General features: G+C 57.6%; 47 protein-coding genes and 3 pseudogenes (1 of these 50 running past the window's edge). 26 read left to right on the top strand and 24 right to left on the bottom strand.

The window, feature by feature from the left end:
- From VGD45_RS11950 to VGD45_RS11935, 5 genes and pseudogenes are all read left to right on the top strand, one after another.
- On the top strand, positions 1 to 881 hold the 3' portion of the coding sequence (locus tag VGD45_RS11950; protein ID WP_331155532.1) for an aldo/keto reductase. The gene continues 193 nt to the left of window position 1, outside the view; the window shows 881 of its 1,074 coding nt (coding positions 194-1,074); its start codon lies beyond the left edge, outside the window; it ends in the stop codon at positions 879 to 881.
- Between the two features lie 4 nt (positions 882 to 885).
- A pseudogene (locus VGD45_RS34110) lies at positions 886 to 1,359 on the top strand (nuclear transport factor 2 family protein); the annotation flags it as partial.
- Positions 1,360 to 1,374: 15 nt separating this feature from the next.
- Positions 1,375 to 1,623, top strand: a pseudogene (locus tag VGD45_RS34105) (Atu4866 domain-containing protein); the annotation flags it as partial.
- A 50-nt stretch (positions 1,624 to 1,673) separates the two neighbouring features.
- The gene (locus VGD45_RS11940; RefSeq protein ID WP_331155530.1) at positions 1,674 to 2,591 is read left to right on the top strand and encodes a LysR family transcriptional regulator; all 918 of its coding nucleotides are present in this window, start codon (positions 1,674 to 1,676) and stop codon (positions 2,589 to 2,591) included.
- Positions 2,592 to 2,820: 229 nt separating this feature from the next.
- Positions 2,821 to 3,564, top strand: coding sequence for a BON domain-containing protein (locus VGD45_RS11935; RefSeq protein WP_331155529.1), 744 nt, complete (start codon positions 2,821 to 2,823; stop codon positions 3,562 to 3,564).
- A 3-nt stretch (positions 3,565 to 3,567) separates the two neighbouring features.
- Here VGD45_RS11935 and VGD45_RS11930 read toward each other — a convergent pair whose 3' ends face one another.
- On the bottom strand, positions 3,568 to 3,978 hold the full coding sequence (locus VGD45_RS11930; protein WP_331155528.1) for a hypothetical protein: 411 nt from the start codon (positions 3,976 to 3,978) through the stop codon (positions 3,568 to 3,570).
- 305 nt (positions 3,979 to 4,283) lie between these two features.
- Here VGD45_RS11930 and VGD45_RS11925 point away from each other — a divergent pair, with 305 nt between their 5' ends.
- Complete coding sequence (locus tag VGD45_RS11925; protein ID WP_331155527.1) at positions 4,284 to 5,258, top strand: hypothetical protein; 975 nt, start codon at positions 4,284 to 4,286, stop codon at positions 5,256 to 5,258.
- Between the two features lie 128 nt (positions 5,259 to 5,386).
- Here VGD45_RS11925 and VGD45_RS11920 read toward each other — a convergent pair whose 3' ends face one another.
- Together VGD45_RS11920 and VGD45_RS11915 are read right to left on the bottom strand one after the other, a co-directional pair.
- Positions 5,387 to 5,560 (bottom strand): DUF378 domain-containing protein, encoded by a 174-nt coding sequence (locus VGD45_RS11920; RefSeq protein WP_331155526.1) that lies wholly within the window; start codon positions 5,558 to 5,560, stop codon positions 5,387 to 5,389.
- A complete protein-coding gene (locus VGD45_RS11915) occupies positions 5,554 to 6,060 on the bottom strand; it encodes a hypothetical protein (RefSeq protein WP_331155525.1) in 507 nt (168 codons plus the stop codon). Before VGD45_RS11915 ends, VGD45_RS11920 begins: the two co-directional genes overlap by 7 nt.
- A 133-nt stretch (positions 6,061 to 6,193) precedes the next feature.
- Here VGD45_RS11915 and VGD45_RS11910 point away from each other — a divergent pair, with 133 nt between their 5' ends.
- Positions 6,194 to 6,757, top strand: coding sequence for a hypothetical protein (locus VGD45_RS11910; protein ID WP_331155524.1), 564 nt, complete (start codon positions 6,194 to 6,196; stop codon positions 6,755 to 6,757).
- Between the two features lie 70 nt (positions 6,758 to 6,827).
- Here VGD45_RS11910 and VGD45_RS11905 read toward each other — a convergent pair whose 3' ends face one another.
- Positions 6,828 to 7,262, bottom strand: coding sequence for a hypothetical protein (locus VGD45_RS11905; protein ID WP_331155523.1), 435 nt, complete (start codon positions 7,260 to 7,262; stop codon positions 6,828 to 6,830).
- Between the two features lie 7 nt (positions 7,263 to 7,269).
- Positions 7,270 to 7,878, bottom strand: coding sequence for a hypothetical protein (locus VGD45_RS11900; protein ID WP_331155522.1), 609 nt, complete (start codon positions 7,876 to 7,878; stop codon positions 7,270 to 7,272).
- A 627-nt stretch (positions 7,879 to 8,505) separates the two neighbouring features.
- On the opposite strand from VGD45_RS11900, the gene VGD45_RS11895 reads away from it, so the two are divergent.
- The 4 genes from VGD45_RS11895 (at position 8,506) to VGD45_RS11880 (ending at position 10,011) form a co-directional block, all read left to right on the top strand.
- Positions 8,506 to 8,997 carry a hypothetical protein gene (locus tag VGD45_RS11895; RefSeq protein WP_331155521.1) on the top strand — a complete coding sequence of 164 codons (492 nt, stop codon included), beginning with the start codon at positions 8,506 to 8,508 and terminating at the stop codon, positions 8,995 to 8,997.
- A gap of 16 nt (positions 8,998 to 9,013) precedes the next feature.
- On the top strand, positions 9,014 to 9,394 hold the full coding sequence (locus VGD45_RS11890) for a hypothetical protein (RefSeq protein WP_331155520.1): 381 nt from the start codon (positions 9,014 to 9,016) through the stop codon (positions 9,392 to 9,394).
- A gap of 25 nt (positions 9,395 to 9,419) precedes the next feature.
- Positions 9,420 to 9,698, top strand: a complete 279-nt coding sequence (locus tag VGD45_RS11885) for a hypothetical protein (protein ID WP_331155519.1) — start codon at positions 9,420 to 9,422, stop codon at positions 9,696 to 9,698.
- 97 nt (positions 9,699 to 9,795) lie between these two features.
- Entirely contained in the window at positions 9,796 to 10,011 is a 216-nt protein-coding gene (locus VGD45_RS11880; RefSeq protein WP_331155518.1) for a hypothetical protein, read from the top strand.
- Positions 10,012 to 10,361: 350 nt separating this feature from the next.
- Here the strand turns inward: VGD45_RS11880 and VGD45_RS11875 are convergent, their stop codons facing one another.
- Positions 10,362 to 11,375 carry a zinc-binding alcohol dehydrogenase family protein gene (locus VGD45_RS11875; protein WP_331155517.1) on the bottom strand — a complete coding sequence of 338 codons (1,014 nt, stop codon included), beginning with the start codon at positions 11,373 to 11,375 and terminating at the stop codon, positions 10,362 to 10,364.
- 96 nt (positions 11,376 to 11,471) lie between these two features.
- Here VGD45_RS11875 and VGD45_RS11870 point away from each other — a divergent pair, with 96 nt between their 5' ends.
- Positions 11,472 to 11,852 (top strand): helix-turn-helix domain-containing protein, encoded by a 381-nt coding sequence (locus VGD45_RS11870; RefSeq protein WP_331155516.1) that lies wholly within the window; start codon positions 11,472 to 11,474, stop codon positions 11,850 to 11,852.
- Between the two features lie 163 nt (positions 11,853 to 12,015).
- Here VGD45_RS11870 and VGD45_RS11865 read toward each other — a convergent pair whose 3' ends face one another.
- The 3 genes from VGD45_RS11865 to VGD45_RS11855 all read right to left on the bottom strand — a co-directional run bounded on the left by VGD45_RS11865 (position 12,016) and on the right by VGD45_RS11855 (position 16,397).
- Entirely contained in the window at positions 12,016 to 13,332 is a 1,317-nt protein-coding gene (locus tag VGD45_RS11865; RefSeq protein WP_331155515.1) for an endo-1,4-beta-xylanase, read from the bottom strand.
- 75 nt (positions 13,333 to 13,407) lie between these two features.
- Positions 13,408 to 14,946: a non-reducing end alpha-L-arabinofuranosidase family hydrolase gene (locus VGD45_RS11860; RefSeq protein ID WP_331155514.1), complete on the bottom strand. Its 1,539-nt coding sequence runs from the start codon at positions 14,944 to 14,946 to the stop codon at positions 13,408 to 13,410.
- Between the two features lie 587 nt (positions 14,947 to 15,533).
- Positions 15,534 to 16,397: an NmrA family NAD(P)-binding protein gene (locus VGD45_RS11855; RefSeq protein WP_331155513.1), complete on the bottom strand. Its 864-nt coding sequence runs from the start codon at positions 16,395 to 16,397 to the stop codon at positions 15,534 to 15,536.
- 112 nt (positions 16,398 to 16,509) lie between these two features.
- On the opposite strand from VGD45_RS11855, the gene VGD45_RS11850 reads away from it, so the two are divergent.
- The gene (locus VGD45_RS11850) at positions 16,510 to 17,436 is read left to right on the top strand and encodes a LysR family transcriptional regulator (RefSeq protein WP_331155512.1); all 927 of its coding nucleotides are present in this window, start codon (positions 16,510 to 16,512) and stop codon (positions 17,434 to 17,436) included.
- Positions 17,437 to 17,683: 247 nt separating this feature from the next.
- Here the strand turns inward: VGD45_RS11850 and VGD45_RS11845 are convergent, their stop codons facing one another.
- The gene (locus tag VGD45_RS11845) at positions 17,684 to 18,415 is read right to left on the bottom strand and encodes an SDR family NAD(P)-dependent oxidoreductase (protein WP_331155511.1); all 732 of its coding nucleotides are present in this window, start codon (positions 18,413 to 18,415) and stop codon (positions 17,684 to 17,686) included.
- A 67-nt stretch (positions 18,416 to 18,482) separates the two neighbouring features.
- Between VGD45_RS11845 and VGD45_RS11840 the strand changes: the two genes are divergently transcribed.
- Both VGD45_RS11840 and VGD45_RS11835 read left to right on the top strand, forming a co-directional pair.
- Positions 18,483 to 18,929, top strand: coding sequence for a winged helix-turn-helix transcriptional regulator (locus VGD45_RS11840; RefSeq protein WP_331155510.1), 447 nt, complete (start codon positions 18,483 to 18,485; stop codon positions 18,927 to 18,929).
- 753 nt (positions 18,930 to 19,682) lie between these two features.
- The gene (locus VGD45_RS11835) at positions 19,683 to 20,369 is read left to right on the top strand and encodes a phytanoyl-CoA dioxygenase family protein (RefSeq protein WP_331155509.1); all 687 of its coding nucleotides are present in this window, start codon (positions 19,683 to 19,685) and stop codon (positions 20,367 to 20,369) included.
- A gap of 152 nt (positions 20,370 to 20,521) precedes the next feature.
- On the opposite strand, the gene VGD45_RS11830 is transcribed toward VGD45_RS11835, so the two are convergent.
- From VGD45_RS11830 to VGD45_RS11815, 4 genes are all read right to left on the bottom strand, one after another.
- Positions 20,522 to 20,842: a type II toxin-antitoxin system RelE/ParE family toxin gene (locus VGD45_RS11830; RefSeq protein WP_331155508.1), complete on the bottom strand. Its 321-nt coding sequence runs from the start codon at positions 20,840 to 20,842 to the stop codon at positions 20,522 to 20,524.
- Positions 20,842 to 21,090 (bottom strand): ribbon-helix-helix domain-containing protein, encoded by a 249-nt coding sequence (locus VGD45_RS11825; protein ID WP_331155507.1) that lies wholly within the window; start codon positions 21,088 to 21,090, stop codon positions 20,842 to 20,844. The genes VGD45_RS11830 and VGD45_RS11825 overlap by 1 nt, the downstream gene beginning before the upstream one ends.
- 770 nt (positions 21,091 to 21,860) lie before the next feature.
- On the bottom strand, positions 21,861 to 22,724 hold the full coding sequence (locus VGD45_RS11820; protein ID WP_331155506.1) for an SDR family oxidoreductase: 864 nt from the start codon (positions 22,722 to 22,724) through the stop codon (positions 21,861 to 21,863).
- A gap of 45 nt (positions 22,725 to 22,769) precedes the next feature.
- Positions 22,770 to 23,525 carry an SDR family oxidoreductase gene (locus VGD45_RS11815; protein WP_331155505.1) on the bottom strand — a complete coding sequence of 252 codons (756 nt, stop codon included), beginning with the start codon at positions 23,523 to 23,525 and terminating at the stop codon, positions 22,770 to 22,772.
- A 149-nt stretch (positions 23,526 to 23,674) separates the two neighbouring features.
- Between VGD45_RS11815 and VGD45_RS11810 the strand changes: the two genes are divergently transcribed.
- Together VGD45_RS11810 and VGD45_RS11805 are read left to right on the top strand one after the other, a co-directional pair.
- Positions 23,675 to 24,631: an AraC family transcriptional regulator gene (locus VGD45_RS11810; protein WP_331155504.1), complete on the top strand. Its 957-nt coding sequence runs from the start codon at positions 23,675 to 23,677 to the stop codon at positions 24,629 to 24,631.
- A gap of 890 nt (positions 24,632 to 25,521) precedes the next feature.
- On the top strand, positions 25,522 to 26,673 hold the full coding sequence (locus tag VGD45_RS11805) for a hypothetical protein (protein WP_331155503.1): 1,152 nt from the start codon (positions 25,522 to 25,524) through the stop codon (positions 26,671 to 26,673).
- A 219-nt stretch (positions 26,674 to 26,892) separates the two neighbouring features.
- Here the strand turns inward: VGD45_RS11805 and VGD45_RS11800 are convergent, their stop codons facing one another.
- Entirely contained in the window at positions 26,893 to 27,858 is a 966-nt protein-coding gene (locus VGD45_RS11800; RefSeq protein ID WP_331155502.1) for a putative phage abortive infection protein, read from the bottom strand.
- 151 nt (positions 27,859 to 28,009) lie between these two features.
- Complete coding sequence (locus tag VGD45_RS11795) at positions 28,010 to 30,970, bottom strand: TrlF family AAA-like ATPase (protein ID WP_331155501.1); 2,961 nt, start codon at positions 30,968 to 30,970, stop codon at positions 28,010 to 28,012.
- Between the two features lie 630 nt (positions 30,971 to 31,600).
- Here VGD45_RS11795 and VGD45_RS11790 point away from each other — a divergent pair.
- The 4 genes and pseudogenes from VGD45_RS11790 (at position 31,601) to VGD45_RS11780 (ending at position 36,164) form a co-directional block, all read left to right on the top strand.
- Positions 31,601 to 33,004 (top strand): Arm DNA-binding domain-containing protein, encoded by a 1,404-nt coding sequence (locus VGD45_RS11790; protein ID WP_331155500.1) that lies wholly within the window; start codon positions 31,601 to 31,603, stop codon positions 33,002 to 33,004.
- A 474-nt stretch (positions 33,005 to 33,478) separates the two neighbouring features.
- The gene (locus tag VGD45_RS11785; RefSeq protein WP_331155499.1) at positions 33,479 to 33,862 is read left to right on the top strand and encodes a helix-turn-helix transcriptional regulator; all 384 of its coding nucleotides are present in this window, start codon (positions 33,479 to 33,481) and stop codon (positions 33,860 to 33,862) included.
- Between the two features lie 304 nt (positions 33,863 to 34,166).
- Positions 34,167 to 34,595 (top strand): annotated as a pseudogene (locus VGD45_RS34100) (ATP-binding protein); the annotation flags it as partial.
- A 99-nt stretch (positions 34,596 to 34,694) separates the two neighbouring features.
- A complete protein-coding gene (locus tag VGD45_RS11780; protein WP_331155498.1) occupies positions 34,695 to 36,164 on the top strand; it encodes a hypothetical protein in 1,470 nt (489 codons plus the stop codon).
- A gap of 232 nt (positions 36,165 to 36,396) precedes the next feature.
- Here the strand turns inward: VGD45_RS11780 and VGD45_RS11775 are convergent, their stop codons facing one another.
- Complete coding sequence (locus VGD45_RS11775; RefSeq protein WP_331155497.1) at positions 36,397 to 37,716, bottom strand: RNA-binding domain-containing protein; 1,320 nt, start codon at positions 37,714 to 37,716, stop codon at positions 36,397 to 36,399.
- Between the two features lie 260 nt (positions 37,717 to 37,976).
- Here VGD45_RS11775 and VGD45_RS11770 point away from each other — a divergent pair, with 260 nt between their 5' ends.
- The 3 genes from VGD45_RS11770 to avs3b all read left to right on the top strand — a co-directional run bounded on the left by VGD45_RS11770 (position 37,977) and on the right by avs3b (position 46,368).
- Positions 37,977 to 38,369, top strand: coding sequence for a hypothetical protein (locus VGD45_RS11770; RefSeq protein WP_331155496.1), 393 nt, complete (start codon positions 37,977 to 37,979; stop codon positions 38,367 to 38,369).
- A gap of 996 nt (positions 38,370 to 39,365) precedes the next feature.
- Positions 39,366 to 45,641 carry an AVAST type 3 anti-phage nuclease/ATPase Avs3a gene (avs3a, locus tag VGD45_RS11765; protein WP_331155495.1) on the top strand — a complete coding sequence of 2,092 codons (6,276 nt, stop codon included), beginning with the start codon at positions 39,366 to 39,368 and terminating at the stop codon, positions 45,639 to 45,641.
- Positions 45,642 to 45,654: 13 nt separating this feature from the next.
- Positions 45,655 to 46,368 (top strand): AVAST type 3 anti-phage proein Avs3b, encoded by a 714-nt coding sequence (gene avs3b, locus VGD45_RS11760; RefSeq protein ID WP_349263258.1) that lies wholly within the window; start codon positions 45,655 to 45,657, stop codon positions 46,366 to 46,368.
- A 149-nt stretch (positions 46,369 to 46,517) separates the two neighbouring features.
- Here avs3b and VGD45_RS11755 read toward each other — a convergent pair whose 3' ends face one another.
- On the bottom strand, positions 46,518 to 46,679 hold the full coding sequence (locus tag VGD45_RS11755) for a hypothetical protein (protein ID WP_331155493.1): 162 nt from the start codon (positions 46,677 to 46,679) through the stop codon (positions 46,518 to 46,520).
- A 1,241-nt stretch (positions 46,680 to 47,920) separates the two neighbouring features.
- Between VGD45_RS11755 and VGD45_RS11750 the strand changes: the two genes are divergently transcribed.
- On the top strand, positions 47,921 to 48,940 hold the full coding sequence (locus VGD45_RS11750; protein WP_331155492.1) for a tyrosine-type recombinase/integrase: 1,020 nt from the start codon (positions 47,921 to 47,923) through the stop codon (positions 48,938 to 48,940).
- A gap of 151 nt (positions 48,941 to 49,091) precedes the next feature.
- Here the strand turns inward: VGD45_RS11750 and VGD45_RS11745 are convergent, their stop codons facing one another.
- From VGD45_RS11745 to VGD45_RS11720, 6 genes are all read right to left on the bottom strand, one after another.
- The gene (locus VGD45_RS11745; RefSeq protein WP_331155491.1) at positions 49,092 to 49,625 is read right to left on the bottom strand and encodes a hypothetical protein; all 534 of its coding nucleotides are present in this window, start codon (positions 49,623 to 49,625) and stop codon (positions 49,092 to 49,094) included.
- Between the two features lie 146 nt (positions 49,626 to 49,771).
- The gene (locus VGD45_RS11740) at positions 49,772 to 50,200 is read right to left on the bottom strand and encodes a hypothetical protein (protein WP_331155490.1); all 429 of its coding nucleotides are present in this window, start codon (positions 50,198 to 50,200) and stop codon (positions 49,772 to 49,774) included.
- A 973-nt stretch (positions 50,201 to 51,173) separates the two neighbouring features.
- Positions 51,174 to 53,096 carry a hypothetical protein gene (locus VGD45_RS11735; protein ID WP_331155489.1) on the bottom strand — a complete coding sequence of 641 codons (1,923 nt, stop codon included), beginning with the start codon at positions 53,094 to 53,096 and terminating at the stop codon, positions 51,174 to 51,176.
- A gap of 157 nt (positions 53,097 to 53,253) precedes the next feature.
- Positions 53,254 to 54,210 (bottom strand): alpha/beta hydrolase, encoded by a 957-nt coding sequence (locus tag VGD45_RS11730; protein WP_331155488.1) that lies wholly within the window; start codon positions 54,208 to 54,210, stop codon positions 53,254 to 53,256.
- Positions 54,211 to 54,263: 53 nt separating this feature from the next.
- Entirely contained in the window at positions 54,264 to 55,622 is a 1,359-nt protein-coding gene (locus VGD45_RS11725; protein ID WP_331155487.1) for a B12-binding domain-containing radical SAM protein, read from the bottom strand.
- Positions 55,619 to 56,725: a DUF3419 family protein gene (locus VGD45_RS11720; protein ID WP_331155486.1), complete on the bottom strand. Its 1,107-nt coding sequence runs from the start codon at positions 56,723 to 56,725 to the stop codon at positions 55,619 to 55,621. The genes VGD45_RS11725 and VGD45_RS11720 overlap by 4 nt, the downstream gene beginning before the upstream one ends.
- 546 nt (positions 56,726 to 57,271) lie before the next feature.
- On the opposite strand from VGD45_RS11720, the gene VGD45_RS34360 reads away from it, so the two are divergent.
- Positions 57,272 to 57,556, top strand: coding sequence for a MaoC family dehydratase (locus VGD45_RS34360; RefSeq protein ID WP_414717578.1), 285 nt, complete (start codon positions 57,272 to 57,274; stop codon positions 57,554 to 57,556).
- The last annotated feature ends 115 nt before the right edge of the window (positions 57,557 to 57,671 follow it).

Genomic DNA, 57,671 nt, shown 5'->3' with positions numbered 1-57,671 from the left:
CTTCTGAAGAACTGCTCGGCGAGTTCATGCGCGAGAAGCGTGAGCGCCTGGTGATCGCGACGAAATTCACGATGGCGCGCCAGCCGGGAAATCCCAACTCCGGCGGCAATCACCGACTCAACATGCAGCGTTCCGTCGAGCAGAGCCTGCGGCAGCTCGGCACGGACCGAATCGATTTGCTCTATGTGCATGCCTGGGACTTCACCACGCAGCCCGACGAGGTGATGCGTGCACTCGACGATCTGGTGCGCACCGGAAAGATTGTTTACGCCGGCATCTGCAACACTCCTGCCTGGCGCATCGCGCAGTTGCAGACGCTTGCGGAGCTACGCGGCTGGTCGCCCCTGGTTGCCCTGCAGATCGAATATAGCCTCATCGAACGCACTGTAGAGCACGAGCTCCTTCCGATGGCTGCAGCGCTTGGAATGGGCGTGCTGCCTTGGTCGCCGCTCGGTGGCGGCGTGCTTACGGGAAAGTACACGCGCGCGGACGTGACAGATTCACGCGAAGCCAGCGTGTCAGCAACACGCAAAGGCGTCATTGCCTCTAGCGGCCAGCTGAGTGAGCGCACATTGAGGATTGCGGACGTTGTCCGTGAAATGGCCCAGGAGACCGGTGCGACACCTTCGCAGATCGCGCTGGCCTGGACCCTCTCGAACCCGGCCGTGACCGCGCCAGTCATGGGCGCACGCACGATTGCGCAGGCGGAAGACAACCTCGGTGCACTGAGTGTGTCGCTCTCCGACGAGCAGCGCGCACGCCTCAATGAAGTCAGTGCAATCGATCCGATCTTCCCAGCGCGCTTCGTCGATCGGCCACTGGTACAGCAGCTCATCTTCGGCGGCGCCAAGGTCGCGCGCCGCTCGTTGGCGGCGGAGTAGGGCGATGAGGCGCGCAGGACTGATCGCCATGACCGCTGGCTTGATTCTCGCGGCCGCTATAGCCGGATCGAGCGAACCTCAACACCGTACCGAAGACAACCGGCGCATCGTCACGGCGGCATTCGATCGCTGGGCGAAGGGTGGGGCGGGGTTCTTCGACGAAGTGATCGCTCCGAATGTGGTCTGGCGCATCGAAGGATCGAGCAGCAGTGCCGGTGTTTTCCGCGGCCGAGCCGACTTCATGGAGAAAGCTGTCCGCCCATTCACGTCGCGTCTCTCGTCGAACGTGCGGCCAATCGATGTACGAATCTTCGCCGACGGAGATCACGTGATCGCGCACTGGGAAGGCCGCGCCGTTGCTCGTGATGGGGGCGAGTACAGAAATCGTTACGCGTGGATATTTCGCATGCAGGACGGGAAGGCGGTCGAAGTGTGGGCCTTTCTCGATCTCGCACCTTATGACGATGTACTGCGCCGTATTCCGGCGCCAAAGGAGCAAACTATGTCGACTCATCCGTATGTTGGCATGTGGGTCACCGATGACGGGAACATCCGCCACGAGCTGTTACCCAACGGTCGTTACGACGAAGCGCGCGGGCGGCGGCAGAGCGCCTATCAGGGCCGCTATGAAATCACCGGTACTCACATCGAGTATTGGGACGATACCGGGTTCACGGCTGACGGCGACTTCGTGGACGAGAACACTCTCCATCACGGCGGAATGATTTTCCGGCGTCGCTGATCGAACAAGAGGTTGCCGCGATCGAGAGGCTCCGGTAGGTTGTCGAACCAATGGCAGTCGATCTGAATGGCGTCGCGGTATTCCTTGCAGTCGCGGAAGCGAAGAGCTTCACCACCGCCGCTCGTCACCTTGGCGTCACTCGCTCCGCCGTGAGTCAGACGATTCGACGGATGGAAGACCGTCTGGGTATCGCGTTGGTCCAACGCACGACTCGGAGCGTGAGTCTCACGCAGGCTGGCGAGGAACTCTATCGGCGCGTCGCGCCCGCGGTCAGCGAAGTCGGCCTTGCGCTCGACGCCACGCGCGATCGCGAGGCTGCGCCTTCGGGCCTGCTGCGGGTCGCGGTGTCCTCCATCGCGGAGCGTTTCATCTCGGGTCCGCTGCTTGCGAGCTTCGTCGACAGCCATCCTGGCATTCAGCTCGACATCACCATCACGGACGAGGAGTTCGACATCGTGGCCGAAGGCTACGACGCAGGCGTGCGGCTCGGTGAAGTCATCGAACAGGACATGATCGCCGTGCCGGTTTCGGACAACCAGCGCCAACTGGTCGTTGGCGCCCCATCCTATCTCGCACGCCATCGCCCCCCGAAACATCCAAAAGAATTAGCCCGGCACTGCTGTATCGGCTGGCGGCCTTCACCGCGCGCCCAACCTTATCGTTGGGAATTCGAAGAAGACGGACGAGAGTTCGACGTGGCCGTCAATCCGCGAGTCACGACGAACGACATGTGGGTCATGGTTCGCACGGCGGTCGCCGGCGGCGGGCTCACGTTCGGCATGGAGGAAACGTTTCGGCCGTATCTCCAGCGCGGCGAGCTGGTGCCGCTGCTGGAAGCTTTCTGCCCGCGATTCCCCGGCTTCTATCTCTATTTCCCTGATCGCAGAAACCTGGCGCCCAAGCTCCGCGCGCTGGTGAGCCACGTTCGACATTCGACGAGTTCTTCCAAAGCACAAAAGCGTCGCTAGCACAGGCCGTTGCAGTCGCGGAAACGGTTGCATCGCGCCATGGCGCTAACTCTACAAGCGTGGCGGCTTTATCGAGTCCGAACACGATCGATGTCGGCGGAGCAAATCTCCGGAACCAGTGCTTTCAGTCCCGCATTGCCAGCGAGTGCGGAACATCCGTTTCAGCGCAGTCGACTTCCGGTGGGCTGCTGCAGCGGCTCACCTCAACCATTAGATGAGGAGTTCTGCCATGGCACTGAGAGATTTATGGCGAGGCCGCGAGCGTCACGGCGAGGATCGTGATCGCCAATGGGGGCGCTCGATGAGCGAAGACTGGCGTAGCGGTGAGGATTGGCGCGACGAGGGTCGCTATGGTCGCGAGCGCGGCGGGGTGTTTGGCTCCTCCGAGCGCGAGTACAGCGGCGCGGGTCAGCGGTGGGGAGAAAGCAACTGGAGTCCTGAGAGCGACTACTCTTCACGCCGCTCTTACGGTCAAGGTGGTTATGAAGGTTACGGCGAACGCGACGAGGGTCGCCGATTCGGTTCCGGTAGCTACGGTCGGGATTATGAGCGTGGGGAGTACGGCCGAGGATATGGCGGTGGCTACGGTAGCAGCCAACGTTATGGCGGTGGCTACGGCAGTAGCCAAGGTTATGGACGGGGTGGTGGATATGGATACGGCATGGGTCAATTTCGCGGCCGCGGACCGCGCGGCTATCAGCGTTCCGACGATCGCATTCGTGAGGACGTTTGCGAGCGCCTGACCGATGATCCAGAAATCGACGCCTCGAATCTGGAAGTCACAGTCAAAAACGGCGAAGTCACGCTGTCAGGATCGGTGAGCTCGCGTGACGATAAACGTCGCGCGGAGGAATGCGCCGAAGACATCAGCGGCGTGAAGGATGTGCATAACACGCTGCGAGTATCGATGGAGCAGGGCGGCAGCGAGCAGATGTCGACACAACAAACGACGCAGCAAACAGCTCGTCACTAACTGTCAATCGGTTCGGGAGGCGCGCTGCTCGGCGCGCTTCCCACGCGATTGAAAGTGCCTGCGCAAATCACGAGCCACGAATCCGATGACTATGATGTCGGCGAGCAAGGCCGCGGCAATGAGCGGGGTGCGATTGCCCGTGTCTGGTTCGCAAACCTCATGACGCTCTCGCGGCCGACGCTGCGGATGGCTGGTGAAGCAGAGCCGCTCCTGCGTGAAGGCCATCCAATTGAACATGACGACCACCGCGAGCAGCATCAGGACCATCACGTTGCGCATCTGGTTGATCCAGGGGAGGTCCAAAACGTACAAGCCGACGCCCACGAACGGCAGACTCACGATGGCGAGCACCCAACCAGGCACATGCAAGCGCGATGGATCTATAGGTATCCAACCGAGGCCCATCAATAGCATGTAGGCCCCTGGAAGCAGGAACGGCGACGCTATCAGAGCCCGGATGGCGAGTTGGCGAGCGGAGGTTTGCGAAGCGGACGGCATTCGCGCAGTGGACGACATGGCTGCCCGTCCGGCAAGGACTTGCGTCTCGCTGTAAACATCGTCCGTTCATGCGCGTCTCCAAGTTCTGAACTTGGTGAAACGCTCGAAATAAAGCCACGGCCTGAAGGTAAAAAACACGACTCGTGGCGTTCGGTGTCGCGCCCATTCAGCTAGGATGCCGGGCGAATGAACAAGCCGCAGGAGCGGCATCCGGCACACGAATGAAGAACTATCCACGCACTATCGGCCTCGTGATCGGGGCGTTGTATGGGCTGCTGCTGCGATTGATGTTCGAGTGGGATGCCTTACACAACGAGTACGAGATCGTTTCCACCTCGTTTCTGTTGCTGGCGCCGTTCGCCACGGGCGCCATCGCCGTGTTCTTTGGCTCTCGCGCCGGCCGTCTTTCGGTGGGTGCGCAGATCGGCACGGCCATCGGCACGATGGTGTTCTTCCTGATCGCGATGTTCGTATTGTTCATCGAGGGCATGATTTGCATCATGCTGGTGCTGCCAGTCTTCATGATCGCCTCGATCATCGGCGGTCTCGCGATGGGGCTGGCATTGCGGCTCGTCAGGTACAACGGTGCGGTTGTGAGCTGCTTCGCGCTGCTGCCGGTAGCGTTCGCGCCTTTGGAATCGCGGCTGACGCCCGATTCGCACGAGCGCACTGTGGTGAATACCGTCGTGATCGACGCGAGCGCCACGGAGATCTGGAACAATCTCACATCGGTCTCGAACATCGAGAAAGAGGAACTCGGTTTCTCTTACACGCATGCCATCGGTGTACCGCGCCCGTTGCAAGCGGCGATGGATGGTGCCGGCGTTGGCGCGGTAAGAACGTCGCAGTGGGAGAAGGGCGTGCAATTCAAGGAAGTCGTTACACAGTGGCAACCTCCCTACCGACTTTCCTATGACTTCGACATTCCGCCCGGCTCGATCCCGCGCGATGCGCTCGATCGGCATGTGGAGATCGGCGGCGAATATTTCACGGTGGTCTCCGGTGCCTATACGATCCGTCCGCTGAGCGCCGAGCAGTGCGAAGTGACGCTACAGACGACGTACGCGAATCGCTCGAACCTGAAGCTCTACGGCGATCTATGGGGCGACTTCGTGTTCGACGATTTCCACCAGTCGATACTGCGACTCATCAAGCATCGGGCCGAACGCGAGTCACGGGCGCAGGAAACTACATAAGCATTCGAGCGTGTGTTGATCGTTAGACCGCACGGCAGGGTGCACCCGATCATCCGACTTGGGAAGCGCGCTGTTGGCGCGCTTCCCCCTCGAGGACCGACCGATCGTAGGGTACTCCGGCAATCAGCTCACACGTGCCGCGCGGCAGCTTCCGCTCGAGGCTCGTCGATCTGGAAGGCGCGTGACAGCGGCAAAATTTGATACAGCGCCGACAGGCCGACCAATGCATAGATCAGCCTCGCAGCGGCCGTGTCGGGTCCGAAAATGGCTGCGACCAGGTCGAAGTACGCCTCGCCTACCACTCCGATGTAATTGCAGTCCGATGCGGTTTGCGAGGAAGCGGCTGTAGTACGAGCACGAGCTGCACGCCGAACTGCGGATCGTATTCGCTCTGCTCCAGCGCGATCACTGAATTCAGCCCCTGAAAATGCGCGAACCGCCACTTGTAGGGCTTCTCGTAGGTTCCCTCGGCCAGCGTGGTAGGAAAGCAGGCGCGGAGCGCCGCGAGGGCTTGCTCGAAGCTCGCGTCGAATTCGCGGCGAAGCTCATCGTCCTCGAGCATCTCATCGGCGTCGTAGTCGTCATCCTGCTCCAATCGACAAATGAGCGTGATGGGCTTCGTGGTGGTGTCGAGGACGAGATACGTCCCTTCATCTGGATGCTCCACATCCCACAGGCCGACGCCGTCGTCGACCGGTGCAGGCCAGCCTGCCTTGACACAAGCCTCGGAGAAAGTGCCTGCCGAGAGCGTCGCTCCATCGAGAGCTCGGACGATGGGCAGGACTCGCTGAATGGAAGACATGAATAACCTGCGATGGGGCCAATGTAGATCGATTAGAATACATTCAACTCGGCGTCGGTGGCGACTACCATTCCGCAGATGACGATGGCTGACACGGATCCATATGTTGTGCATGGGATCCAGAGGATTCTCGATGAAGCTGGGTGAGAGCGCCAGACCGAGGAAAAACCCGGTGTGGCTCTGGGTGCGCATTCTACTTTTGTTTGCGCTGTTCGTTATTGTCGGATTGCTGCCTGCGCTGACTGTCATTCCTGCGTCGGCCGTGCCGTCATTGGCGGACATGCAGTTTAGTGAAGGAACGATCTCGACCAAGTCGGTAGGGAGAGCGGGCCCGCGTACCATGATTACGAGAAATGGCGGTGACAAAGAGGAGTTCTCCTGTCGCGAGAACTTCGGAGGAAGGCACACTTGCATTCACCCCCGCTACGCAGGTGGAGCAGGGCAGATTCATTGGTTCTGGGCGAAAATGCCTCTCGATAAGAGCTACAAATTCGCGGCGCAAATAGTTGTGAACGGGAAAGTTGTGCGCGATCGCTCGACTGCGATCGAGGAGCTCGAGGAAACGCGCGTCGTCTTCCAGTTCATGTGGGGGCCGCTTGCCTTCCTCGGCTTCGTTGCGTGCGTATTTGTAATGGTCGTGGATAAAGGGACGGTGGTCGTGGAGAAGCAGTCGAGGAATGAATCGGTCAACCAGTGAGGCGAACTGTCGCGCGCAGCAAAGCGGACACCAGTTCGCCCACGGCTAAGGTTGTAGCTGCTCCTGGAGCTCATGCGATTGTTGGAAGCTCCGCCTCCGCGCAGAGCGAGAACACGAATGCGCCGTCGTGTGCGAACTGGATGAACTCATCCAGGATATTCAACAGCGATTGCTCGCTCGAGCGGCCCAATCCGATGTGAGCACGCATCATTCCGCTGAAATAGGGGGAACGCTTTGCCACCTGCAGCGCACTCGCCCATTCGGTCGCGTCCGCTGCTTCGATTCGCTTGGAGTCGTGCATGCCGCCCGGCTGATAGTTGTGGCGTATCGGTTCGGGCGCTGAGGGATTCTGCCGGGCACTCGTCACATACGTGGTGCCTCGGGGATGCCAGCCGAACGTCTGGCCCAGATCACGCAGGAATTCCCATGTGTCGGAACGACAGACGATGCGCCGAGCGTCATGCTGGGGTGCTCGTCGAACTGCAACGACCGTCGCGCACGACATGGTCTTTTCAAGCGACTGCCATCGCTCCATAACACACCGGATCCAGTCGAGGCGCACGTCGCGCGTCCGCCACGATACGCTCGCGAGGGTCCTGCGCGTAGCGGGTCACATGGGAATAGCCGTTCAGCTCGCCGCTTTTGAGCCGCATGGCCTGGATGATTGTGACCGCCCAGAAGATCGTTCCCCCCGGCCGCCGGTGCCATCTCTGTTGTGTATCGGAGCCGTGAAGGCATGCGGCTACCAGGCCGCTATGTGGCCGCCCGAAAGTCACGTCGTGCGGCAAATAGAACTGTGAGACGTGAGCGCCAGCGACTCTGAGATCGAACGCCTTGGCGCCTGGCAGGGTATCGTGCCATGCGACGACCATACCGCGCGTATCCAGGATCGCGATCGAGCAACGATCGCCCTTATCGACGCTCGCCGCATACATCCAGGCGCCTTGCTTGGTCAACAAGCGTTGTCGCCAGTTCTGCGAGGTCCGATCGCGGGCTGTGAGGGTTGGTGCGCGCAATCTGATAATGTTGCCGCCTGTATCGGCGGGATGCCGCCGCCCGGCTTTCGAACAGGCGCCTTCGTTCAGCAGTTGCCGTAGCTGGCGAGATAGATCGTGCAACATGGTTACTCCGCTTGGGATAGGACAGTGGGGGGCGCTGGAGCGCCGCCTGTCCATGCGGATGCGATAACGCCGTAGATTGCTCGATCGCGCATGTAGCCGGACCAAACGAGTGTGCGCCTTGCTGGCCCAGATAGATAGCTAAATCTTCGCTGCTCGCGGATTCCTACGCAGAGGGAGGTGTGACGGACGCGATGCGTGCCGAAGATTCTGCGTAGAACTCGAACGATTACAACAACCTTCCGTTCGATCAGCGGCAGGCTGCCGCGCGCGAGTCCCGAAAAACATATTTATCTATCTAAAGGAGGCTGATGCGCGCACACTGCGGGCCACTTCGTCCCCATGGAGAACGATTTGCGCGTTTCGGCGATTAACCGGCTCGTCGCCGGATGTGCGGCGGTATTGCTCGTTACGGTCACGATATGCAGTCACGCGCAGGATTCGAGTTCCGCCATTCCCGAGAATTCACGTCAGAGAAGCTATGGTGGCGGTTGGGAGTGCATGCGGGGTTATCAGGAGACGCAGGGGCGTTGTGTTCGGGTGGTGGTTCCGTCGAACGCATATCTGGATTCACGGGGCTCGTGGCAATGCGAGCGCGGGTATCGCCGCTCAGGGGAGAACTGCGCGGCCGTGCAGATTCCTGCGAACGGTTATGCCGTGGACTCCAGCTATGACCAGGGCTGGCGCTGCAATCGCGGCTATCGAGCTGTCGGCGATTCCTGTGTGAAGATCGCGCTGCCCGCGCATGCCTATTTGCTCGACTCGATGTACGGCGTCGGATGGGAGTGCGAGCGAGGCTTCAGAGAATCAGGTGGCGAGTGTGTAGCCATCGAACTTCCAGCGAACGCATATCTGGCGCGCTCCGGCGACGATTGGAAGTGCGAGCGTGGTTTTCAACGAAGCGGCAGCCAGTGCTCCCTCATCGTCGTGCCGACCAATGCGTACCTCAACGACACAGGTAGCGAGTGGCGCTGCCACCGTGGCTTTCGCAAGCAAGCTGGCAGTTGCGTCGCTGTGAGAGTGCCGCCTAATGCATTCATCAACTATTCGGGAGACGATTGGCAATGCGAGTTGGGCTTCCGCAAGCAGGACGGCGCGTGCATCGTAGTGGCCGAGAGATGATCATCCGGGTGAGGACATGAGCAATTCAAACCGGCCGGCGGCGTTGCACGCTGCGCTTCGATTCGTGGTCACGAGCAACATACCCTCGGACTACAAGTCGACGCTCATCGAAGTGCTGACCCAGGCAGTGCGTGACGATGAGGCGGCCGAACGATATCGCGAGTCTATGGCGGAGCCCGAGGGAGAATGGCAGGAGCATGAGATCTCGCAGCTGAAATCGTTCTTGCAAGGGCGGACTGCGAGAGGCTGGCAGCATGCGGATGAGTGCGTGATGCAATTGGCTGCGCAGCTGCATCGCGGGTCTGAGTCGGTTCGTCACAAAGCGACGGAGCTCGGCTTGGGGGCGGCCGTGGACTACCGGTTTGCCAAGCAGTCGAAACTCGACCGCGACGAGTGATCGTCCGCGACACTGGAGCGCGCGATTGGAATACTCACCGGAATTGCTGATGCGTCAGCAGAAGACCAGCGAATCCATGGCCGAGGATATCCGGCTCGCGCTTGAGCACATGGACCTGTCCGATCGAGCGCCGAGCTACGCGACTGCGCGCAAGCACTACAAGAAAGCTCGCCTGGCTCATGACGCGGTAGATCAGCTTCTCAGGCGGGAATTACCGGCGTCTCCAAGCACTCGTGCAGAGTTGGGAGCGGCGATAGCCAGGCTCAGGTCCCGCCTGGTGGCGTACGAGAGCGCGCATTTGTAGATCGTCTGCGGGTGCAGAGGTGCACCGAAACCTCGGCATGTCGCCGCGAACAGGAGTAGGCTGCGCGACCCTGCCACGACCTTGTGATGACATATATATGAACTGGACATTAGCAGAGAGCAACTGGGCCCAGTTCCGAGGTACGGTGAAGGCTCGCTGGCTGAAGCTCGGTGACGACCGGTTGCAAGCGATCGCCGGGCAGCGAGCCGCGTTGCTGAACGCAATTCAAGACGTTTACGGCCTCACCCGGAGCGAGGCCGAGAGGGAGATCCGGGCGTTCGAGACACGCAACAAGGATTACCGACCCAAATAGCGGCCGGGGACATCACCCCATGAGCCGCTGAGGTGTTTTCAAGCTCATCCGTTCGGTAAGGGTGCAGTGGGCTGTGGAGTCTGCGCTTTGCGCTGTCGTTTGGCCTCGCTTTTTCGGCGCTTCGACTCTTCCCGCTGTTTCTTCTGCTGGCGATAGTTGGGCTGTTTCAATGTGTTTCCTCGGCGCGTGAATGGCGGCATGCACTTGCGTGCAGTGTACGCGATGGCGAAGTCTGCCGAGTCGATTGTCGCCAGTAGGAGTGACTTCTATTTCGGCGGGGCCGGGGGTGGCGGCCAGACGACACTCGCCGCGCTGCAGTCCCTTGGCTGCGGCCCTCGAGTCTTGCGGCTTCAGAGGTCGATCGTTAATACGACTTTGCCTGTCATTCGCCCACTCTCGACTAGGGCATGAGCATAGGCGAGCGATGCCGGAGATAGATTTCCGATGACTTGCCTTGCGGTCGAGCGCAACACTCCGGCATCTACATGAGCGGCAATCTCATTGAGGATGACGTGATGTCCCGTGAGGGCCTCGCCTCCAATAGCAAACCTCGTCACGATGTCTTCCCAGTGTACGGAGGCGCTCTTCGCTCGGAGGGGGGCGACATCCAATGCATCATGGTTGGTGATTACGCCGACTTTCCCATACGGGGCAATGAGTCCGGCGATCGCCGTCCAATGCCGATCTGTCTGGGTGAGTGCGGCGATATGGGTAATGGGCGGTGCACCGAGGGCGGCGAGCTCGTTTCGCAAGTCCCGGGTATGGTCGATCACGTGATGTGCTCCAAGTGACAGACACCACGACCGACTCTCCTCTCGCGACGCCGTGGCAATCACTTGCAGTCCTGTCAGCTGATGTGCCAGCTGGATTAGCACGGATCCAACGCCACCAGCCCCGCCAAGAATGAGGATGGCGCCATCCCGCCGACGGCCGCGCTCAACCGAGAGGCGCCCGAAGAGAAGCTCCCAAGCCGTAATTGCTGAAAGAGGTAGAGAGGCCGCTTCTGCAAAACTCAGCTTCGTCGGCTTGCGGCCAACGAGACGTTCGTCGACCGCATGCACCTGCGCGTTTGCGCCTGCCCTCGTCAGATCTCCCGAGTAAAACACTTCGTCACCAGGCATGAATAAGGTGGCCTCGGAACCCACGGAGAGAACGATACCGGCGGCATCGAAGCCAAGAACATCGACGGCTTCTCCCATATCCACCTGCCCGCTACGAATCTTGGTGTCCACGGGGTTGACCGATACCGCCTTCACGGCAACGAGAATGTCTCGCTCTCGAAGAACCGGCAGCTCCTTTTCGACCAGGGAAAAGCGCGTGGAGTCGACCGGAACCGCGCCTCGGTGGTAGGTGATGGCTCTCATGTAGCGGTCCTGTTGTTTCGATGCGCTACATTGACGCGAAAGCGCGCTTTCGGGCTACACTCATTTGGCGTAGGTAGTTCCTCAATGGGTAGTGGGATGAAGGTGAAGCGCTACGGTACTGTTCCGGGCTGTCCGGTCGAAGTCACGCTCGACCTTATCGACGGACGCTGGAAAGGTGTCGTGCTCCATCACCTTCTCGAATTCGGATGCCTGCGTTTCAACGAACTCCACCGCCGCCTTCCGGGCATCACGCCACGCCTGCTGACAAAGCAGCTCCGAGAGCTCGAAGCAGTTGGGTTGGTCAAGCGCACGGTCTACGCCGAGGTGCCGTTACGTGTCGAATACCGGCCGACTGAGGAAGGCGGCAGCCTGAAACCGATCATCGACATGCTCGCCAAGTGGGGAGAAGCCCGCCTCGAACGTCAACAGTCCGCCCAGAGCCGGACCAAAATGAGCCGGCGCCGCAGGTCCAAATGAGGCGACCCTCGCCCAAGCTTGTCCGTAGAGTCATCGAGCGGTACGTGACCTATTGGCGGGTCCAACCGAATGTAGCTTGATACTCAACTAGATGACGCCCCTCCGTGGAGGGGCGTCATGCTGGCGGCCTGCACCTGCGAGGCTCGCATCGATAGAAACAAAGTTAGCGTCCCAGGTAGTTCATCAGCCAGGTCATCGCGGGACGGTGTCTGCCATCGCTGTAGATCAAGCCGCTGCCATTCACCCAGGTGCTGCCAACCACGTATCCCCAGAGCGTGATTCCGTCCACGGATGGATGGTTGTAGAACAGCGGGAACTGGGTCTGCATGATCTGCAACTGCTCCTGATCGTTGGTTCTGGCAACGTCGTACTCGGTGATGTAGATGGGCAGGCCCAGCGCGGCCACTTGGTTTAGCTTGTTTTGGATGCTGGTCAGAGACTGGCCCTCGAGGCCGTGGCCCTGCGCCCCGAGCGCGTCGACGACCCCGGCGTTGACTGCCGGTCTCGCCATCTCTATGAATCTGTCGGTGTCCCAGCTCAGCACGTTGTAGTCGTTGAGGATCAGCACGGCGTTGGGGCAATACTGCCGCGCCAGCTGGAAGGAACGGATGATCCAGTTGTTGCCGAACGCGTTCTGCGCAAAGCCCGCCGGCGCGTGGCCTGGCGTGGCCTCGTTCACCACGTCGATCAATGCCGTTCTTGGATAACGCGCGCAGTAGTCACGAATCCATTCCTCGATCTCCGCGGCCTGTTCGGATGCACTCAGATTGTTGATCCAGTTCGGCGCCTGGTTACCCCAAATGAAGGTGTGGTGCTTGAAGGGGATGTTGTTCGCGATCGCATAGTTGTACGCGCGGTCGAGGCCCGACCAGTTATATACATCGCGCGTCGGTTCGACCGTGCCCCACTTGCCCTCGTTCTCGGGCGTGATCTGGTCCCAATACTGAATGAAATCAGACCGCACGTTGCCGTTGGTTGTGATGTTGCCGACGAAAAATTCCGGGCGAGGCCCGCCGCCACCCACGTCCCCAAACCCTATAGCGCCGTTACAGTGCATCCATTCACTGTTGCTGCCGCCACCGCAACGTCCGTTGGCGTAGAGCCCCGTGTTGTAGCTCTGAGCCTCCGCCTGCCGCGCTTGCCCGTTGACGGTGATGTAGTCCACCTGCACGTCGCGGCCACTGGCATCGTTGGTGAACGCCACTGTAATGCCGCCGGAGAGATTCGTGGCTGCGCTGTAGTCCCGGTAGCTCGTCGTGAGCGTCCAGCTCGTAACATTGATGTTGTTGACACGCAGCGTGATCGATTCGCTGCCGGCGGTGCCGCGGGCACGCACCACGATCGTGGAGCTTTGTGCCTCGGCTTCCGATACGAGCCCTGTCATGAACAGGAAAGTAACCGCCATCATTCCTATCGCGAGGATCCTCATGGTGGGTCCGCCCACCTTCAAGAATCCGGTGCTGCTCGTTGCTTGTCTCATCGGATAATCCCCCTAGATTGAAAAAGATACCGCTAACAATTTGCTTCGTCGTTCAGAACGAGTCGTTTCACGTCACTAGCAGGAAGAATTGCTTTGGGTCAGCAGGCCCATCCGCCAGGGCAGGCGGATGTAGTCACCACCCGCGCTCGGGTCTTGTCCCTGATACAGGAACTGCATCCGGCACGGATTCAACGGCAGCGTCTGATCGTTACCTGCCCGGATCAGCTCCCCATGGCTGAAATCTCGCGTCCAGGCGGTGCCATTGAAGGTGACATTGTTGGATCGAGCGAAGGGATTCGACTCGGTCGCGAGGTGCGGACTCCACGTCCCGGCCAGGCTGCTCGACGTGAACGAGCGATACCAACGCCGTCCATCCGAGCCGATCGCTTCCTGCAACAACAGATATTGATTGACTCCCGTGACCTTGTAGACCGCGCTGCCCTCGAACAAGGCGAAGCGCGAGTCCTGTAGCGCGATCACCGTGTTGCCGAAGCCGTTCGGGAAGTTCGCCAGCGTGGTCTGCGATCGATAGATGTGCCCGTTGTCGTCGCTGGAAAACAAATAACAATTGGCGGCATCGCAGATCATCCAGAAGTCCAGCCAGGAGCCATTGCCCTTGTTCTGCGTCACGATCGCCGGCTCGCTGCTCATGAAGTTTCGCGGCGTCGTCCACGAGCGAGGGTTACTGGGATCGGTGCTGGTGGAGTAGGTGGGCAGGCCGGTTTGATAGACCAGGTACCACAGATTTTGTGGCGCGAAGTAGAAGATATGCGGTGCCGCTCGATAGCCGCGGCCGATCGGCGTGGCCGTGTCCAAGTAGGTATGTGTTGCCGCGTTCGCCTGCGGCCAGTCCGCAAACGCGAAGTGCACCAGGTTCCAGCCTTGCGACGGGCTCGCTGTCGTCGCATAGACCTGCCATGCATTGTTATGCCGAACGACCGTGAAATCTTTGATCGCTACTACATCGCCATGCGCGGAGTCCGGTTTCGGGCCCGCCAACACACCGCTGGAGCTCCACCGAATCGACGTTGGCAATGTTCCGCCGGGCGTTGTTCCGTCGACACGCACCAGCTGCCATTGCTGATTGGCGCCGTTCCAGTCGGAATATTGAACGACGCTCGCGCCGTTTGCGGTTGAGGCGCCTTGCACTTCGACGGCCTTGTTGCTGTGACGGCTGATGAGCCGCACATAGTTGCTGTCCGAGTCCGACAGCCGGAACTGCTGATTGGCGCCGTTTGTGTCGGCCCACTGTACGATCGCAGCGCTATCGGCGGTGGACCAGTTCAGAACATCGAGTACTTTGCCCGAGTGCCGCGACTTGAGCCGGTAATAGCCACCGCCCGAGTCCAGGAACTGCCACTGTTGCCACGCGCCGTCGTTGCGAGTCCACTGCGCGATGATCGCGCCGTCGTTGGTCGCGAGGTTATATAGATCCAACGCCTTGCCGCTGTGCCGATTCACCAGCACGTACCATGCGCCGGTGTCCACCGTGGCCGCCGATGCAAACGGTGCTCCGGCCGTTGCTGACGTTATAAGAATTACCAGCGTCGCTGCCAGCGCGCTCAGGCCCGATCGCCAGCTGCGATAACGACGTTTGAAAAGCCTAACATCCATGTTTGCTTCCCCCCGCGCGCCATTGCGCGAGCGAACTTTGGTCGCGAATGGCCAGCGTTGTCAATAGCTGTAGCGTTGACGAGTTCACGACACGCGCGCGTGGTGGATATCGCTTCGCATGGAGAGTGCCCGGCGCTTGGTGATACACGCTAGCCCACACGATGGCGAGTTTTCAGTAAAGAAAAGAAGTTTATTAGTAAAATCAAGCGATTCTGGTCAGAATGCGAGCGACAGTTGCCTGGCTCATCCCGGTGGATGGTCGTAACTGATGCGGGCGCCTTGCAGCGAATTGGCAACGATCGATCATGAAGCTCCACACGCCGACTTGCGCTCCCACGTAGAAGAATTGCGCCGCCATGCCGAACAGAAAGCGATGTTTGATCAGCAACGCGGCGATCGCGCCGCGCATCGAAATACAATCACAAAATAAAAATACCGTCTGTCAGCTCGCACGCTACCGCGACATGAAATTTTGCGCCGAAAGCATGCCGTATCGTTCATTGGCCGAAACGAATCTCTTCCAGCAGATGATCGCTGGACAGTCACGCGTTTCGGATGTGGGCTTTCTTGCGCTCACTAGCGAACGTTCATTGCTCGTTCGCAAGCTCCGCGAGTACCGCCTCCAGCGCTACCGAACCGGTGCGTTGCTCCGTACCGTTGCGTTCGAAATCGATCCAACCTTCGTTGAAGCCGTCGAGCATGCGCATGCGTGCTTGCGGATGCTGCATGCCTTCGCTGCGAAAACGTTGCTCCCAGGTAGCTCGCGGGACCGCGGCAACGTCGACCGCATGACCCAGCGCGGTTGCGAAACCGGAGGCGATGTCGAGCGGGCTGACTTTGCGTGGTCCCGACAGCTCGACGACACGCACACCTGACCATTGCTCGCATAAGAGATCGGCGGCGACTCGACCGATATCGCGTGTGCTCACCATGTCGATGGCGCGGTCGGGCGGTTGGAGATAACTTTCGATTCGCCCTGCGCGCGCAGCGGCGACATCCCACGCGGCGTTCTCCATGAACCAGGCCGCGCGTAGGAACGCCACGGGAATTCCGCTTTCGGCGAGCATTCGTTCGACGATTCGCGCGTTGTTGAGAAGATTGAACTGTTCGACCTGTGCGCCGACCGTGGACAAGTACACAACCTTGTCGGGTCTGGCTTGCGCGATCGCTGCCGAAACTGCGGCCGATAAGCGCTGGACGTTGGGAAAGCCGGGCTCCGGGTCATAGTCGGGCGGCTGCATCAGGAACACGCCCGAGGCGCCTTTGAACGCCTTCGCGAGCGCCGTCGCATCCGTGCCATCGGGCACGATAGCGATGTCGCAACCTCGTGTTTGCCACACATCGCCCTTCGATGCGGAACGTACGACCGCGCGGACCGATTGGCCGCTGGCCAGCAGCGTTCGCGCGAGCTTGCCGCCCACCTTTCCGGTAACTCCCGTCACGACGAACATCTCGACTCTCCTGAAACAGCTCATTCCTGCGGGCACAGGTTGATTCACTGCTACGCTTCGATCCAGTGGGGTTCGGTCAATTCATCTTTGCGAGAATTCAAAGGTGGGCGTGATGAGTTTCGATGGACGATTGCTTGCGGGAATGAGCGTGCTCGCCGCTGTTGCGGAAACCGGGAGTTTTACGCAGGCGGGTGAGTCGCTGGGACTGTCGGCTTCGGGTGTCAGTCGCGCGGTTGCGCGGCTCGAGGAGCGCCTGGGCGTGCGTTTGCTGGATCGCTCGACGCGCGCTTTGCGGTTGACCAGCGAGGGAGCGCGCCTGTATGAGCTTGCAACTCCTCATCTGGAGGGGCTGGAGGAGGCGGCTAATGCGACCTCAGGTGCGGCTGTCGTCGTCAGTGGTGGCTTGCGAGTCAGTCTGAATCCGGTGTTCGCGCGGCATATTTTCGGACCGAAGCTGCCGGCTTTCATGCGGCGCTATCCATCGGTCGAGCTCACGATGCTGCATCAACCGGATTCCGAAAACCTGATCGCGGAGGGCGTGGACGTCGCGGTCAGGTTCGGGCCGCAGCCGCCGTCGCGAATGTCGTCGCGACTACTGCTCGAAACGCGGGTGCTCACGGTCGCCACGCCGTCCTATCTCGCCAAGCACGGGCGACCGGCCGAGCCGAAGCAGTTGGCGAGCCACGAATGTTTGCAGTTCATCGACCCACAGAGCGGTCGGCCATTTTCATGGGAGTTTCAGCGGCGCTCGCAGGCGCTCCCGGTGCAGACCCGGGGGCGCGTCACGTTCAGCGATCCGGATATGATGATCCAGGCGTGCCTCGCCGGAATGGGAATTGCGCAGGCGCTCGCGATCAGCATCCGGCATCAGCTCGCAAAGGGCGATCTGGTGGAGCTGTTCCCCGACTGGCCCGGCGAAACATTCCCGCTCTATGCGGTGCGACCGTCGCGCCGGCTGCCCTCGGCGACCGTCCAGGTGTTTCTGGACTGGTGCGTCGAGGTCTGTCGCGAGTTTCAAAGTAACAATGCGACGCGCTGATGCGATCTCGGTGGCAGCGCATCTTCAGCGCGCCCGGATCAAAAGCGTGTGCGCACCCCAGCGCTCGGAAGTAGGCTCGGCTCTCCTGTTTGATCACAGCACCACTCCCGAGCGGTCATTCTTTTTTTACGGGCCTGCGTCCGTCCGAGGAAATCGCCTTGCTGGTGGATGACTGCGACCTGAGCCAGGGCAAGCACGGTTGAAGCTCGCTGGGATCTGGATTGTGGACCCTGTGTCGGCAATGGCATCACACCTGGCGCATGCCACCGTCGACGCACAGCTCGGCGCCCGCGATGTAACTTGCGTCGTCGCTGAGCAGGAACAGCGTCGCTGCCGCGATTTCTTCGGGCCGGCCCATGCGGCGCAGTGGGATTTGATCCAGCAGCGCCGCGCGCATTTCTTCCGAAGTGGCAGCCATCATGGCCGTATCAGTCGGGCCAGGGCTCACCACGTTGACACGGATGCCTCGCGGCGCCAGCTCGGCCGTCCAGGTGCGCGCGTAGGATCGCAACGCCGCTTTGGTCGCGGCATAAGTTCCATACGAGGGGATGCCCATCACATCGGCAATCGACCCAACCAGCACGATGGAACCCCCATCGCTCATGTCAGCGGCGATTGCCTGCAAGCCGAGCACCGGGCCGCGCACATTGACGGAGAACAGACGATCGAAGTGTTCCGGTGTCTCTTCGGCGAGCGTGGCGGGCTCTGCAATCCCAGCATTCAAGACCAGCGCGTCGAGGCGGCCATGCGTCGCGGATATGGTTGCAGTGGCTGCCGCTACATCCCGCGGCACACTTGCGTCCGCAACCAGACCCCGCGCTCCTCGCCCGATCTTCTCCGCTGCCCACTCAACCTCATCGGCAAGACGGCCGGTAAAGAATACTGCCGCACCTTCGGCGGCCAGGCGCTCGGCCACGGCAAAACCGATTCCCTTCGCGCCGCCCACCACCAACGCCACCTTGTTCGTCATTCGAGCCATCGTCAGCACCTTGTTTCAACGATGGCAGATTAGATATACGGTATGTATCTGCTTTCAAGAACGCACCATGAATAGCCTAGATATAGCCGGCGATACCGACCTCGAGACGTTGTCAAATCGCGCGCTCTGCGACATGCCGAGGGTGCGGCCGGTGCTGGATCGGATTGCCGACAAGTGGACCATCCTGATCCTCATCGTGCTGTGTCCGAAACCTACCCGGTTCAACGAGCTCAAACGACGCCTCGGGGGCATCACGCATAAAGCGCTGGCGGATTCGTTGAAGCGCCTGGAGCGAGACGGTCTGGTGACGCGGAAGGTATTACCCACGACGCCCATCGGCGTGGAGTACGCAATCACTCCGCTTGGCCATTCGCTGCGCCAGCCGTTCGAGGCTCTGTGCGCCTGGGCGCTGGCTCATGGTGACGCCATCCTCCAACACAGTCAGCGAGCCGGCGAGTCGCGAGCGAGTGAAGCGACGCCCTCGCCCGACGATGGCGTCAAAATCAAACGTTAGCCATCGCCCCGACCGCACGCACGAGCGCGGAAATGAATCTGTGTCGCGATCACATGCATCCTTCTCGCAGTCGAAGCGTCCGCCGCTATCGAGACACGAGCCCACCTCCAGCTGCCCCGGCACTTCGAGGGCAATCACCAATCCTAGGATCATCGCGAGAACGCTCAAGAGTACGGCCCAGATGCCGCGGGCGTGGAATGATGGTGGCCTCCCCTCGATTCCGAAGGGGGACTTCGCGCTTGATGATCCAATACACACCGACTGCTGCGAAGCCAATACCGAAGATCAGGTGCCATGCTGGGCTCATCTTTCGCTTCGCACTTCATAGCTCCGTGTTCCCGATGCTGGGATCCGATCGCACGCGAATCGTAGACATCAGGAGTTTGGCACTGACTCGGCACTGGAGTCGCGCCAGAGCGGACTAGTATGTTGTGCGCCGAGGGGAAGGGATGGTGGAAAGGGAGGGACTCGAAAACTCGACCGCGATTCGAAGAATTCGTAAGTTACGGAATTGTGGTTAGATGGAGGGCCCCGGAATACCTCCAAAATCCCCAGGTTGGCACTGGATTTGGCACTAGGGTTGGTGCGGGGCAGACGTCACAATCGCCAAGCGCTTCAATCCATGTAAACGATGATGCGCGCCGCGACAGCGCCGCTATCATACTGAGCCGGCGAGTCGGAAGTATCGCCGACTTATCGGCGATACTCGCAGATGCGCTTCGCCAAATACAACTTAGCCTGATCGAATCAACCGTGAGTCAATTGAGCAGCATTGAGCGCGACGGCTTTGCGATAGTATTTGGCGTTCTGGACGAGCGCACTCGACTCGATCTCATTCGGGATGTGGAAGAATTGCTCCTTGAATCTACGGCCGGTATCCGCGAACTTGCCGCCAAAGTGCCAAGCGTCGCTGCACTGGCCCGGTCAGCTACCGTTCGTTCTCTGGTCGAGCCGGTGCTTGGTCCGCAAGCCATGTTGGTCCGCTCGATCCTCTTCAATAAGAGTTTGGATGCCAATTGGCAGGTGGCTTGGCATCAAGATCTGACCATTGCGGTCGCAAGTCAGGAGGAGGCTGAGGGTTACTCATCCTGGTCGGTGAAAGAAGGCGTCGTGCATGTCCAGCCGCCGGTGCAGGTTCTCGAGCAGATGCTGAGCGTACGGCTGCATCTTGATCCGGCCGACGACACAAATGGAGCATTGTGGGTGTCTCCTGCTTCACATCGTGAAGGTCGGCTGCGAGCCGGTGAAGCGGCGAGTGTGGCCGAGCGCAACGGCAAGCATCTGTGTGTGGTGCAGGCGGGCGATGCGCTTCTGTTCCGGCCACTCATTCTTCATGCGTCGCGAAAGGCCAAGTCGCTCAAGCCTCGGCGAGTTATTCACTTGGAGTTCACCGGCGCATCGTTGCCAAAGTCACTTGCATGGGGCGAGGTCGCCGCATGAGAAGCTCCGGCCTGCAATGCGCGATGCCGCCGAGGTGCAAAGGTCAGAGCAGCTGTCCACTGTTGACCGTCTGTCCACGCCGCGTGGACAACGCCAATTTCGTGGACAGCGCGTCGCTCACCTTCGTAACGTGCGATAGCGAAACAGAAAACCTATAAAGGTTCGCGCATCCAAGCCGGAATATCGCGCTCGCCATGAAGGACGCGCCAAACGTCCACGTAGTCGTCTCTTTCGACGTAGAAGACGAGGTGCGGATACTTCTGCAACGGCCAGAAACGCAAGCCGGGAAGATTCAATTCATGGGCATACCTGGAAGATCCAGTGCCCGGATGACGGCTGATACGACTATACGCTCGCTCCAGCGCATCAATGAAGCCGAGGGCAGCTTCCGGGGCGTTCTCGCTCAGGTAATAGTCGATCGCCTCGTCTGCGTCCTGCTTGGCCAGTTCGCGCGGAACGACGGCCTTGGGCATTATCGACGAGCGCCGGATTTGGTGGCCCGGACTCTGCGGCGCAAACCTTCGAAATATGCATCGTCAACCGGCTTTGTCGGCGCAGACGACGCGCCGGCGAGTAGGAGACTGCGCAACTGCAGGCGATCCTGCTCTTTGCGTATGAGTTCACGAACGTATTCGCTGCTCGTGCCGTAGCCGCGCTCATTGACCTGCTCGTCGACGAAGTCCTTGAGCGAGTCTGGCAAGGAAATGTTCATCGTGGTCATAAGGGGAATGGTAGCGCTGTTGGCAAATTTTGGCAAACTCTGGCAGATGGTGTCCTTATGGGCACACAGATCGCCGCTGGACCTCGGCTATCTAAATCCCTTGGGCATAGAGAGCGGCGTGGACAGCGTCACGCGCGGGCGGTGTCTCAACCGCAGCTAGTGCACTTTCGCGAAGTGACTCAGCGAGTCCCGATTCGCCGACTCCAATGAATACGTCGAGGAGCAGACGTACTTGCGTCACGTAGTAATGGATGTAGGCGTCAAATCTTGGCGCGTTGCTGGGAGGTTCATTGGCGAGGTCAGCAATATCTTCGTTCAAGATGCGACTCCACCGGCGAATCGAGCCGTCCGGGTCCCGAACGAGTTTGCGGGCAAGGTCAAAGTCCTTGGATCTGACGATCGCGGCCATCGCGAGGTCAGCGCATTTCTCGGCGAGCCCGTACCAAGGCCGCCGCTAAGTCCCTGTTCACGACGCAATTCACGGTCACGCCATAGCCATCCTCCGCCAGTTTGCGAGCGATGGCCGCACCGATGCATCGAGAAGATCCGGTGCAAGTGCAGATCGTCCAGCACCTGAAGGAGGCTGCGCTGAGCTGGTGCTTGTTGACCCTACCAAGATTGCCGGTGAGAGGGCGACCGCCGTCAATAACTCGCGCCGAGAAAGCTGCTGCCGCTCGAGGACCGATTGCTCATCGTCTCTTTCCGTTTCGCTCACAACATCCTCCATCTACGTTGCGCGTGCGCTCGAGCCGTGCTGCTGAGTCGGACGCTCAGACCACTCCGCCATTCACAAACACCACTTGGCCCGTTACCCAGCCGCCATCGCCGCGCACTAACGTGGAGACAACATTGGCGATGTCTTCGGGTTCGCCCAATCGGCCAAAAGGCGTGCGCTGTACGAAGCCCTGGATCTCCTCCTTGGTTTTGCCATCTGTAAACAGAGTGGTATTCACCAGGCCCGGAGCAATGGCATTGACCGACACGCGTCTCGTACCGAGTTCTTTTGCGAGGACGCCTGCATACATGTCTTGCGCCGCTTTGCTTGCCGCGTAAGGACCATAAGTCGGAGAGCGAAGCTGTGTGATGCTGGAGGATAGAGTAAGGATGCGACCACCATCGCTCACACGCCGAGCGGCTTCGCGCAGGACATGGAAGCTGCCTTTGATGTTGACGTCGATCATCCGGTTGAAATCTTCATCAGTCATCTTGGCGAAGGGCGCCAGTCGCATGATGCCGGCGTTACTCACGACGACGTCTACGCCGCCGAATTCTTTCTCGTTGGCCTCAAACAGACTCGCAACAGCACGTGCATCGCTCACGTCTGCTTGTCGCCAGATCGCCTGACCGCCGGCGCGTTCAATGTCCCGAACGACGCCCGCCGCCAACTCAGTGTTCTTCACGCAATTGACGGTCACCTTGTAACCATCCTGCGCAAGACGCTTCGCGATGGCAGCACCAATGCCTCGCGAAGAACCCGTGACCACCGCAACCTTGCCGTTCTCTTCAGTGGCTTTCGATGACGTTTGGGGGTTAGCACTGAGCGCCATCATGGCCGGCGCAACCACCGCACTGGTGGCAAGAAATCGGCGGCGGGATATGTTCTTCTTATCCGAGCCCGTGGAATCGCTTGGCATGGTGAATCCCTCTTTGCAGCGTTGTTTGGACGTGCGGTTTGTTGCTCAGGCCGCGTGTGCGCGTGGGTTGAGCTGTTCGAACACCATCTCGAACCGATGCTCCGCCTCGGCCTTGCGCAACAGTTCCACCCGGCGAACACAGAGTTCAGCAGGGGAGCGTTCTAGCAAGGCCATCACCTCGCAAATGAACTCATCGAGAGGCATGCCACGCGGATCCGTCGCATGCCCCGGCATGAGATCCGTCCTCACCGATGGGGGAATGAGCTCGATGACTTCCGTCGTGGTGCCTTCGAACTGTCGACGCAACGACAGCGTGTAGGAGTGCACGGCAGCTTTTGTCGCGCAGTACGTGGGTGTGCAAGCCATCGGCACGAAGGCGAGGCCCGACGAGACGTTGATGATCGTTGATCGGGGCTGGCGCCGAAGGTGCGGGAGAAGCGCGGCTGTGAGTCGTATTGGCCCGAGCAAGTTTGTAGCCACGATCTGTTCCGCGGTCGTAAGGTCAGCCTGCGGATTGGTCAAGTCCTCGGCAACCATGATGCCCGCGTTGTTGATCAGGACGTTCAGGTCCGGATACTGCTGCGCCAGGTTGGTACTAACGTCGCGAATAGCGTCCGCATCCGTGACGTCCAGTACAAGGCCTTCAAGCGCCGGACGTTCGATAAGAAGTTGGTCTAACTTGCCTTGACTGCGAGCGGCAACAATCACGTGATTGCCGCGCTCAAGAAGCTCTTCCGCTAGTCGCAGTCCGATGCCGGAGGCCCCTCCGGTGATGAGTATGGTGTTCCCTGAAATCTGCATGTCACACCTCCAGCGTCGGTAGCACTGTGCTCGAACGCCAGATGACGCAGACCGGTTTTGCTTGAACCTACTCCAAAGTTGCCTATTCCTGCCGGTGGCTTCTGGAGCACCTCTCCTCGGTGTAATTTCAAGGCATGAGTATGAAGAGAATGTCCAAACTTCCGGTGCTTGAGCGCTTGAAGGAATCGGTGCGTCGCTACGCCGATCAGCATTCAAATGCAGACGGGCTCGCGATCACGCCTGTCCCGGGCCTGCGCATGATGCGGGTCTATAAACCGAGCGGGCCGATCCGATCCATGTATCGGCCGTTGGTGTGTTTGGTGCTTCAAGGTGCGAAGCAGATGACAGTCGGTCGGACGGCAAGAACATTCACCGCAGGTCAGGCAGTGATCGTGGCGGTGGATCTGCCTGTTATCGGCCGAATCGTCGAGGCTACGCGAAGCCAGCCGTATCTCGCTGTCGCCATTGAGGTCGACATGACGATCATGCAACTGATCGCCTCGCAGGTTGCCGAGACCCGACCCACGCCGGAGAAGCTCTCGCCGCTCGCCATCGAACAGTTAGACGACGATATAGTCCTGTGCGCTGAAAGATTAATGCGGTTGGTCGACGAGCCTGATGCTGTTCCAGTTCTCAGGCCTGCCGTGCTGCAAGAGCTGCACTACTGGCTGCTGAAGAGTCGCTATGGTCCCTCCTTGCGTGCTCTGAGCTTTCCTCAAGGGAACACGCAACGCATTTTGGTCGCTATCGAAATTATTCGCAAAGATTTCCGTAAGCCGATCGCTGTAGAAGAACTCGCTGCAGCTGCGAACATGAGCCCTTCGGCATTCCATCGCCACTTTCGAGCAGTGACCTCGCTCTCGCCATTGCAATTCCAGAAGCAGCTCCGATTGATCGAAGCGCGCCGATTGATGCTGAACGAACGGGTCACGGCGCGCCGTGCTGCGTTTCAGGTCGGTTACGAGAGTGCCTCTCAGTTCACCCGTGAATATCACCGGACCTTCGGCGCTCCGCCTCGCACACACGCAACTGGCAAGAAGCCGAAGAAGCGATCAACAACAGGCGTAACTCGACGCCTGAGTTCCGCGAGACAGTTGGGTGATTGAGCTGGCGTTCAGAGCAGGCGACTCAGCTCGTGGCTTGTTCACATGCGCGGATCGTTTGCGGCGGAGTTTTGAAGGCCGTCATCACGGGAACGAGAGCTGGGCATTCGGCTGTTTCTGCGCCTACGCGATCTAAACCATCCGTACGATCGCTGGCGGTGGACGCTAATGATGACCGTCAAGGCGCGCTATCGTGAGCCGTACAACGCACGTCATTCCTTCGTGAGCTGGAATCTGATGCCCGGGAAGAATCTGCTCTGGGTCGCCAAGCAGCACGGCCACAGCGTGCAGACGATGCTCGACGTTTATGCCGCTTGGATCGAGGGCTCGCAAGAGACGGATTTGGACGCCATTCGTCGGGCCATGGAAGCAAGCCCCAAGTCGCCAGGTCGCACACTCTTGCTATTGCCTGGTTTCAGCCCCCGGCGTCCTCAACCGTCCCCAGAATTTGGCAGTAGCCCCCACCATGAGGGGCTAAGTCGCGGAATGAGAAGGGAATTCTATGGTGGAAAGGGAGGGACTCGAAAACGCCCTGACAGGTAAGCGCATCAGTAACTTACTGGAATGTCGGCATATGAAGTCCCCGTAGATCCCCTCCGAGCCCCTGATTTGGCACTGGATTTGGCACTAAGGATTTCGGCTCGGCCAATGGGTCGCGGTTGCTTTGTCGAGCGTCGCTGCGAAAGTCTCGTTTCGCAATCCGGTGAATGCAACCATCTGCGACGACTTGCGATAGATGTACGCGGGGCGAGCCAGCCAACGTGAACGATGAGACCAACGGCGAGCCTGCGCGGCGACAGATGCGCGCAGCTCGCGGTGCCCCGTACAGTTGCCGACAATCCTGCCGATACGGCAAAGTAGCTCACGCAACGAACAACAACGAGGGCTGAAGCTTGGCAGCACAGGAGCCCGCCACATGCCAGTGGCATGATGCAATTCCTTGCCAGTTCGATCCGTCGGAGTTAGCTGAGGCGTCCGATATCGTTCTATGGCAAGGGCGTGCCTATTGCCAGTTGCACCTGCCGCTCCTCGCCGGCGCATTGAAGAGGGGATTCAGCGATACGGCGTGCGGTCACATCAAGACGGCCCTGAATCTTCGCGGCGTGCAGTTCCCGCCGCGACAGTACAACCTAAATACGAAGAACGTAGACACAGACCTGCGCGAGTGTGCGTTCGCTGCCGATGTCGCCCTGTCGCTAGGTAGCTCGAAATTCGATATGTCAGGCTCAACTTTCGGATCCAGCGCGCGTCCGCCACAGGGCCGCATAACCCTATCACTCGCCGATCATGCGACGGTGCAGCTTGATGGTGCACGTGTGTTCACATCGTTGGAGATCCAGTGCCAGCAAGGATCGCACCACGCGCGCAACTGGAGCATGCAACGTGTCGCGTTCTGGGGCGAGTTACTATTGAAGGACGTCAAGTTCACAGGAAGCTTGGACTTCAGCGGCGCACGCTTTTATGCGCCCGTCAGGTTTGACAACACGAAAATGCCGCAGCAAACGCGCGGCGACCGCCTTCACTTCGCGAAATCAGCGCTGACTCCCGATGCCGAGGGCAACTACAGGTCCGCACGCCTCGTGTTCGCCGACCATAAGAACCGCGAGCTTGAAGGGGTCTTCTACGCCTGCGAAAAGCGCTGTCACCGACAGTCGCTCAGCCCACGACACCTGCGCAACTGGTTGCCGCTCTCCCTTTCGAATCTATACGACCTCACTAGCGGCTACGGCCACAGCTACGGAAAGGCGTTAACCGCGTTCCTTGTGATACAGGTGCTGTTTGGATTGGGATACTCAGTAGCCTCCGAAAGATTCGAGCTTGCACCCGCTACTGACTGGAACGTTGTGCTATTCACGCTAGCTCAGGTCGCGAAGCCATTTGATTTGCTATCTGCTCGCTCCTACGACACGACCCTTTTCGGCGTGGTCAATCTCAGTGAAGCCTCACCATGGTGGGGCATAGCAGCCTTCATTCACTCGACGATATCGCTCGCGCTCATCGCGCTCTTCTTGCTTGCAGTGCGGTGGCGCTTCCGTAGAGACTAGTGCGGAGTGCGTCGGCGTGAATCCGATCAACGTTGCGGCCGGACTGCTCTGGCCGTTTTCTCGGCACAAGCACGTCGGTGCCGTTGTGATCAGCGCTCTTCATCGCGCGCGCACGGTGGCACTGACGGAATGATCGGCAGTATACGTCCGCGGCGGTTCGGTGCGATGCGCGGCACAAGTCAGCACAACGTCACGGCTACGTTACGGGGGAGTCCCAATTCATCCTGGCAGACGCGCCCCCGCGGCCGCTGATGATCGCGGGTGGACTTCCTCCCATTCGAAGTAACCCTTGGGGAATAGACGCGGCGCTTCCAGATCCAGAAGCGGATCAAAGAAGTGCTTCGGCAAATTCTTGACCATTCTATAATCAAGGATGAGATTCTGCTTCCACCAATTGAAGCCGACCGGCGTCAACGAGTTGACGAGTAGAAGCGCTTGCTCGTGAGTCGTGAGCTGGGCGCGCAGTGTCTTCACATAGTCGTACTTGTCGATGCTGATCTTTTGCTGATCTACGTACCTAACCGACTGATACAAATGTCTGTAGTAGTGACCTAAACGCGATTGGTGCCCGCGGAATGGACGGTATCCTATCGCGTATTCCTTGCAGACTCGCTCGCAGACATCAGCGTCCTGCAGCTTCCAATCCATCTCATCGACCAAAGCTTCGTCGATATCCCCTAGTGCGTGCCGGAGCATTCGCGATGAATTTGGACCCACTCCATAGAACACGCAGTAGTAAGCCAGCTTGAGTAGCGCGCGCTGCTCGATCCTGATGCCGAGCCCTTCAACACTGGATCGTGCGATTTCCATCGCCGCCAATAGCTCCGAGTAAATCTTGATGAAAACTCGCCGACCATGAGCCTCGCCAAGCTGAACTTCGGCAACATTGTCCCGATGCATCTTGATCAGCTCGAAGAATCGGGCCTCGAACGACTGCAGCTGTTGCGCAACACGCTGGCTGTGGAGAGTCGCGTAAAGCAGCCAGACACTCAGCAGCACGAACAAAGTCCCGACATAGCCGCCGACGAAATCGCCGAGTTGACCCGCCCCCTCAGCACTCGCGGAATCCGCGCCGCGGAACGCATCGGTAAGGAATATTGCGTTCATTGCCGCGAAACCACCGACCACAATGAGGAGCCCAACGCGATTGCGTCTGAACCAGGTTTCGTTGTCTTTCTCAATCATGGCTTTCAGATCATCAGGACTGAGTTGATGCACATTCCAGTGATGTCAGGAGTGTGAGGGGCTCGCTTTTCGGATGTCGAGCGCCAGGGGCGGCCGCCGAGTAAGAGAGCTGCGTTGTCCAGCTTGACGCAGGCCAGTGGGGAGGCGAAATTCATGCAACCAGGAATCGGTATCTTCGCGCTCGATCTTTGAAGGCTCTTTCCCCTCCCTCCAAGATCGCGCACACCTGCATCCGTATTTCCCGGTTCTCCAGTGAACCGCCCTGATAACTAATTGTGGGCAACCCGCCGCTCTCCGACGAAACCGCCGATGCAACGATGACTTGGTCCACATCAGTATTGACCACGAGGTTTGCGTTGTGAGTCACGATGACTACTTGACGACGTCCGCGGGCATCCCGGAAATGCGGTACGAGTTCATCGAAGACAGATTTCGGATCTAGGTTCTCCTCGGGTTGATCGATGATCAGGGGCCGCAAGTCCGATTTGTCTAACACGAGGTATAACAAAAGAAGAACGATGCCACGAGTTCCCGGCGAGAGTTTTTCGATCGGCGTATTGTCGTACCTCAGGGAATAGTGCATTTCGACGTGAGAGCTGTCATAGAGCCAGGCTGCCAATGACTGAATCCATTGTCCACGTCGTTCCGGTCCAATGTCGTTCGGTATGGCAGAGGTTAGGTCATCGCGGTAATTGTCAATGAACTGTTGCATCGCCAAGCTCACGTCATCAGGAGTACCGCTTCTCCATACCGGAAGAAGTTCTCCTTCAACGATTTCTTTCAGTGCACCTTCACCCTTGAATGCGGTCGCTTTCCTTAGATCTAGCAGTTCCTTCCCAGCTTCGATCCATGCGTCGACGTTTACGTTACGCTCAACTACGCAACGAAGCTTTCCCAGCGCCCCTTTTCCTTCAATGAGCTGAGTTTTCAGTGGAGCGTACAGCTCGTTCAGCGTTTGCTCCTCGTCCTCGAAGGTTTCGAAGATCGTCCTATAGATGACGCGCCTGTTCTCGATGAGCTTCTTTCTGCGGTCGTCCGCGGACTGACTCTCTGTGATCTGGCCGTCTATTTTGGCGAGCAATGCCTCAAGCCGTGAAGCCTCGCGTTGCAAAATGTCATATTTCTTCTGCTGTTCCGAATCGATTCCAACCAGAACTTTCAGTGCATCCCGCTGCTCTTGCAGAACTTTCAGAGGCCATGCTGCTGTCGGTGCAGCGCTCAGATCAACTGATGCTCCTTGTTTACCGTTGATCGCGAGATCGATCGCCTTGTCCGCCGCCGCGATCTCCCGGTTTAGAATTGCGTCCACGTCGGCCGAATAGCTCTGCAGAAACCTCTGCCAGTCTTCCGGCGTAAGTTTCACCTCGGGAAATCGCGCCTGGAGCTGAGTAAGTCGACTCTGTGCGCCAGACTGGCGGTGGTTCTTCACCTCCAGGCGCAAGTCATTGAGTGAGTTCTTCCGGCGCTTCAGCCCTTCTACATGCAACTGAGCGCTCGTCAACGCCGTCTCAAACAGGGCAAGGCGAGCCGCATGGGCTGCCGCGTCTTTAGGAATGAGATTCGTCAAGTCCTTGCGGACATTCTCGAGGTTCTTCCCCTGCTTAATCCTTTCCCCTTTCAGCTCCTTGAGACCGGCAATGAGCTTATCCTCTCGGACAATCGCGTTTGTGACGATCTCGATCTCCTGGCGCAAATCGGTGCGTCGTTGACGAATGGGTTCATCGAGTAGTGTCACCAGTTCTTCGAATGAAGATGTCTGCATTCGCTTTGACTGTTCGATCGATTCATAGATGACACGTTCGATCTCATGGCGCAGTTCAGTAGCGAGCCCAGGACCGGAACACAGTCTCTCAACAAATCGCTGGGATAGGTACCGGACACGCTCACCATGCAGCCAGTCGATCTCGTAGTGAGGAACTCGCAGGAGCTGCGGCGCCGCCACCTCTCCGTCAGCCCAACTCAGCTCCACGCTTTCGTCACTCAGATGTTCCTCCGCCCGACTGAGGAAAGACGAGTCCGCTAGTGATTCGGCTGAGCACCCAGCGCCATGGGCGATCATCTCGACTAGGGCAGACTTGCCCGACCCTCGAGCGCCAATAATGGCTACCAGGCCGGTATTCACTGGTACCACGTTCTCTGCGATCCAAGAGGCATCGTCGAACCTGACGCTGGAGATCGAACGTGCCCCGCCTCCATCGAGCGGCGGTGCCTCACCGATCCAAACTCGGCGCTCGGGTTCCAGCACGGCCTGGCGCAATGCCTCGAACGTAAGGTCGCCTTTGATCCAGCAAAATCGATTCAGGCTAGGTGCCGCTGTTTGCTTCTCCGAGTGTCCATCCGAGCCGTGGAGGCAGGGTTTGAGAAAGCCATATGTCTTCTCGATGAACGCTGCGTCTGTACCGAGGCGCTTTCCCAGCCAGAACGCTCGCTGGCTTGGCGTGCTTGCAAAGATGATGTCCGCGAATCGTTCTATTTCTCTCCGCATCAATGCATACGAGTCGTCCGCTTGTAGCCCTGCGGTCCCATCGTTACTGCTTCCAGCGACCGCAACCAGACAATTGTCTCTGAGCCATTTTTCGCTTCTGAATAGCGCCTTCACCTGGTCCAGGGTGACCTTGAATTGCTGCGCGCCGTAACGTGCTGCTGCCTGATCGTCTAGCTGCAAGGGATCAAACGCACGGCCGAGTTCGGCGAGCTGGTCGAGCTTGCACTGATAAGTCCGTCCGTCGTTCTCAAATTCAAGGCGACCCAAGATCCTCTCGATTTCGATCTCGTGCTTCGGATCATCTGGCGAGAATATTAGGTGAAGGTTGACAGGGAGCTTCTTATCAGTCTTTATATCAAGCCGCATTTCAACATTCGGAAAGACGAGCGCCACGCCCGGCAGTTCCCCTTTCTTCCATCGGTCCTTTACGCTGCGATATGTCTGAATGCAGAAATAGTCAGTGACACCAACGGCACGAATTGGAGGGGCAGCTGTATTGATCCTCGCAAGGTACTTTTTCCAATCGCCGTTAAATTGATCGTTTAATAGCGTCCCCGGCGCGTGTAGGTGAGGATCCCATCTGTGCCAGTGAGAGCCGGCAGCATTGATATTTGGTGGCGCGGTCATAGTTGTTTATTCCTGGGTGAGTTAGCGACCGATTGGCCCGTTTCCTTGTGCAGGGGCGGGTGACGCTTGCATATTGTTCTACGACTGCTGTCCTTAAGGAGTCTGCCGCAAATATGGTCAATTCTTCTGCCGGCGACAGTGGGTTAGATCACATTCTGGTAGGGAGTCGTTCTGAATTCAGTTCGGGCACCACTCGAACGCCAGGGAATGTGGAAGTGGAGTCAGCGGCATAGCGGAGCTAAGCGGCCAAACAGTCTTTCTCTCGTCGGCGCCCCATTAGATAGAGAGCTTATGCGCGATCCGCCGATCATCTTCATTGCCAGGCGAGCTACTCGGCTCAACTAGTTATCGATTCAACGAGTCCGGACCCTCCCGTTCTCTAAGTCGCTACCTCGACATTGAAATAACTCTCCGCGCTATGTCGATAAGCAGTCCCTGAAATTTTTGACGCGGTGCAGTGGGCGCCACCAAAATCCGCGTTCTCTGGCGTCGATCACGAACCATGGGGTACCCACTTGTTGCAACCAAGCTCTACTTGCGCTGCGGGACTGGGCGCTCAGTGAGTCTATGGAGGACAAGGCCGGCGCCATTGATGATATTTGAATCGCAAACTCGAGTTGGGGATATACGATGCGCAGGTCCTGCAATGGCGGCATCACTCCCAGAGGCTGTCGCGCAATTCAATACGATTTCATGTTTCAGGGCGTCCGTTATCGGCCGTCACTGAGGCGAACACCCACGGAAGCGAATCTTCGCCGCGCCCGTGAGCATCTGGCGGCCATCAAGGAACGGATCGCGGCAGGCACCTTCCAGTTCGCCGAGGAGTTTCCACGGTATCGACACGTTGATGCTGTGATGAGCGCGCCCAGTCAGCGCACGTGTGGCTACGTGTTCGACGCTTTCTTGAATCACTGCGCGTCTCTTCAGCTGAAGGGTGCCATGGAGGAGATCACGGTTGCGGGTTATAAGAAGATCTTGGATGGCATTTGGCGACCGAAGATCGGCCATCGAAACTTCTTGCAGGTCACTCACTCAGAACTCGTCAGCATCGCTGATTCGCATGTCTGGAGCCGGAAGACCTACAACAACGCGATCAGCGCGCTGCGTGTCGCGTTCGAGTTCGGCTTTCGCGCTCATCCGCAGTATCACAATCCTGCGTCGATGCTGAGGTGCGTACGCATTCGCAAGCGAGATCGAGTGATCGACCCGTTCCGGATCGATGAGGCCGAGCGCCTCATCGCTGCGATTCGTCAGGACTGGGGTGAGGCGCAGGAGAATTACGATGAGTTCCGATTCTTTACTGGGCTCAGGCCGTCGGAAGAGATTGCGCTGCTGACCTCGGACTACGACGCGGTGAATGGAACGCTGCGTGTGTCAAAAGCACGCGTGGCCGGAATAGATAAGAACTGCACGAAGACCGGAGAGGATCGCACCGTGACGCTGTGTGCGCGGGCGGTCCGGATATTGGCTCGTCAGCTCAAATTGCGAGCGCGATTGAAGGCCGGTGGGCTGATTGATCACCACCATCTTTTCTTCACCGCCGAGGGCAGGGTGATTCGTCACCTGCAATACGTCGGTCGGCGATGGCGACAATCGCTGTCTCGCCTGTCCGACCTTCGCTATCGCCGCCCGTATAACGCGCGCCATTCATCCGTGAGTTGGAACCTGATGCTCGGCAAAAGTCCGCTGTGGGTCAGTAGGCAGCATGGCCACCGTCCGGAAACCATGTTCCGCGCCTACGCGGCCTGGACTGAAGAAGCGCCGGAGTCCGAGGTGGTTCTCATCCGCGAGGCGATGGGCTTGAGCGATCAGCCGCGGCATAAAAAGAAGAGCGTTCGCCCCACCGTGGCCCCGCGAGTTGGCACAGAAATAGGCACAAGCGGCCCGATGCCACGGCCTAATTTGCTGAAAATTCAGGAGTTGATTGGTGGAAAGGGAGGGACTCGCGTAGGCGAGAAATCCCTCGACAATTTCCATCGACCCAGAAACACGATCAGAGACTTACCCCGGATAGTTACCCCGAATCAGCCCTGACTGCCAGGCGGCCGGAGCCGGTGCTACTGCACCGCCCTCGGCCTACCAACACCTGACTACGAGGTGCAGTCATGGCTACGCCGATTATCCCCCGGCCGATCCGGGGTCGTCTCTATTGCCAAACCGTCGACGCTCTTTCTCCCGCCCCCACCAAAGCCGCTAGCGCCCATACCACCGGCGATCCTCGCCCGGACGGCATGACCCAGCTGTTGGAGCAGAAAACACCACCGCCGCTCCGTCGCTGTGGGGACTGCCAGCTGGACCTCGGCCGCGATGTTCTCCGCGCGCTCTGCACCTGCCCGCGCTGGGGCAAGCGGCGACTTGGCGTCGAGAGTCACTGTCCGGCGTTCGTCGCCAAGGAAGGTGCGCAATGAACTCTTTCGAAGTGCCCTGCCTCGCGGATGTGCTCGTCGCCCTTGTGCCTCTGATCGAGCGCGGACTGGGCACGCTCGATCAGGCGGAGGTGCGGCGGCCATGAATCTGATACGCGCTGAATCGAAGCGTTACTTCACGGCACTAGGCGCGCACATCGCTCAACTCCGCAAGGAGCGGGGTATGACGCAAGCGGAGTTGGCGCGCGCTATCGGTGTTTCTCAGCAGGCCGTTTTCGCTTACGAACTCGGTGACCGCCGTGTCTCGGTGCTTATTCTGACCAGAATCGCCAAAGTATTCACCGTCCGTGTCGAGGAGTTGATCGGCCTCGCTCGGCCCGTGGGAATTCGGAAAGGGCGGCTGTCTCCAAGGGCAATGCGGCATGCGGAGCGGTTGCAGGCACTTTCTAAGACGCAGCAACGGTTTGTCATCCGGATCATTGACGTATTGGAGGCTGGTCACAAATTGCGCTCCTCGTACCACTGAGTATCCATTCCCGTTCATCAACATTCCCTGTGCTGGCGAAGAAAGAGAGCCGCGCGAAAGAAACAAAGTCGGATATGAGCGGCATAAGAGGCATTGGGGCGTGGAACGACTTTGCGCCCCGTGTGTAGCTGTACAAACAGACAGTATCGGGGTACATTTATCTCTCTACGGGCTGCGCTGATCAGCTCGTCCAAGTTGGTTGCAGTCAACGCCTGCGGTCAAGAAGAGGCTCTTCAGGAGTTGCCTCGTCATCAGCATCCGGCGCCTCGCGAGCTTGTGTCGTCAAGAGGAGGAATGTTTGGTTATGATGTCGCATTCCCGTGCCTCAATGGACAAGTGTATGGCGAAACCGCATGTTCAACCTTCGCTATTTGAAGAGGACTACCTTCTCCGCGAACTTGGGCCTGTGGCGCACTATCCGCACATTGCGCTTACGGAGCTTGTTGCAAATGCGTGGGATGCCGGTGCATCGCAGGTGAGCCTCGTTCTTCCAGCTGAGGTTGGTGGGACTCTGACGATAACAGATGACGGTCACGGAATGACGCCGGAGCAATTCAAACATCGATGGATGACGCTGGGATACGATCGCGCGAAGCATCAAGGACCTAACGTTGAGTTCCCGGAGGGTGCGACCAGGAAGCCTCGCAAGGCGTATGGGCGCAATGGGGTGGGGCGACACGGACTGCTATGTTTCGCAAACGAGTATCAGGTGGAGACATGGCGGCGTGGCGTTTTATCGACCTTCGTCGTTGGCACGGATGCTGGGCCGAGTCCATTCGTTCTACTGAGTGAGGCTAGTGGACGCAGAGAGGGGCACGGAACACGGTTATCGGTGGAAGCAGCTCGCAGGTTGCCTGACGCTGAAGAAGCGTTGTCGATGCTGGCGGCTCGCTTCGTTCACGACCCTGAGTTTACGGTTTTGGTGAACGGTCGTTCGCTTGCCTTTCATGAGCTCGAGGGCAAGGTGGCGGAGGCGAGGGTAACAATCGATAACACTCGCTCGGCAACCGTCATCGTTATCGATTCGACGCGTGTTAGCCATTCCTCGATGCATCACGGCGTTGCCTTCTGGTCGCAGCGTCGGCTCGTCGGAGATGCATCATGGACGATCGGACATGTTGCTGCATTCGACGGGCGTACACGATTCGCCAGGCGGTACAATGTGATCGTCGACACCGAGGGATTTGAAAAGGACGTCACTTCTGACTGGACTACCTTTCGCAACAATCCTCCGGTCGAGGAGTTGTATCGGCGAACCGCACAAGAAATCAGTCGAATAGCGCAAGCGCTAGCCGCGGAGACCGTGGAAGAATCATCTGCGGACGCGCTTATCCAGAACCGATCAGATTTCGTTTCTCTCGGCCATGGCGCCAGAATTGAAGTGGCCGAATTCACGGTAGCGGTTGCTCGCGCGCATCCGACCATGGCGCCGGAATTTCTCTCCGCGGCGGTTCAGGCGGTTATCAATTTGGAGAAATCTAAGAGTGGCGCTGCGCTGCTTCACAAGCTCGCAGTGCTTCATCCGGAGGATGTGGAAGGCTTGGATAGGTTGCTCATGGAGTGGACTGTAAAGGACGCGCTCCGGGTTCTCGATGAAATCGATGGGCGACTTGGCGTAATTGACTCCATACGACGGCTCGCTCGCGACCGAACAGCCGATGAGCTGCACACACTGCATCCGCTCGTGTTGCGATCCCGATGGATTTTTGGTCCCGAGTTCGAGTCGCAGGAATACTGTTCAAACGCAACACTTCAGACGATCGCCCGGGCTCTGTTCAACAAGCCGGATGCAAAGTTTGTAAATGAAAAGAATCGCCCGGACGTGGTTGTTTTGCCAGAACGGACGACCTGCCAACTCACCGGTATCGAGATGTTTGATCCGGTGGATCCTGCTTTGGTGCGGCTGCAGAATGTTCTGCTGATCGAGTTAAAAAAGGGAGACTTTGAGATCACCAGGAAAGAAGTCACGCAGGCCGACGGCTATGCTCAGGACATCGCGGCGTCGGGCATGCTGGCAGGCAAGCCATTTGTGTGCGCGTGGGTTGTAGGCGAGACAATTGCCCGGGGCACTGCCCGTGAGAAGGATTTACGGACCGACAGCGGAGAGGTGTACGCGAGAATCAGGGCTACGACATACGGGGCACTCGTGGATACGGCAAATCGCCGGCTCCTTCGTTTGCGCGACGCGTTGTCGAATCGGTACGCGGCAATGCCCACCGATAGTCTCTTGAATCGAGTTCTCGGAAGCCCGGAGCAGACAAAGATGGACTTGATCGGCGCTTCGCCGCCGCAGGCAACGTAAGCCGATGCTGTCTGTAGGCTCTCCGCGGGTACTCCGCTGGGCGGCCTCACAGGAAGAGCAGCGAGTGGGCTTCAGCGTCGTTCCACAGAAGTCGCCAGGTCCTGATATGCGCGCGTAGAATCACCGCACGGCGCCATGATATTGGCGGCAAACACCCGATAGCCGTCGGAGGCCGAAGAAATGCATTTGTGGTCCAAAGGGATCTCTCGATGCAGCCTGAGCTCGTCTTGACTCACAAGGGCACGTCGACGCCGACCCGATTCAGTAGTTCGAGCTGAATTTCTCCTACCGATAAGCGGCGCTTTCCAGAGTCAGTTTTTACGTAAACCTCCCCGCCGCCAGTTGCGTACAGGAGCGCTCGACGCGCAGCCGGGACCCTGATCTCAACCACGTATAGATCTGGAATCACTTGCATTCCATCAGTGATGTGATGCATTTCGATCCGATACGCGGTGGGCGCAAACGTTGGTGTGATTTGATGGAGCTTATCAGTCACCACACGTCGCACCTCGTCGCAATCCTGCTCTGACAGCAAGACTCCGGTGATCGTTCGATCCTCGTCTCGTATCCCCCACAGAATCAAACCTTCCTGAGGATGCCCCGCGTTGAGGAACGCCACGACGTACTGATCCACAAGGCTTCTGATCGCAGCCACTGGACTGCTTCCCTTGATCTCTTTCAATTCACAGGTGCGACTTTCAGGTAGAGGAAAGACGGCGCCACGCACCCATTCCGCCCGCCGCCGAGCTTTGAGACGCGGCCGCTGCTGCTCAATCAAGTTATTGTAGTACGCTAGTGAATGGACATCGGTGACACGGGACTCCAGATAGATCGTGTTGTCGAATCGTTGGATTGGCTGTCGACTTGACAGCAGTATGACCTGAGAAGTCGCGGCGATGGCTTCCAGCAGCTTTGCAGTCAAATGATCTTCTCCGAACCAGCCGAACTCATCGACAATCAACGGAAGACTCTCGCGCGATCGACTTCGGCGCGCGAGCTCACCTAGAAAGGTGCGAAGAGTCATCTCCCTGCCACTCGCCGCAGCTCCCCCTTCCATGACTCCACTTTCTAGCAGCTGCCACCATTCCCGCGTACGCTTGAAGCTGGCCGGAATAGCTGCCTTGAGATCGTCCGAGCTGAGATCGCATGGTCGAGACAAGGTCGAAGGCAGATGCAAAAGCCTAGGCCCCGCAGGATTGGACCATGCAGCCAGTAATCGCAGCTTCAAAGTATTCGTCGATTCACAACTGTCCGCGCTCCTGGAGAATTGCTCGACGGTTACATCGCTGCCGTTCCTCTGCGCCACAGACAGACGGAGATGCTCGGCAACGTCTCCCTCCCTGACGCAGACATCAACGACGGAAGGACCAATCCCATCTTCTTCGATCCGGAGCGCCGGTCTGCCAATCAGTGCTGCGACAATGGCGCCAGTCAGCTGTGACTTGCCAGAGCCATTCTGGCCTACAATGACGTTGACGACACCCGGCCGAAAGGCAAACTCAGCTGATTCAAACGGTCCAAAATTCTTGAGCGAAATGCGATCAAAGAACATACGGCGCTCTCCCGGACAAAGGCTCATTTGCTTGCCACCAGAACTCGGAACACATTCGAGTGTCCGGAGATAACTCATTAGACCGGGAAGGCCAGCATGCGTGTCTCCTCGTCCTTCAAAATCTCAGACTGGAAGATGCTGGCACCCTGCGCTAGGGTTAGCGGCTTAACGAAACGACTCCAGTCCTGGAGAATCTGCAGGAATGGCAAAGCCGACTTGAGCGGGATTCGACCATCTAGTCAATATTGGCTCGTTATCGCATGCCGGAACGAATTGAACTGCCCGTCGAGGGCTCCGATCTCTGGATAGGTGCAATGATGTACCTGTGCCTTCTGACCTATCCCCAGTCGACCGATCAGGCAAAAAGGGAAAGGCTGTATCGTGCTTTCTGCAGTTACACTGTTCGCGCGGCGCGACATCATCGACGACTCCCCAAGGGCGGCAACAAGCATCATTCGGACCTCCTGAAGAGCGTCCCGAAGCAGCAGATGCTGAACTCTCTGAACTTCGCGAACCGGCACATACTGCTGCGGTTATTGGCGGCCGGAGAAGTTTCTGTGTTCTGGCACCATGAAATGGGCGAGTCGGCGGATAGTTGGGTAGCGACCACCGCTCGAGATTCAGCGAGATCGGCGCTGGATGCGGCTTCGTGAGGGCGAACGCCCCGAGGGGTTCCAGGGTGGATGGCGCTGGAATGGACAAGCACCTGAGTCCTACGTGGAAGCATGTCGGTACGAATCGGAGGAACATGTGCCGTCAGTGAATGACATCGTGCGCGCCATATCCGCCCAGATCGGAATGCATGAAAGAAATGTCCGGTCACACGTCATCGCCCCCGCTAGAGCGGTTATGCATATGGCGGAGGGCCTTCGATGCACGATCCTGGAGTTGCGGGATTGCAGCAAAGAACCAGATCCGAAGCTGCCGATGGGGTTTGACCTTCTGGGTCTGCTTCGACATCCGGCTTGGGTCAAACGTGCAACCGAGATTGCCATCACCACGGCCACGTACTGGAAGGATCAAGGGGACTGGCCGGCGATCCGGGCTATCGATCCGAGGCGCTTCATTCGACTGACGCCCAGGAAGTGTTGAGATTTCGCCAGCCCCTGGCGGGCTGGAGCGATGCTAAGTTGCTGACCACATCCTGTCGGGAGGTAGCAATGACGAATCGCAAGCACGAAAGGGCGTCTTCGAAATCGATGTTTATCGTTCGCACGGAACTTAGATCGCATGCCTTGGACCTAAGCATCGGTGCCCGATTGAGCCTCAATCGCGACGTGGTTAGAAAAATTGGCGCTCGACTCATTCGTGGCCTATCCATGGGGGGCGCCGTGGGCATCGCTATCGCCGTTTGCTCTATTCCCGGGGTAGTCGCGCATCTGCTGGCAGGGGCCATATAGTTGCTAACCATCATCCGGGTACCTGAGGACCCGTCAAAACGGGTCTTTGCTGTTCCGAGAAAATCACCGAGGGCCCCTACATTCCTGAAGCATCCCGCCCAGGTGAACGAGTCATGACCATGTCCCCTCCGCCGGAACTTCAGCGAACCTCCGAAAACGCCCTCACCGAAGCAACGTCGACAACTACATTTCCGCCAGGGAGAATGCAGTAATAGACCGGGCTGCTAGCCGCATCGATATAGCCAAATAATGTCAAACCCCAATCCTGTTCGGCCGAGTCGAGACGGCGATCAGTTCCACTATTTATGGGCCGCTCGCCGCTCGCTGAGGCTCCTTTCACCACAGGATGACCTTGTAGCCATCAGCATTGAAGGAGCATCTCCCCAGGAGGATGCGGGTCTCTCGACTGGCGCAGGCGACGAAATCATAGATATCGCCGAATACTTTGGGAGCGAACAAGTCTCAAAGGCGCGGTTGGTCCGCTATATGCAGCTCAAGCATTCGACGCTACACGCAACCGAGCCCTGGACTGCGAGCGGACTTGAGAAAACCATTACGGGGTTCGCCAGGCGTTACCTAGAGTTGCTTCAGTCCCTCTCCATCGAGGCGCTTCTCTCAAGAATCGAGTTCTGGTTTGTCACAAACCGATGGATCGCAAGAGGTTTCAGTGAGGCCATAGCCGACGCTCAGGCCGGCTTGCCACCCCGACATCCTGCCGAACTCCGGAAGTTAGAACGGTTCACCGGGTTGACAGGGGATCGCCTTGCTCACTTTTCGAAACTGCTACGGATCGAGGACAAGCAAGATGGTTATTGGGACCAGCGCAACATTCTATTTCAAGATGTGCAAGGCTACTTGCCGGACGCCGATGTCTCTGCACCTCTGCAGCTTAAGGAACTTATCACTCGAAGGGCATTATCCGAAGGAGAGAAAAATCCTGTCATTACAAAGATGGATGTTCTGCGAGCGTTGGGCACTGATGAAAGCAGACTTTTTCCTGCGCCATGCTTGATCCAAAAGCTCGATGCAGCGGTAGCCCGGGCCCAAGAGACCGATATTATTGAGGAGATCATCAAAGCCACGGAGCCGGTTGTTGTCCACGCTTCGGCCGGCGTGGGCAAGACGGTATTCGCTACGCGCATCTCCGCAGGCTTGCCCGAAGAATCAGTATGCGTCCTGTATGACTGCTTCGGCAATGGCCAGTATCGAAATGCATCGGGTTACCGCCATAGACACAAGGATGCGTTAGTACAGATCGCAAATGAACTCGCGGGTAAAGGGCTTTGCCATCCGTTGATCCCTACCACCCACGCCGACGCCGCCGCATATGTACGGGCATTCGTCAATCGAATAACTCAAGCGACAACTCTCCTGCAACTGGTAAATTCTAGTGCGCTTCTATGCGTCATTGTGGACGCTGCCGATAACTCGCAGATGGCGGCGGAAGAAGTTGGCGAGTCGCGCTCCTTCGTTCGTGACCTGATCAGGGAAAAAATGCCGAGCGGCGTACGCCTTGTCTTTCTTTGCCGTTCTCATCGACAGAGCCTCCTTGACCCGCCATTTGGTACGATACGACGCGAGCTACGCCCCTTTGATCGCAATGAAACAGCGACCTTTCTACGTCGCCAGTTTGCCGACGCAACCGAACACGATATCGATGAGTTTCATCGCCTGAGCTCCGAGAACCCTCGAGTCCAAGCCCTCGCATTGTCACGAAATCTGCCGCTGCCCGAGACGCTCCGCGCCCTCGGTCCTTCTCCGACCACTGTCGAAGACACGATTGGTAACTTACTCGAGAACGCGATCGCTAAGCTCAAGGATAGCGTTGGCTCGATTGAGAGGAACCAGATTGACAGTATATGCGCGGGACTCGCGGCGCTACGTCCGCTGACACCGATTCCAATACTATCCAAGATGTCTGGAGTTGACGAAGGAGCGGTCAGAAGCTTCGCGATCGATCTCGGGCGACCACTGATCGTATCCGGTGACATGATTCAATTTTTTGATGAGCCTGCGGAAACATGGTTTCGCGAGAAGTTCAAACCATCGTCCGACGCCGTCGTTGAGTTCATCGCCAGTTTGAAGCCGCTCGCGATGAAAAGCCCATATGTAGCTTCGGTGCTGCCGCAGCTAATGCTAGAGGCTGGGAGACTTACCGAGCTCGTCGCATTGGCCCTCACTTCAGAAGGGTTGCCGGAGACGACCCCTCTTGAGAGGCGTGACGTAGAACTCCAGCGCCTTCAGTTCGCGCTGAAGGCAGCATTGCGCTCAAAGCGATACTTGGATGCTACCAAGCTTGCACTGAAGGCTGGCGGCGAGACAGCAGGAAACGACCGCCAGCGGAAGATTTTGCAATCGAATACCGATCTAGCATCCGCATTCCTTGGAACTGATCTTGTTCAAGAGATCGTATCCCGCCGTACTTTCAAATCCGGATGGCTCGGCTCCCATCATGCCTACGATGCTGCACTATTGTCCGGTCGTCCGGAACTGCTAGGTGACGCTAGAAGCCGTCTGCGTATGGCCGGTGAATGGTTGCGCAACTGGAGCCAACTGGGACCGGATGAACGAAAGAAAGAGCAAATCACGGATCAGGATATTGCCGAGCTGACACTCGCACATCTCAATATCTACGGCCCTATAGGAGGAGCGCGTAGCCTCGCAGGCTGGAGCCCGCGGGAGGTTGCCTTTCGTGTCGGTCGGATAGTCGCCAGACGCCTAATCGATCACGGCCGGTATGGAGACGTGGATGAACTTGCGAGAGCGTCCAACAACAACCTATGCATTGTACTTGCACTGATCGTTGAACTTCGCGAGGTTCAACGAGTTCCACCGGCCGAGGTTACACATCGTGCATTTAAATTCGCCACCGACCGCCGGATCCAATTGGATCACGCCCAGACCTGGGATGACAAAGGCACTGTTATCGATGCCATTGCAGCGCTCACCGAAGCTGCACTGAGCCACTCCGTCTGTACTGTCGACGCTGCCGCCGCATTGCTTTCACGCTACCTTCCAAGCGAGCCTCCGAAGACAATGTCTTCCAGATATGCAGGAGGTCGCTTTCCCTTGTTGCGAGCGTACTCTCTGCGTGCGGCGCTGCTCAAGCAAGACATCAGTCTTCGAGATCTCGCGCACCCGGAGTTCCTTACCGAGATGGATACGAACAAACACTCGGTATCACAACACGTACGAACGTTCCAGCAGGACATCGGCACACTTCTTCCTTGGCACAAACTGCGGGCAGCGGCGCTTCTTGGCCAAGTGACCAAGACCTCGTTGCATGAAGAACTGACACGCGCACGCGAAGCATCCAAGAACGCCAAGGCTTCCTATTACGAGGACGATGCACATACGGTCAACGAGGTTGCGCTGGTGTGGATTGACATCCTTCAGCGGATTGACGCCGATGACATGCAAGCGATGGCGGTCTTCTCACAATGGAAAGCTGACCAACGAAGACCTCTTTTCACATCAACCCTGACATCCCTTTCTCGATTATGTGGGCTGCGCCAAGCAACGAGATTGGCAGCGATCCAATTTGCTCAGGAAGCGTTTAGTCTCACCGCAGGCGAGCGCGCGGACGCGGAAAGTAAATCTCAAGGCTACATTGATGCTGCACGCGCCATTCTCACGGTAAGCCCGGAGGACGCCAAGGCGTACTTCAATGAAGCGGTTGAAATAGCAAGCAAGATTGGTGATGAAAACCTGTCTCGGTGGGACGCCATTCTGCACTTGGCTGATCGCGCTGCCCGGATTGGCCGTGCTTCACCCGAGTCCGCTTACAACCTTGCCCGCTGTGCCGAGCTAACATATGCATACGTCGTACGCGATAAGCATTTCGACTGGGACGCAACAGTACAAGCACTTTGCGGACTCTGCCCGTCCTCCGCCATCGCCATACTCAGTCGTTGGCGTGACCGTGGTTTTGGCTGGCATGAAGAGACCCTTCCCGTTGCAATCGAACGACTGGTTGCGGATGGCAGCCTCGACGCACGTGACGCATTGGCTCTAGTTCCCTTCCGCGCCGGTTGGACCTACGAATTTCTGCTGGATAGAGCCCTGCAAAAAATTGAGACCGACGACCAAAGACAATCTGCTGCTTTGCTTTTCTATCGGTACGTCCAGTTCACCAGTGCAAACCGATCAAAGCTGGCAGAGGTCGCGTCTGCGCATGGAATCACGATAGCTGGCCTCAATGAGGCAATCGCTTTCGACGAGAGCCATAAGGGAGACAGTAATGAGCAGGATTGCCATGAAGCTGACGAGCGTATCGGTGTTACAAGCGAGCCCCACTACAACTGGGACGCTGTCTTCGCCGCCGGCGACCTCGCGACGAGTATCGGCTTGTCTCGCATCTACTCAGCATTCAGGAATGCGGGATCACCAATCAGTTACGACGCGTTCTTCCAACAAGCTACCCGACGCGTCCCAATAGGTTCCGAAGCGTCCTTCATCCACGCGGTGGGCCAAGCGCCGGAGTTTACGCTATACCATTTTCGAAACTTCCTGGAGCAGATACCAACAACATGGAAGGGGCGACCGGCGATTACTCACGCGATCGGGTCGGCGGTGAGGGCTTTTTGTCGCCGATTCTGCATGGACGTGAGAAAGAGCCGGTATTACGAAACACTTCCTTTCGAGGAGGCAAGTTCCCTCGCTGGAATGAGTGAGAGTACCCTTGCGGGAGTGGTGCTCGATGCCATCGGAGAGACACCCGACTCCGTAGACTCGAACAGACTCTTCTCTCTCGTCGGCCTGCTTGTCCTTAGACTATCAGAAGACGAGTCGCTCGAAGCTCTACAGTTCGGGTTAGCGCTCCTTACACCGGTGCTCGAGGACAACGACGGGGACGGTCCTTGGTCAAGCGAACTGCTGCCACCCGCTGATACCTCAGCTTCCTTAGCCGGCTATGTCTGGGCGTCGATGGCCGCGCCCGAAAGCGTACTGCGGTGGGAAGGCTCGCACACAGTCCTTTGCCTAGCCGCACTAAACCGACAGAAGATGCTCGACCAGATCGTGAAATTGGCAGTCGAAAGAAGGAGCGTGCCCTTTGTTGATACTAGACTGAAATTCTACGACCTGCATGCACTCCAATGGCTCCTAATCGGGCTTGCACGTGCAGCACAGGAATTCCCGACGGCTTTAGCGCCCTTCGGAAACCAAATTGCAGATTGGACACTGAAAGATCAGCCTCATGTCCTAATTCGACAGTTTGGGGCGCGTGCGCTGACAGCATTGATGAACTGCGACATAGTCACAAACCAGAATGAGCTCAAGGAACGTCTCGCCGGAATCAACTTGTCACCCTTCCCTTCTGTGAAGTCTAAGTACTACGACCGCGATCGAGCAGAGGACAAGGTCGAGTCAAAGAATAATGCCGACGAAGACCGCTACTCCTTCGGCATCGACATAGGGCCGTATTGGTACGCACCACTCGGCAACATATTCGCACTATCACAAGGGAAGATCGAGAGAGAGGCATTGAAGGTCATTCGTGCCGAATTTTGCACCTCCCACAGCGGCAGATGGGACGAAGATGAGCGCGGGCGGCGGAGAATCTATGCGGAGAATCACACTCATCATTCTCACGGATCGTATCCGCGCGCCGATACGCTTCAGTTCTACTACGCGTATCACGCAATGATGATTCTAGCCGGCAACCTGCTGGCCAGTAGGCCAACTCATCACTCGGAGTTCAGTGAAGAGGATGAGTTCGCCGATTGGCTCAATCGCCATGACTTGGCACGAACGGACGGAGGCTGGCTTTGGGATCGACGCGATCCGACACCACTTGAGCACCCCGCTTGGCGGCATCGAGAGGCGGACGACCGATCAGAGCATGCCATTGAGACAACTGATTTTGACGAGGCGCTCTATTCAGGAGAGATGCTGAACGTCTGGGGATACTGGACGACCGCCGACAGCAAGCGAGAACAATCGGTCCGCATATCCAGCGCATTAGTATCACCCGCTAGGTCTGAGGCTTTGCTCCGAGCGCTTTCCACCGCGGTAGACCTACACGACTATGCAATTCCGAGTGTCGACAGCGACATGGAGATTGACGATGAATCTGGCTTCTCGCTTAAGGGCTGGATCGTTGAGGGCCGTTCGAGCAGCGGACTCGATGACCGCGATCGCTGGGCGGGTGGTGTAGGTTTCCCGCCACCGTCACCAGCTCAGTATATTGTCGAGCTAATGGGCCTCGAATCAGACGTGAATCTCAGGAGATGGAAAGACCAAGGAGAATCAATCGTAATGAGATCACAAGTATGGGGGCACTACGACGAGGCCATTCGTCACGAGACAACCAATCCCGAGCGAGGCAGTAGAATCCAAGCCTCTTTGACTTTGGTGAAAGCCATACTGAAAGGACTACATCGCGACTTGATTCTCGAGGTGCAGATCGATCGCCGACGTCGATATCAACCATACGAAAGCAGTAAAGAACATGACGAAGAACGAATTCCAACAAGGGCCAGACTCTACCTTCTCAAGCCAGACGGCAAGTTCATCACGGTCTGACCACGTCCTCCGATTGGGACGCAGACTTGTCCAAGAACTGCAGCTAGAGCCTTCGGTCGACACTCTCGGTAGGTGGATGGCACACTATCTGGCCGAACTCATCGAGAAAGCGGAAAACGCCGCTGGAGAAGATAAGAATTCGATAGAGAAAGAGTGCTTCGACGCCATACTAAAGCTGTGGCAACACCGAGCCGAACTCCCCGACGGCAAGCGTCCATTCGAGGACATGGAGCCAATTCTTCGTGCGGTCGAGACTTTGGATCCACGCGGTGAAACTCGTCGCTACTTTCGATCTGCCAGGCCGCCGAAGGAAGAGGCCAATCAACCCCCTGAAGTGAAAGCCTGGCTTGACATGATAAGTGGGCTGGATTATTCCGCACGGGTATTAATCCAGTACTGCCTCGCCGAAGCTGCACGTTCCGCCGTGGACCGGTCCCAAGAGTGGGTCAAGCTAGCGGAAGCAGCAGGAGCAGACGAAGGCCCAATGGCAGTGGTGATTCGCTTCGTCTCAAGCGATTCCGAACCTGACGCTGGCGCTGCGGCGCGAGAACAATTGGAGGACCGAATAGGCCGCCTGGCGGGGTTCATCAAACTTGCTGAGACAATGCGTCGCGATTTGAATGCTCGGCTGGATAAACTCCCGCCATCCCCTCGTACCGATGATGACGCTCCAGATAGCAAGCTCGTACTGTCATTCGTCCCGCCTTTTCCACCAAAGTCGGAATGACTGAATATAGCATTCAGCGTTCCTCGCAGATGTCCGCCACAAACTTCCCAAGCCAGTCTCTGTTTGGATATACGGAGCTCAGTCAGCTCGTAACGGTGCGGATAATGGCGTTTCTAGAAAGCTACATAAAGCGCCTCCGACCTGGCTCATCATCCCGTGCCGGCTGTCGCGCCCAAGACGTCCGCTACCACTTCGCGCGCGCAGACACGGAACTGCCTTCCCGCGCCGGCCTTCACCCTCCTGACCAGACCCAACGGATCGGCGTTCCATCGCTCACAAACGCCACGCGGCCGCGAAGCGAGAACGCTCATTCCTCACTCGACTTCGAGGAGCAGCGCTGATTCCGAGGTCGTGGCCTCGTAGCCGGACAAGCTATTGTTTAGTCCTCATTAAAACGCGTCATTCCTCAAGTGCTCTATTACGAAACGCGTCACTTTATCCAGGCGCCGTTCGAGAACGCGTCATTTCTATAGCTAGCCAGCCCCCTAAAAGTGGCGTCCATGTCCGACGGGGCCGCCGAAATGGTGCACATTTCACTGGCAGCAAACCTAAGTGGCGTCCATTTCCGATGGGAGGCCGTCGAAATGGTGCACATTTTTCTGGCAACAGATCTAAGTGGTGACCATTTCGAAACCACCACGACATCGCCCGCTGCGGGGCGGTCTGCATTCGATATGTCCTCGAGGTCATTCAGAGCCTGTGACACTAACCACAGCGAGCTGCCCTACCAAGCTATCGGAAAGACCACCGCATGCGTCTTCAGCTGACCTCGCGAGAAACAGAGTGATTGCAATGTGAGCGAAGGGTGGAATGAAACAGCGCGGGATCAATTGCTTGCAACTCGCGCCGGTTCACAGCATGAGATTTCGGTCGCTCAACAAGGAGTTTGCGGCGATCGTTGCGCGGTTAAAAAAACATTTGACCAACGCCTGTGAGTGTGAAACTGTAATGGCGAGCGCGGATCGTTGATCGATCCGACGGGGGCGACCCCCCCCCTGTGCAGCGTCGCCGACGCTTATCGGCCTGATAGGTCTTTCCTGGTCAAACAGGTCAGACATCCAAGAGTGCAACTGCCTGCGCGTGACGAACAACACGACAAGATGTTGACGTCACATTCGATTCCTTCTCGGATTCCCTCGCGGCCACGATCAATCTGATCGACCTCGCTCCGTTGCGACGTTCGCGCGCTTCTTCCAGCGCGCCGCCGATCGTAGAACCAAGAACCACACGGTAATCGCACGCGCGACCAGCTGTCCGAACGGGCAGGCGTGGCTGCAGTCGCTGCCCAGCGCAGCTCCTCCACCGCGTTGACGCGCAAGTCGCCGCCGCACTGGCACTGCGACGCTCCCTCACGACTAGCGGTTACCTGAACAACGCTTCCCGGCTGTATCTGTCACGAATGGCCTGCATCCGCGGACGCGGTCGCGCTTGCCTGGGCGCAAGCACCCAGCACTCAAGTTTCGAGCCAGGTGCGGATCGCACCGAATCGAGGGAATCCGCTTTGCTTGTTTCTCTTCCCTTTCTTCATTTTCTTTTACCGCTAGAGGTATCTATGCATGCTATGCAGATGGCGAGAAGCTGTGGACAGAGAGTATTCCGCCTGGGACATCAGCTTTGGCGAGAAATCAGAGACAACTTTCAGTCGGCAGTGCGGATGTCAGCGGGCGGTGATCGCCAAGTGGGGACCAAGACCCGCAGCGATCGCGTAAAAAATCTGAGGGAGTTGGCGTTCTGGTTGGCTGCGGTGTTTCGGGTGCATTCGATCGTGCACCTGAAGCGGAAACATCTGGTCGCCTACTGTCACTGGCTGGAAGATAAGAAGCTGTCGCCGGCGACCATTGCAACAAAGCTCGCCCATGTGTCCGTCCTGTGTCGGGCGTTAGGCAAGCAACAGCTCATGGAGGAGCGAGAGAAGCTCTTTCAGAATCCGAACAGCTTGAGGCGAAGCCTTGCGACGAACCGAGACAAATCCCTCGAGGCAGCCGGTGTCGATTTCCAAACGATCTACGATCAGGCGCATCGACTGAACCCGAGGGTCGCATGTCAACTAGCGCTGTGTTGGGAGTTCGGTCTGCGCGTGCAGGAGGCTTGGCGCTTCCGGCCTCACCTCGCACTACGAGATGGGCTCGTACTCGTTCTATGGGGAGCAAAAGGCGGTCGAAAGCGAACTCTCACAGCGCCGTTGACTGCGAAGCAGGAGGCGCTCCTGGAGCTTGCCAAGACGTTTGCTCCGACGAAAGCAGAGTCCATGGTGCCGCGAGGACAATCCCTTCGGAGCTGGAAGTCGGTCTTCTATGGCGTGACTAAGAAGATCGGCCTTACGCGAAAGCAGTCTGGGGCTACGCCGCATTCTCTGCGACATAGCTACGCGAATCGCGAGTACGAGCGAGTGACTGATCGTGTGAGTCCAGTGAAGGGTGGTACGCTCGCGAAGGACGATCCTGATGCTGATCGTGCTGCTCGTGAGCTGGTTGCCGATGAACTGGGACACTCTCGCGCTTCGATTGCGTCTGCGTATATCGGCAGCGCACGGCATCGGCCGGATGAAGGTGGCCCATCCGAGATCACTTAAGAAGCTGCGCGCGAGCGGTCCCGGTATTCCTCCGGGACCGCTTCGAAATTGTTGCACTCTCGACTATGGTGGATTGTTCGTCCCTCAGGCTGGCAACGCAGTTGCAGTTGCGTCACTCACGTGAACGTAGAGTGGTTAGCACGGTGTGACGTTATGGCCGCCACGCTGAAAAGAGCTGTTTCAAGTGTTTCTCCGATTTCGTCACCGGATAGCAAATGCCAGTTACATCCTCTACCAGCAGCCGCTGAGCTTTTATCATCGGATCTTCGTGCGTGTTGATGAAATCGGGGCAGTCTTCGGGGCGGAAGATCCGTTCATAGATGTCCCCCTCGATAAGCTTAAGAGCCGCTACATGGGCAACGGACCTTCGCCGAACTTCCTCAATGTACTTTACCGGATCGGCTCGCGCTGATACTTCGACAGCCAATTGCTGCAGTGGTTGCGACCAACGGGATCGTCCAGCCCTCATTACTAGGTTTAGAATATAGATCGGGCGCCGGCCGACGTTCGCAACACGGATGTGCATAACCGGGACGTGCGTGTCTGGCCCTTCGGCGTGCCAGACTAACGTGCTCCATGCACGTATCTTGCTGCTGTCGCGGCGATAGGCAAAAACTGCAACGATGAAACTACACACGGAAACGAGCAAGGCGACGATGGACACGATCAGGGGTAGCTGCTGCACGTCGGTAACCTGGTGATGTCATTTCTCCATGTCACCCAAGACCGCAGCGACAGGGGCGCTTTGCTTTTGATTCACGAGCGGTTGCTGAATTGACGCTGTTTAACCCTTCAGGATGATGCCGGCGGCAATACCTTTGGGCGTCAGAATCACGCCGGGTGGTGCGCCTCGGGATCAATGGACAGCGTTCCTTCCAGTTGAAGGAAGCCGTCGCGTGACAGATGCTCGAGCGAGACACATATTTCCAATAGAGCTGGCAGATCAGAATCGATGGGTACCCTTCGTACATTCTTCTCCGCCGCGAGCGCGACCATGGCGACTTGCAGAAAATCGTCGCATGCATGCGCATGCCTGCCCGCTATGGGCTCCCCGCTGGCCTGACTCTCGCCGAGGACGATTAGATCTTTCAGCTCTTCGTCGTTCAAAGTGCTCAACCAATCGCCAATGTGAAACCTTTTCTTGATGGCGGTTCTTGGCGGGTCATCAAGAACGAGATCAGGTTTTCTGAGTGCGTCATCGCTGCGCCCGATGGATGGTCGATTCTTACGTATGGATGTTTCATGGGTCTTGGTGTGCACACCGGCGTAGTTGGCCGAAAGCGTCTCTGACGAATCAGGGGTTGCTGTACCTGGCTATGAGTTGGACCCCTCGCACTGGTGGTTGAGCCCCAACCATCCATAGGGGCGGTCGAACGCGCCAATCTGGCTTGGCCTGTCATGGCTCGCGCTTGTGGCAAATCCCGGCGACGCGTTTCTCTTGAGAAGCAAAGCGGGCCGCTGAACGACCGGGGGGCTCTGCCCAGGCGTGCACGCCGGGCATGGGTGATCGGCGCCCAGAATTCGGGTTGGAAGCCCAGGGCCGTTGAGGGGAAAGGTGACCAGGTGGCCACCAAGTTGCCGTGGCCGCCTCGCCCTCAGCAGCGCTACGCCGATGCCCTTGCGATGAGACCGTCCAGGCTCATGGCGCGATACCGCGATTGGATCGTCGTCAGGGCATTAGGCCACTGTCGACGCGCAGCATCGCTCATCGCACTATAGGTCGTCGCCCGGATGCGCGCGTAGCATCGGTCAGCGTTACAGAGCAGCCGATCCGTCGGCACCGTCGGCGCATGTCATCGCCGACTAACCCACGCGTGAACGAGTTCGCCCGTGGATAGTACGCCAGCGTTCGCCAAAGCGTGCGCGCACCCTTCGATCTGATTCATCGCCACTTGCGCGAGACTGTCGTCCCCCTTGGTCGGCAAAGGGACGCACGATAGCGGGATTACCCTGGCACCATCCGCGGCTTCGGATCACCTCAAAAGGAGGGGAGCGACATGCCGCGGAATCCCAGGCCGGAATGACGCGGAATTGGGGGCCAGCATGCGGCGGAATCAGTGGCCGACATCGGGCGGAATACACGGTCCACCCCCTATGTTGCATGTTTCAGTCAGATAGCGCGGTTCGTGCTTGCACTTGCGAAATCGAATGCGCTTGTTCCAGCGCCTCTGAATGGTCTGGAAGGCAATCCGTCGATGCGACTATTTCATTGGTCCCGCACGGATGGAGGTCTTCAAAATCCTGACATCATCCGAGCCAGTACCTCCTTTTCAATCTCGAGAATGCTACGAAATATAGACAAGTGTGACAGCAGTTCGCGGGAATATCGCTTGTCCTGGTTGTATTCGAAGGATAGTAGATGCAGAGCATGCGTCCATCTAACAACTTCGGCGTACAGCACCGGAAGATCATCCCCAATGCATGAGATAGCCAGCTTGGCTTTCCAAAAGCTGAGGTTTGCACTCATTATCTTCTTGTGCTCCCACAAAGCACGCGTACTCATCAGATCGACTAGCTGTTTCGCCGTTATTAGTTCTCTGATATTCAGTACGGTCGCTACGAATGCTTCCAGGCCGTAGCTGTGAGATTCGGTCGGGTAGCCAAATGCCATCACCCAATCACCCGCGTACTCGACGCCGCTACGGACGTATATCCCATCCTTCGGTGCGCGCGATTGTAGGTAGTCCTTCAGGTTTTGTTTGGCGCTATGTTGATCGAATTGGAACTGCATTCCCTCCTTCGGTCTTACTGCGAGAGCGACTGGTGCATAACAGATTGGATTGGCGAAACGTCGACTACCGCGCAGTATCAAGGCCATCGCCATCGAGACGAACGAAACCTCAGTTGTGCCAAATTCTCCCGTGCACAAGTACATGGCCACCTTAAATGTCTTCTCTTTGGTATTACAACCAACAAGCAGACAGTCATGAAGAAAGTCGCGTTTCAAATGAAACGCACTATGAGGTATGTAGTACTTGTTTACGTGCAAGAAGATGTACCACCCCTGCTGAACTCTCTCAGCCAGCCACTCAATACATTCCCGCGAACGACCGATCTTGTAGATTGGCTTTTGCTCAGTGTTGAGGGTTTCGCAATGACCCGAAGACACGAAATTGCCTATTGTTCTCCAAGGTACAATGACCGTGCCAAGATAACCGTTAGTGGTGATCTTTAGGGCGGATAGATTAATGTAGTCGGAAGCGAGAAGTGGCCTTAAGTCGCCAGCCGCTCCTAAGATGCCTAAGGGATGTGCGCCGAAACAGTGATATGCTCGATAGGGTGCTTCCTGATCGAAAGGCAGAGCAACAGCGGAAGGTGGCAGTATCGAATCCTTGAGTGCGCGAGAGATCAAGGATCTGTGAAAAATATCTGCAGCGGGTCTTAGTGCCCTTATCGCAGCATGGTATGTTGCTTGTAATTGGCGCCTATTTAGCATCGATGTTAATGAGGCATCTGCCCTTCGAATGAAGGCTCCGAGGCTTGAATCGCCTGTTTCCGCATAGTGCATTTCTTGCGCCAACCACGGAGCAGGTGCTGTTCGAACTCCGTGTTCCACGCAGATATAACGCGGAACGATCGCTCGAATGAGGATCGTCGGTGAGTGCTTGTTCCGACGTCCCCAAGTTCGTTCGGGCTGGCTATCGTACTTCGGGCACGACTTCTCACACTCACAGCACTTAAAAGCAACCGAATTATTCCACCCGACGCGATACTCCACTGTGCTATGCAGATAATCCGCTCGAACTGTTAGGAGCTCCCAAGGTTCTTTAATGTCCATCAGATCCCAGTGAGGGGAGATCACGCCGCGTCTTTCAAGCTCGTAGCTTTCGTCCACGACCTCGCGATCATTTGATGTGAACCATGCATCAGAAGCGAGCGGCGCTCCTTCTGCATGCTGCAGTCCGGGCAACAGATGCTCAGTGCTAGGGAACGATTGCGACTGAGCGAGGAAGTTAACGATCTCGGCCTTTCGGTCACGAAGAATCTTCATCCTTTCGGGTGTAAGTGCTCCATTTGGGGCTTGGTATCGAAGTTGGCCGCCCTCGACCCAGAGATGCACACCAATTCTGTACATGGAGACGAGCAGAGGGGCGATACTATCAATTGGATGTACCAATCGACTCGAACTCGATTTGGTGTCCGTGACTGAGTCCACTTACTGCTCCATCGCGCTTCCCGGCGTCTCGTTGTCCGACTTACTATCAGGTAGCAGAATAGGTATGTTCAGGCATCAGTCATCCGAAAGAGGTTGTCCAGAAGTCCAAGCTCATTGAGTTGTCAGATGCACTTCTCCGGGTGCTGTCGCTCTCTATTCAAGGCAAACGGGCGGCCGCCGCTGGGCGGTTGGTAGTCGGCAAAACTGTTAACCGCGACGGTCCTGCAAGAAACTGAGCAAGGTCGGCTCTGAACTTCCAAGGCTCCGTCTGAAAGATGGCGTGTCCGCTGTTCTCATATCGGATGACCTTCACGTTTGGCATAGATTCTGCCATCTCCAATATGGCGTCGTTTGGGAACAGTCGCGACCGGCGAGCATACAAGATAGTGACTGGTAGATTCATGTGCTCTAGGTCCTTCAAAGAGATTCCATAGTCATGATGAACGTAGTCCTCCATGATCTTCATCGTCCCGTGCCACATGATCGTAGACGATTGAATGAAACTCACTGCTGCCCGAATCAGGGGCTTTGTAACTTTTCCGCCTCGAATTGAGTCGCAGCAATAATCAATGGTTTCCATGCACGTCGCTCTGTACGCTCGCCGAAACTCCGGTGGCAGTTTCTTAAATGGAACTCGAGGGTCGTCTAGGTTCAGGTGTTTCCACATTGCAACCAGAGCACGATATTTTTCGAAGACTTCTGGATTAATCCCGTGTTTGTAGCCGTCGGACGGCGCTACCTTGATGGTGTGCTCGTAAAGCAGGAAACTCGTAATGCGGGAAAATCCGGTAACTTTGTACTTGACCAGACAGGCATATGCTCCTTGTGAGCAACCAACCAACTTCGCCTGAGCATGGCCCAATGCATCCAACAGATCGTCTACATCTTCGGCAAACTGCTCGAAAGCAGGCTTTGTGTATCGCGCTGTGGCGGATTCCCCTGAGCCACGCACATCCATGAGAATGAACTGACACCCCACACCTTTTAGCGTGCTTATCAGCGGGACCCACACCCTAGCCACGCAAACAAAGCCATTCACCAAGACACATGGAGACCCATCTCCGATGACGTAGGCAAATATCTGCTCACCGTCCCGCATAGTGTAGTAAGGCATGTTGACTCCTTCGTGTCTTAAGGTACGAGATTGTCGCCTCTCAGCTCCCTTCACTAAAGAAAGACCGGCAATCCTCGGCGCTGGTTGAGATATCCCACTGTGCCGGCCGCGATGGCTCTTGCTACACCAGGGTAGCCATCCATCAGTCCTTCCGTTGCTCGAGAAAGGAGCTGACGAGGCCTATAGAATTCGAGTTTCATCCTCTCCACGTTTTCGACTAATTCGTCGGTCGTGAAGTTGTCAGTCTTAACGACGGGATGGTACGTATCGTAGTGAGCAAGGTTCCGGGTGAGCAATCGATCAGCATCCTGCAATTCCTGATACTCAGGATACCCCGGGTAACAGGTGTAATAGTGAAAGCTCACTGCGTCCAAGGGTGCAACGTCGAGGAAGTCTTGCGTGTGCTCGAAGACATCTTGTGAGTCGGTCGGGAATCCGAAGATGATTCCGGCGCTTACACTGATACCTTCATTCCGGAACATCCTGAAGGTCTCCAGGTACTTTGCAACGTCGTTTTGTCGCTTCCTTTGTTCCTGCAGAGTGGTGGCGTCCAGGCTCTCCACGCCAAGGTGGACCCAGTAGCAGCCCGCTCGCGCCATTCTCTGAATCAGCTTGTAATTGCCCCGAACGTCCATCGACACCTGCGCGCTCCATCGTTTTCGCAGCGGGGCTATACGATCGCAGAGAGCGGTTAGATACGCGGAAGAATTAATTAGATTGTCATCGATGAAGGCAACACGTTGCGTAGGCGTGTTCTCTAGTTCTTCGACGAGATCGTCGATGTCGCGGAGCATGAATGCTCCCCCGTGGAACTGTGGAATCGCGCAAAACTTGCATCTGAATTTGCACCCGAGCGTGCTTTGTATCTGCGTGATGTGGGCGTTGTAGCCGCGCCCGGTGCGGCACAAGTTGTAGTTCACCGGGGGAAGCGTAAAGCCGTTCTTCATAAGCGAGTAATGATAGCGCCGGCGTAACTGGCCTCTTTTGAAGTCCTCTAGCAGCTTGGGCCAGGCCATCTCACCGCGGCCGACAACAATACTGTCGATGTCGGGGTTCTGTAGAGCCAAGTCTGGGCTGAGGGAAGGGAAATATCCGCCCATCACGACGGTCTTTCCCAGTGCCTTAAACAGACGCGCCAACTCGAAGGCACGAGGGGCTTGACTCGTCATTGCGGAGATACCGATGAGACATGATTCGATTTGCGGTGGCACCACGACATCGATCCGCTCATCGATGATTTGCACTTCCCAATCGGGGGGTGTAAGTGCTTCGAGTGTCAGTAGACCCAGCCGCGGCAACCGCTGAAGGGCAATCAAGGAGCCGTTGCGGTGACGGTCGCGCAGCGTGATGTCGTAATCCGCTGCCGGTGAGATCAGGGTGATCGAACCTGCTCGATCTGGGGGCGTGTTCACGATGCTTGTTCTCGAGTGCGGACCATAATAGTGGGATAGATAAACACATCGTCTCCATCCCGCAGCGCCTGCAGCTCGGCGGTCGGTATCGTGGGTCCCAGATCCGGGAGCAGGTCCTTGTCGTAGAGAGAGTAATAGACGATTCGTGCGCCTGGGGCCGACGCCCGCTTTACTTCCATGACCAGAAGCTTCAACTGCTCATCACTGAGGTAGTCGGGCATGTTCGACAGATAGACGCGTGTTGCCCAGCCGTCAGCTATCTCCTGGAGGCCGGAGGTGAAGTCAGCCGTGTGCAGCGAGATGCGTCCAAAATTATTACGAATCGCAGCGAACGCCGTTTCGGAGTACAGGTGACGATTCCATTCTTGGTGCAGTTCTCCGAGCGCTGCACGACACAAAACAGGATTCGCTCTTATGCCTTGCTCTAGAAGAGCTTTGAAAACGGTAAAGAAGTCATGGATGATTTCTTCAGGGCGATTTGAGGTGACACAGAATCGATGAGGGAATAGCAGCCACTTCAGCCGCGGCGCCAACCTTCTTAGGAGGGGGCGCACTACGCGTCTTACAGCAAGACTATCGCGAATCTTGCGCAACTTCTCGGCGCGATCCCTCGCAGTTCCATGCTCCCCAAGAAACAGAGCTAGAGTGTCCTTCGACATCGCGAACCGGGCCATTGACACAAGCAACTCTACAATCATATGGGACATGCCACTATTCAGGATGCCCTTCGCGACGAGGTCGCCCATTCTCAAGAGCTGGCGACGCGACCTATTGGGTACGGCGCGGCTAACACGCGTCAGTATCTGAACACGCATCGAAGCCGGCATATCTTCCAGTCCCATGAACTTCTTATAGTCTTCAACCGACAGAACGAGGATCGATGCGGCTTTTAGATATGCGATTGCCGTCTGCGAGCTGTTGGCATCAAAACCGACGACCGCCTTTGGACCGGCGGCTAACACGGACAGAAGGAGGTCTCCGCTCGCAGTGATACCAACGATACGATCTTCACTGCCAATCTGCATGGCAGCGAGATTCACGCGCAAACTTTCTGCAGTCTCAGCAAAGGCCAGGTCGCCATATAGATTGCGATTCTTGATCACGCGATAAATGAAGCGCGTGAAGCCGCGACTAGGTCGTCTAGCCGACGAAGTGTTTGTAGACGAATTCGATGAGGTCGCAGGATTCTGAACTAAGCGTTCCAGCGCCGTGTAGGTGGACGGCTTTAGATCAAGCTCAGCGCATGTCGCCGGTTCGCGGTGGCTGCTTGCGAGCTTCGTATCGCACTCGGGTCCTTCCCTCATGTGTTTCTGTCCAAGCGAACGCGGTTACAGCGTTATGCCTATACTTCTTTGGAATCGTGACCAGCCCAAGTGATTCGCCGCATGAGATGCAGCATGGACAGGAGGATTCTCTATATTTGTTAGGACCTTTCCTGCTTAACCGCCTCGATCGGTCGGGGCGCGTCAGTCATGAGATATTTTGGATCGCGCGACGCATATCGAGGAATGCCGATGTACTAGACAACGCCGCGATTGCGGGCACAGATGCATCATCGCGATATTGCAATGGAATGTTGCAGGGAAAGCATGTGAGGGGCGGGCTTCAGTGAATAGTGATCGCTTTTGTACGTATGGAGGGCTCTCACCGTGTGCAAGGATCAGCGGGTCTTTGACTGGGACAGTCAGGAAGAGTTTGCAAGGATTAGTGGCGATCGAAACCCCATTCACATGAACAGAGTGGCCGCGCGTCGGACCCAAATGGGGGCACCCATCGTACACGGCATACATTCACTAATCTGGCTTCTTGAGTGTATTTCCCGAAGCGGACTGTTGGTCTCGCGACCGGCTGCAATAGGCGCTCAGTTCCTCCGGCCAATTTATGTGGGCGACTGCGTGTCTTTAAAGAGTAACCGTGTGGTCTGGGCCGCATAGCTTCACGCGACCCAACGATCAATGATGTGCCCATGTTGTGGATGATGGGCACGAAGTGAAGTGTCCATGAGCGAGGCCATTAATGGACACGATCGATTCGGCAGTTCCGGCGCGT

This window comes from Steroidobacter sp., from assembly GCF_036402275.1.
Classification (GTDB): Bacteria; Pseudomonadota; Gammaproteobacteria; order Steroidobacterales; family Steroidobacteraceae; genus Steroidobacter.
This window is presented reverse-complemented; position numbering and strand designations above follow the sequence as displayed.

Excerpts from the sequence above, each read along its gene's own strand:
- VGD45_RS11940 (WP_331155530.1), top strand. The coding sequence starts at position 1,674 with ATGGCAGTCGATCTGAATGGCGTCGCGGTATTCCTTGCAGTCGCGGAA.
- VGD45_RS11935 (WP_331155529.1), top strand. The coding sequence starts at position 2,821 with ATGGCACTGAGAGATTTATGGCGAGGCCGCGAGCGTCACGGCGAGGAT.
- VGD45_RS11930 (WP_331155528.1), bottom strand. The coding sequence starts at position 3,978 with ATGCTATTGATGGGCCTCGGTTGGATACCTATAGATCCATCGCGCTTG.
- VGD45_RS11925 (WP_331155527.1), top strand. The coding sequence starts at position 4,284 with ATGAAGAACTATCCACGCACTATCGGCCTCGTGATCGGGGCGTTGTAT.
- VGD45_RS11915 (WP_331155525.1), bottom strand. The coding sequence starts at position 6,060 with ATGTCTTCCATTCAGCGAGTCCTGCCCATCGTCCGAGCTCTCGATGGA.
- VGD45_RS11910 (WP_331155524.1), top strand. The coding sequence starts at position 6,194 with ATGAAGCTGGGTGAGAGCGCCAGACCGAGGAAAAACCCGGTGTGGCTC.
- VGD45_RS11905 (WP_331155523.1), bottom strand. The coding sequence starts at position 7,262 with ATGTCGTGCGCGACGGTCGTTGCAGTTCGACGAGCACCCCAGCATGAC.
- VGD45_RS11900 (WP_331155522.1), bottom strand. The coding sequence starts at position 7,878 with ATGTTGCACGATCTATCTCGCCAGCTACGGCAACTGCTGAACGAAGGC.
- VGD45_RS11890 (WP_331155520.1), top strand. The coding sequence starts at position 9,014 with ATGAGCAATTCAAACCGGCCGGCGGCGTTGCACGCTGCGCTTCGATTC.
- VGD45_RS11880 (WP_331155518.1), top strand. The coding sequence starts at position 9,796 with ATGAACTGGACATTAGCAGAGAGCAACTGGGCCCAGTTCCGAGGTACG.
- VGD45_RS11875 (WP_331155517.1), bottom strand. The coding sequence starts at position 11,375 with ATGAGAGCCATCACCTACCACCGAGGCGCGGTTCCGGTCGACTCCACG.
- VGD45_RS11870 (WP_331155516.1), top strand. The coding sequence starts at position 11,472 with ATGAAGGTGAAGCGCTACGGTACTGTTCCGGGCTGTCCGGTCGAAGTC.
- VGD45_RS11865 (WP_331155515.1), bottom strand. The coding sequence starts at position 13,332 with ATGAGACAAGCAACGAGCAGCACCGGATTCTTGAAGGTGGGCGGACCC.
- VGD45_RS11860 (WP_331155514.1), bottom strand. The coding sequence starts at position 14,946 with ATGGATGTTAGGCTTTTCAAACGTCGTTATCGCAGCTGGCGATCGGGC.
- VGD45_RS11855 (WP_331155513.1), bottom strand. The coding sequence starts at position 16,397 with ATGTTCGTCGTGACGGGAGTTACCGGAAAGGTGGGCGGCAAGCTCGCG.
- VGD45_RS11850 (WP_331155512.1), top strand. The coding sequence starts at position 16,510 with ATGAGTTTCGATGGACGATTGCTTGCGGGAATGAGCGTGCTCGCCGCT.
- VGD45_RS11845 (WP_331155511.1), bottom strand. The coding sequence starts at position 18,415 with ATGGCTCGAATGACGAACAAGGTGGCGTTGGTGGTGGGCGGCGCGAAG.
- VGD45_RS11840 (WP_331155510.1), top strand. The coding sequence starts at position 18,483 with ATGAATAGCCTAGATATAGCCGGCGATACCGACCTCGAGACGTTGTCA.
- VGD45_RS11830 (WP_331155508.1), bottom strand. The coding sequence starts at position 20,842 with ATGCCCAAGGCCGTCGTTCCGCGCGAACTGGCCAAGCAGGACGCAGAC.
- VGD45_RS11825 (WP_331155507.1), bottom strand. The coding sequence starts at position 21,090 with ATGACCACGATGAACATTTCCTTGCCAGACTCGCTCAAGGACTTCGTC.
- VGD45_RS11820 (WP_331155506.1), bottom strand. The coding sequence starts at position 22,724 with ATGCCAAGCGATTCCACGGGCTCGGATAAGAAGAACATATCCCGCCGC.
- VGD45_RS11815 (WP_331155505.1), bottom strand. The coding sequence starts at position 23,525 with ATGCAGATTTCAGGGAACACCATACTCATCACCGGAGGGGCCTCCGGC.
- VGD45_RS11810 (WP_331155504.1), top strand. The coding sequence starts at position 23,675 with ATGTCCAAACTTCCGGTGCTTGAGCGCTTGAAGGAATCGGTGCGTCGC.
- VGD45_RS11800 (WP_331155502.1), bottom strand. The coding sequence starts at position 27,858 with ATGATTGAGAAAGACAACGAAACCTGGTTCAGACGCAATCGCGTTGGG.
- VGD45_RS11795 (WP_331155501.1), bottom strand. The coding sequence starts at position 30,970 with ATGACCGCGCCACCAAATATCAATGCTGCCGGCTCTCACTGGCACAGA.
- VGD45_RS11790 (WP_331155500.1), top strand. The coding sequence starts at position 31,601 with ATGCGCAGGTCCTGCAATGGCGGCATCACTCCCAGAGGCTGTCGCGCA.
- VGD45_RS11785 (WP_331155499.1), top strand. The coding sequence starts at position 33,479 with ATGAATCTGATACGCGCTGAATCGAAGCGTTACTTCACGGCACTAGGC.
- VGD45_RS11775 (WP_331155497.1), bottom strand. The coding sequence starts at position 37,716 with ATGTTCTTTGATCGCATTTCGCTCAAGAATTTTGGACCGTTTGAATCA.
- VGD45_RS11770 (WP_331155496.1), top strand. The coding sequence starts at position 37,977 with ATGCCGGAACGAATTGAACTGCCCGTCGAGGGCTCCGATCTCTGGATA.
- avs3a (WP_331155495.1), top strand. The coding sequence starts at position 39,366 with ATGTCAAACCCCAATCCTGTTCGGCCGAGTCGAGACGGCGATCAGTTC.
- VGD45_RS11755 (WP_331155493.1), bottom strand. The coding sequence starts at position 46,679 with ATGAGCGTTCTCGCTTCGCGGCCGCGTGGCGTTTGTGAGCGATGGAAC.
- VGD45_RS11750 (WP_331155492.1), top strand. The coding sequence starts at position 47,921 with ATGCATGCTATGCAGATGGCGAGAAGCTGTGGACAGAGAGTATTCCGC.
- VGD45_RS11730 (WP_331155488.1), bottom strand. The coding sequence starts at position 54,210 with ATGCCTTACTACACTATGCGGGACGGTGAGCAGATATTTGCCTACGTC.